Origin of the sequence: Microbacterium sp. KSW4-4 (assembly GCF_023091185.1) — a bacterium.
Taxonomy (GTDB): Bacteria; Actinomycetota; Actinomycetes; order Actinomycetales; family Microbacteriaceae; genus Microbacterium; species Microbacterium paraoxydans.
The window spans coordinates 1,012,237-1,069,258 of the sequence record NZ_JAHWXJ010000001.1 but is presented as its reverse complement, the minus strand read 5'-3'; the positions used below and the strand labels follow the sequence as shown (position 1 = coordinate 1,069,258).

Genomic DNA, 57,022 nt, shown 5'->3' with positions numbered 1-57,022 from the left:
AATCCCGTCGACTGGTACCCCTGGGGGGAGGAGGCCTTCGCCGAGGCCCGCCGCCGGGATGTGCCGATGCTGATCTCGATCGGCTACTCCACCTGCCACTGGTGCCATGTGATGGCGCGCGAGTCGTTCGCCGACCCGGAGACCGCCGCCCGCATCAACGAGGGGTTCGTCGCGGTGAAGGTCGACCGCGAGGAGCATCCGCACGTCGACGGGGCCTACATGGCCGCCGCGTCGGCGTTCACGCAGAACCTCGGCTGGCCGCTCACGGTGTTCACCACGCCCGCCGGTCGCGCCTTCTACGCGGGGACGTACTGGCCGCCGGAGGCGCGACCGCCGATGCCCGCCTTCCGCGAGGTGCTGGTGGCCGTCCGCGAGGCGTGGACGACGCGACGGGCGCAGGCCGAGGAGTCCGCGGACGCGGTGACCGCGGCGCTCGCCGAGGCGGCGGAGACCACGGCATCGACCCTGCCGGACACCGCCGCCCTCGCGGAAGCCGCCCGCGGCCTCGCTGCCAGGGAGGACGCGGAGTTCGGCGGCTTCGGCGGAGCTCCGAAGTTCCCGGTGGCCACGACCCTGCGGTTCCTCCAGGAGCCCCTCATCCGCGCGGCCGTACCGGAGGCGGCGGCTGCGGCCGAACGCGCCCTCGCGGCGATGGCGAACTCGGACCTGCGTGACGCCGACGGCGGGTTCTTCCGCTATGCGACCCGGCGTGACTGGACGGTGCCGCACTACGAGCGCATGCTGACCGACAACGCCCAGCTGCTCGAGGTCGCGCTCGACGCCGGCGACGAGGAGACCGCCCGCGGGATCGCCGGCTTCCTGCTCGGCGCGCTGCGGCGGGAGGGCGGCGGCTTCGGTGCCGCGCAGGACTCCGAGTCGTGGATCGACGGCGTTCGCAACGAGGGTGGGTACTACCTCCGTCCGGTTGCGGAGCGCACCGCCTTGGAGCCGCCGGCGGTGGACGGCAAGGTCATCACGGGATGGAACGGCCTCGCGATCGCGGCACTCGCCCGGGCGGGGGCGGCGCTCGGCGACGACGCGTGGATCGCCGCCGCTGCAGAGGCCGCCGCTGCCGTGCTCAGCACCAATCGCGGGGCCGACGGTGCGCTCGCGCGGGCATCGCTGGACGGCCGGGCCTCCGCCGCGGTCGCCACGGCCGCCGACCTCGCGCTGCTCGCCGAGGGGCTGTTCGCCCTGGCGGCGGCGACCGGCGACGTCGCTCCGGCGGTCACGGGGCGCGACCTGCTCGACGAGGTGCTGGACGGCGCCGCGGGGGACGACCCGTTGCTCCGCGCGCAGGGCATCGCCGCCTCGCCCGACCACACCGACGGCGACCTTCCGTCGGACACGGCCGCGGTCGCGCAGGCTGCGCTCACCGCCTGGCGGCTCGGGGCGGGGGACCGCTATCGCGCGGCGGCGGCCGAGCGGGTGGAGGCCCTCGCCTCCCGGGCCCTCGCCCAGCCCTTCGCCCACGGCAGTCTGCTGCGGGTCGCCGCCGGACTCGCCGCGGCACCGCGGCAGCTCGTCGTGGTGACGGAGGACCCCGGCGGCGCGCTCGCCGCCGCGGCCCGCGGAGCCGATGCCGATGTCGTCGCCGTCGTCACGCCGGCGCAGGCCGCGGGGTTCGCCGCCGCGGGGTTCGAACTGTTCGACGGCAAGGAGGCGACCGCCGAGCGCGCCTACGACTGCCGCGCCTTCGTGTGCCGCCTGCCGGTGAGCGATCCGGCCGCGGTCTCGCGCGCACGGTGAGCGCCCTTCCCCGGCGCAGCGCTGTGCATTCTGCCTACCGCGCGGCCTCCGTCTGCCCGTCGAGTGCGCGCGATGCGCAGCTTCGAGTGCACGGTTTGCCCAGCGCCCGCGATCCGTTCTAGGGTGACGCGACCCCTCTCGGATCACAGCAAGGATGCTCTGACGATGACCCTCTCCGCCCGCACCGGTCTCGACGCCGTGCCCGCCTACCGACAGGGGCGCTCCGCCCCGGCCGGTGCCTCCAAGCTCTCCTCGAACGAGTCGCCGCATCCACCGCTGCCCTCCGTCGTGCGCGCCGTGCAGGACCGGGTGGCCGGTATCCACCGCTACCCCGACATGAGCGCCTCCGCGGTCCGGGAGGCGCTCGCCGCCCGATACGCCGTGGACCCGGCGCAGGTGACCGTCGGGGCGGGGTCGGTGGAGATCGCCGCCCAGCTCATCCACGCGGTGGCCGGCGAGGGGGACGAGGTCGTCTTCGCCTGGCGGTCCTTCGAGGCCTACCCCTCGCTCGTCAGGATCGCGGGCGCGACGCCCGTCGCCGTGCCGCTGGACGCCGATCACGGCCACGACCTCGACGCGATGCGTGCCGCGATCACCCCGCGCACCCGTCTCGTCTTCGTGTGCAACCCCAACAACCCGACCGGCACCGTCGTCGACGCCGAGGCCCTGGAGCGGTTCGTCGCCGCGGTGCCGCACGACGTCCTCGTCGTCATCGACGAGGCCTACGTGCACTTCGACCGCACGGACAGTCGCGGCGCCGGCATCGAGCTGTTCCGTCGCCACCCGCACGTCGCGGTGCTGCACACGTTCTCCAAGGCCTACGGCCTGGCCGGGCTCCGCATCGGCTACGCGATCGCCCCCACCGTGATCGCCGAGGCGCAGCGCAAGGTGGCCGTGCCGTTCGGGGTCACCGACCTCGCCCAGGCCGCGGCCCTCGCCTCGCTCGCCGCGGAGGACGAGCTCGCCGTCCGCATCGACGAGGTCGTGGCACAGCGCGATCGGCTGTACACCGTGCTCACCGCCGCCGGCTGGCCCGCCGTGCGCTCGCAGGCCAACTTCGTCTGGGTACCCGCGGGGGAGCGCACCGCCGAACTCGACGCCCTCCTGCACGCCGGCGGCGTCGTCGCTCGCGCCTTCCCCGGCGAGGGCATCCGCATCTCGTCCGGCTCCGTGGAGGACATCGACCGGGTGGAAGCCGCCCTCGAGACCGAGCTCGCCGAGGTGAACGCATGACCGAGGGACGCATGACCAACGATTCCGTGACCGAGGTCCCCGTCACCACGACGACCACGAAGGGCCTGCACCCGGGCCTCACCCGCCGCCAGATCTCCATGATGGGGCTCGGCGGCGCGATCGGCGCAGGGCTGTTCGTCGGCTCCGGGCAGGCGATCAGCATCGCCGGACCAGCCGTGCTCATCTCCTACCTCGTCGCGGGCGGCATCGTCGTGCTCGTGATGGCGATGCTCGCCGAGATGGTCGCGGCCCGCCCGAGCTCCGGCGCCTTCAGCTCCTACGCCCAGAAGGCCATGGGGCGCAGCGCCGGCAGCGCGGTGGGCTGGTTGTACTGGATCCAGCTCGTCGTCGTGATCGCCGCCGAGGCGACCGGCGCGGCCGGGATCGTGGCGAACTGGGTACCCGGGATCCCGGCGTGGGTCTGGGTGCTCGTGTTCGTCGTGGCCCTCACCGCGGTGAACCTCTTCGGCGTGCGCAACTACGGCCGCTTCGAGTTCTGGTTCGCGGCGATCAAGGTCGCCGCGATCATCGCCTTCCTCGTCGTCGGCGTGTGCGCGATCGTCGGACTCATCCCCGGCGTGCCGGCGACCGGCATCTCGAACCTCGTGGACCAGGGCGGCTTCGCGCCGCACGGTATCACCGGCATCGCCGCGGCGCTCCTCATCGTGGTCTTCGCGTTCGGAGGCACCGAGGTCGTCGCGATCGCGGCCGCCGAGTCGGACGATCCGTCCCGCAACATCCGCCGGATCGTGCGCGAGGTGCTCGTGCGCATCCTCATCTTCTACGTCGGCTCGATCTTCGTCATCGTCGCGGTACTCCCGTGGGACGACCCCGCTGTCCAGGCCGGTCCGTTCTCGGCCGTGCTGGACACGCTGAAAATCCCGGGCGTCGGCCTCGTGATGGACCTCATCGTGGTGATCGCGCTGCTCTCGGCCATGAACGCCAACATCTACGGCGCCTCCCGGATGGCGTACTCGCTGGGGGAGCGGGGGCTGGCGCCGCTGTCCGTCACCCGGACGAGCCTCAAGGGCGTGCCGTTCGTCGCCGTCCTCGCCTCGGTCGCCTTCGGCTTCGTCACCGTCGGGCTGAACTGGGCGTTCCCCGACGTCGTGCTTCCGGCGCTGCTGAACGTCGTGGGATCCACCCTGCTGGTGATCTGGACGGCGACGGCGATCTCGCAGATCGTGCTGCGCCGGCGGGCCGACCGCGCCGGCGAGGCGATGCCGATGCGGCTCTGGGGCTTCCCCTGGGTCTCGTGGCTCTGCCTGGTGCTGCTCGCGGCCGTGATCGCGCTGGCGATGATCGACCCGGCCGCGCGCATCCAGCTGCTGCTCACGCTCGGGCTCACCGCCGTGCTGCTGGTCGTCGCCCGCGTGACGCGGGGTGTGGCCCGCCCCGGGATCGTCAAGGAGTGACGTGCGGATCGACCGCCTCGACGCCGCGTTGATCCGGCTGCTGACGGAGTCGCCGCAGCTGCCCCTGCTGGAGTGCGCACGCCGGCTGGGCATCGCGCGGGGGACGGCCACCAGCCGTCTCGCGCGCCTGCACGAGGGCGGGGTGATCGAGGCGATCGTGCCGCGCATCGACCCCGCCGGCTTCGGGTACGGCGTCGTGGCGTTCTGCCTCGTCGAGATCGATCAGAAGGTCGGACACGACGACGTCGCGACCGCCCTCGCGGACGCGGTGCCGGAGATCGTCGACATGCACACCGTCACGGGCGCGAGCGACATGCAGCTCCGGCTCGTCGCCCGCGATGCGACGCGGCTCCAGGAGGTGCTGGACCGGGTGGCCCTCGTGCCGGGCGTCGCGCGGACGGCGTCCTCCATCGCGATGCGCACGCACCTCTCCGGTCGCGTGCTCCCGCTCGTGGAGCACGTGGCCGACGAGATCCCCTGACCCGCGCTCGCGGTCCGGTCCGTCAGACCCAGCCGGGCAGCCAGTTGTGCAGGCGCCAGAAGTCGTAGGGAACGCTCATCCCCGTCCACAGCGGCAAGAAGAACGCTGAGACCAGGACGACGACGCCGAGGTAGATCAGGACGGTGCGCTCTCCCGACTGGCGGCGCGGGAGCGGATCCTCCCGGCGCCCGGCGATGATCCGCAGCGTGACGGTGAGCGCGAGCACGAGGAACGGCATCATCACGACCGTGTAGAACTGGAAGATCGTCCGGTCGGGGAACATCAGCCAGGGCAGATACGTCACCGCGAGCCCCACGAGCGGCAGGCTGAGCGCCGGGCCGACCGGCTGCCGCGTGATCCAGCCGCGGACGAGGCGGTAGAGCAGGTACACGCTGGCTGCGACGCCGCCGTACCAGATGAGCGGGTTGGGGATCGCCGAGATCACGCCGATGCAGCGGTCGACGCCGCAGCCGGTCGGATCGCTGTCCACCCACACCGCGGTCGGGCGGAGCAGGAACGGCCACTCCCACGCCGGGCTCGCGTAGGGGTGCCCGCGGGTGAGGCCCACGTGGAAGCCGAGCATCGCCTCGTGGTAGTTCCACAGGGCGACGAGCGGGTTCGGGTCGCTGCCGCGGTCGTAGCCGTTCGCCGTCACCAGCCACCCGGTCCAGCTCGCGAGGTACACCGCGAGAGCGGGGAAGACGAGGAGGACGAACGACACCGGCCCCTGGCGGAAGACCGCGGACGCCGGCCACACGACGACCCCGCCGCGGCGCCGGGCCAGGGCGTCGGTGACGACGACGTAGAGTCCGAAGCCCGCGAGCACGTACAGCCCCGACCACTTCACCGCCGAGGCGGCGCCGAGCGCGAGGCCCGCGGCGACGAGCCAGGGACGGCGCCAGAGGATCGGTCCCCACAGCGGGTGCTCGTCGTCGGGGTTCCGGCGTTCGAGCAGCGGGATCGTGCGCTGGCGGTCGATGAGCACGAACAGCACGCCCAGCAGCACGAAGAAGGTGAGGATGCCGTCGAGCAGCGCGATCCGGCTCATCACGATGCTGAGGCCGTCGATCGCGAGGAGGGTGCCGGCCACGGTCGCCGCCACGACCGAGCCGGTCAGGCGCCGGGCGATGAGGAACACCAGCAGCACCGATCCCGCACCGAGGAGGGCGGTCGCCAGACGCCAGCCGGCGCTGTTGTCCGGGCCGCCGATGGCCATGCCGAGCGCGATGAGCCACTTCCCGAGCGGCGGGTGCACGATGAACGCGCCCTTGTTCGTCAGCGGGAGCTCCTGCAGGGTGACGAAGGCGTCGTTCGCGTTCTCGCCCCACACCCCCTCGTAGCCGAGACTCCACAGCGACCAGGCGTCCTTGACGTAGTAGGTCTCGTCGAAGGCGAGCTGGTGCGGGTGGCCGACGTTCGCCAGGCGCAGGACCGCCGCGAGAGCGGTGACCAGCAGAGGGGCCAGCCAGCCGATCGCCCGGCCCCAGTCCGGCGCCTGCAGCACACGGTCGCGGAGCCGCTCGTAGCGCGTGAGGCGCTCCTCGGGGAGGGGCAGGAGGGGCTCGGGCGCGGTCACCGGTCCAGCCTAGACACACTCCGCTCCGTGCTCCCGGTATGCCGGCTCCGGTCCCGTCTCGAGGGTCCACCAAGGGGCCGCGCCTAAGCTGGGCGGGTGATCATCCTCGCCGCGACCCCGATCGGAAACCTGGGCGATGCGTCGCGGCGCCTTGTGGAGGTGCTGGAGAACGCGGAGATCGTCGTCGCGGAGGACACCCGCACGACGCAGCGCCTTTTGCAGGCCCTCAAGATCGACAACCGGCCCCGGCTGATCGCGCTGCACGACCACAACGAGAAGCAGAAGGCCGCGGAGCTGGCCGCGCTCGCCGCGGAGACCGACCTCGTGGTGCTGAGCGATGCGGGTATGCCGACCGTGAGCGATCCGGGATACGGCCTCGTCGCCGAGGCGGTGGCGCAGGGGGTCACGGTGACCGCGATCCCGGGGCCGAGCGCAGTGCTCATGGCCCTGGCGATCTCGGGGCTGCCGACGGACCGCTTCACCTTCGAGGGGTTCCTGCCGCGGAAGCCGGGGGAGCGCCGGGCGACCCTCTCCGCCCTCGCCGCCGAGCCGCGAACGATGGTGTTCTTCGAGTCGCCCTCGCGCCTGGCGACGACCCTCACCGACATGGGGGCCGCCTTCGGCGCGGACCGCCGGATCGCCGTGTGCCGGGAGCTGACGAAGCTGTACGAGGAGGTCCGTCGTGGCACCGCGTCCGAGCTCGCCGCCTGGGCCGCCGACGGGGTGAAGGGCGAGATCGTGGTGGTCGTCGAGGGGGCGCCGCGGCGGGACGCCTCCCCGGAGGACGCCCTCGCCCAGGTGCAGGCCCTGGTCGCGGACGGCACCCGCCTGAAGGAGGCGGCCTCCGAGGTCGCGGCCCTGACGGGCTTGTCCTCCCGGGATCTGTATCAGGCGGCCCTCGCCGCCCGGTCGCGGTGACCCCCGTCGCAGATTCGCACCGGGGTCGCAGGGATGCGGGGGACGGGTGCGACAAGAGTCTGGATCTGCGACCTCCCGCGGGAGCGGACTCGGTCGCGCGCGCCTACGACGCGAGGGCTGAGGAGTACCGGGAGGTCGCAGGAGACCTGGGGCTGATGGATCCCCGTGACCGAGAGCTCATCCGGAAGTGGCGCGACGAGACCCCGGGACGGCTGCTCGACGCGGGGTGCGGCCCCGGGCACTGGACGGCCTTCCTGCACGGGGATGACGGCGCAGAGTTCGGAACCGGGCGGGACGTCGAGGGGATCGATCTCTCCACGGCCTTCATCCGCGGGGCGAGGGTGCAGTATCCGCACCTCTCGTTCCATCACGGGTCGTTCCGGACGCTGCCGCAGGCATCGGGCACCGTCGGCGGCGTCCACGCGTGGTATTCCGTGATCCACACCCCTCCGGCCGAGCTCCCGGACGTATTCGCCGAGTTCGCTCGGGTGCTCGCCTCCGGCGGAGGACTGCTCCTCGGCTACTTCGTCGGCGAACCCCGGGCGGTCTTCCCTCATGCCGTCGCACCCGCGTTCTTCTGGACCGCCGAGGCCCTGGCCCCGCTGCTCGCCGCGGCCGGTCTCGAGCTGCAGTGGTCCGAGACCCGCGAGCGCGAAGCCGGCGAGATCAGTTCTCGCCCCCACGGAGCCCTCCGCGCCCTCCGCTCCTGACCCGCCGCGTCCAGGCACACTCTCGCAGATCCGCACCCCGTTGCAGGTCTGCACCGTGTCGGACATATGCACTGTGTCGGACATATGCACTGTGTCGGACATACGCATCGTGTCGCAGGTTCTGGCCCCATCCCTGCGACACCGACGCGAATCTGCGCCCGCGCGCGGGAGGGGAAGGGGGCACCGGGGGAGACTGTCCTACGCTGACAGGACCAGGACCAGGACCAGGACCAGGACCGCGACGAGAGGAGTCCGCGTGAGCAAGGCCGCGACGGTGTACGACGTCGCCGATCGCGCCGGAGTGTCGATCGCGACCGTGTCGCGGGTGCTGCGCTCGCCGGAGGCCGTCCGTCCGGCGACCCGGGAGCGGGTGCTCGACGCGGTCTCCGCGCTGGGGTACGTCCCCAGTGGGAGCGCGCGGGGTCTCGCCGAACGCCGGACCGGGGTGCTGGGGCTGTACTTCCCCGGATTCGACGCCGCCGAGGACGCTCCGCCCCTCGACGTGCTGTCCGCCGCCGCCCGACCGCCGTTCACGGTGGTGTCGGAAGACCAGGACCCGCCGCACTCCTCGATGCTGTTCCTCGACGAGGTCCTCCGCGGCGCCGAGCTGGAGGCGTGGAAGCAGGGGTTCGTGCTCATGGTGGGCGTCGGCCGCGATGATCCCGACCGCTCCACCGTCCGCGACATGGCCGGCCGCGTGGACGGGCTCATGGTGCTCGCCCGCAGTGTGCCGGACGACGTGCTCGCCCGACTGGCCCGTCGTATCCCGGTGGTCGTGCTGTCCGGCCCGCCGCGCGGCGATGCCTACGACCACGTCACGGTGAGCAACGTCGAGGCGATGGGGGAGCTGACCCGCCACGTGCTGTCCCAGGTCGGGGAGGGGGAGATCGCGTTCCTCGCCGGCCCGGCCGACTCGCCCGACGCCGAGCAGCGGTGGGAGGGCGTGTCGACCGCGCTCGCCGCGGCGGAGCGCGACCCGGCAGCGGTGCGCGTGCTCCGGGGCGATTTCACCCGGGCCTCCGGTCGCAGGGCCGGGGAGGACCTCCTGCGTGATGGCGTGCCCGCTGCTCTCATCGCCGCCAACGACCAGATGGCCCTCGGGGCGATGGACGTGTTCCGAACCGCGGGGGTGCGGGTGCCGGACGACGTCCTCGTCACGGGGTTCGACGGCATCGAGGCGGCGACTCTGGTGTCACCGCCGCTGACCACGATCCGGCAGCCGATGATCGAGCTCGGGCGTGCGGCGGTGCAGGTGCTCGCGCGACGGCTGGAGCAGCCGGACGCCCCGCCGCTCACGACGCGTCTGCCCCTCCAGATCCTCCTCCGCGAGAGCTCCACGCGCCCGGCCTGAGTCGCCGCGACCGCGCCGCCCCGGAGGACCCCCTGGCTCACCACGGGGTTGCCGATTCAAAATGTATGCGCTTACAATCTGGTGTACGGCTTCGGCCGGCAGGACTCCCCATCCCCCGGGGCGCCCTTCATGACAGAGACGACATGAGGTCATCCAGTGGCAGAGACGCACACCTTCCGACGCTGGCGCCGCGCCGCCGTCGTGGGGCTCGCGGCCGCAGCGGTCGCGCTCAGCGGCTGCAGCATCCAGATCAGCTCGCAGCCCGACCCCTCGATCGGCGACGACACGATGCTCATCAACGCCGACAAGGGCAACCCGTTCTTCACGCAGAACTTCAACCCCTACCTCACGAACACCCGGACGGCGTCGCGGTGGATCTACGAGCCGCTCATCCTGGTGAACCCGCTCGACGGCGAGCTCACCCCGTGGCTCGCGTCCGAGTGGACCCAGCCCGACGCCCGCACGATCGTGATGACGGTCCGCGACGGCGTGGAGTGGAGCGACGGCGAGCCCCTCACCCCGGAGGATGTGGCCTTCACGTTCCAGCTCATCAAGGACGAGCCTTCGCTCGACATCAAGGGCGCATGGCAGCACATCGACCGCATCGAGGTCGACGGCGACGACGTGGTGTTCCACCTCCAGGGCGAGGACGCGCCGTCGCTCTCGATCCTCGGGCAGACCATGATCGTGCCCGAGCACCTGTGGGCCGACGTGGAGGACCCGGCCACCTGGCGCAACGAGGAGCCGGTCGGCACCGGCCCGTTCGTGCTCGGCAACTACAACGACCAGCAGTACTCGATGGACCGCAACCCGGACTACTGGCAGGCGGACAAGATCGAGATCGAGCACATCATCCTGCCGGCCACGAACACCCAGCTCGACACCGTGACCCGCGGCTACGACTGGGCCTACTCCTTCATCTCCGACGTCGAGGGCACCTGGGGGGCGGCGAGTCCCGACAACACCTGGTGGTTCCCGCCGGGCGGCGTCATCTCGCTCGTGCCCAACCTCGAGGTCGCCCCGTTCGACGACGTGAACGTCCGTCGCGGCATCGCGCTCGCGCTCGACCGGGAGGAGATCGCCGAGACCGCCTCCGAGGGCTACATGCAGCCCGCCGGACAGACCGGCCTCATCCTGCCCAACCAGGAGAAGTACCTCGACCCGGAGATCCCGGACCAGGGCATGCTCGCCCAGGACCGCGACGCCGCGCTGGCGGCGTTCGCCGAGTCCGGGTACACCCTCCAGGGCGATCAGCTCGTCGGCCCGGACGGCGAGCAGCTCGCGTTCTCGCTGACCACCGCCAACGGATACTCCGACTGGACGCGCGCCGCCCAGACCGTGCAGCGCCAGCTCGCGGACGTCGGCGTCAAGGTGTCGCTCAAGCTCCCGCAGCCCGCCGGGTATCAGAGCGCGATCGGCACCGGCGATTTCGAGATGGCGATCGGCGGCATGGGTAACGGCGACGTGTACCAGGCCTACAACAGCCTGCTCTCCAGCGACTTCTACGTGCCGGCCGGCGAGGTCACGACCAACAACTTCGAGCGCTACCGTTCGCCGGAGGCCGACGCCCTGCTGGAGGAGTACCGCGCCACGATCGACCCCGACCGCCAGACCGAGATCGTGCACGAGCTGCAGAGCATCGTGTACGAGCAGGTCCCCGTGATCGGCCTGTACTACGGCGGGATCTGGGGCCTGTTCAACGACGCGAAGTTCACCGGCTGGCCCTCCGCGGACGATCCGTACATGATCCCGCAGAACTACGATTCGGCGCCGCTGGGCATCTTCACCCACCTGAAGCGCACGGACGGAGGGGACCAGTGAAGTACGTCCTCCAGAAGATCGGCCTGTTCCTGCTCACCCTGTGGGCCGCGATCACCCTGAACTTCTTCCTCCCGCGACTCATGCCCGGCTCTCCCGCCGACGCCGCGATCGCGAAGCTCTCCCAGAACGGTCCGGTCTCGGACGCCACGCGCGCCGCGATCGAGGCGCAGCTCGGAGTGCCGACCGGTTCGATGTGGGACCAGTACGTGGCCTACCTCGGCCAGGTCGTCCGGCTCGACTTCGGTGTCTCGTACACGTTCTACCCGCAGACCGTGTCGAGCATGGTCTCCACCGCGCTGCCCTACACGCTCGGCCTCGTCGGCATCGTCACGATCCTCGCCTTCGTGATCGGCACCCTCATCGGCGTGATGGCCGCCTGGCGGCGCGGCACCTGGCTGGACTCCCTGCCGACGCTGACCGGGTCGTTCCTCAGCACGTTCCCGTACTTCTGGACGGCGCTGCTGCTGCTGTTCTTCCTCGGCTACGTGCTGCACTGGTTCCCGACCACCGGCGCCTACTCGGCGACGACCACCCCGGGATTCACCTGGGACTTCATCGTCGACCTCTTCCGGCACGCGTTCCTTCCGGCGCTGACGATCCTGCTCACGTCGCTCGGCGGCTGGATCATCGGCATGCGCAACGCGATGATCAACACGCTCGGCGAGGACTACATCACCTTCGGCGAGGCGAACGGCCTCCGCGGCCGCACGATCGCCCTCCGCTACGCGGCCCGCAACGCGATCCTGCCGAACCTCACCGGCTTCGGGCTCACGCTCGGCGGCGTGGTGGGCGGCTCGATCCTCGTCGAGCAGGTGTTCGGATATCCGGGCATCGGCTACCTGCTGTTCAACGCCGTGATCGGGCAGGACTACCCGCTCATGCAGGCGCTCTTCCTGATGATCACCGTGAGCGTGCTCATCGCCAACTTCCTCGTGGACATCCTCTACGGGGTTCTCGACCCGAGGACTCGCCGATGACGACCCCGAACCCCACCCCCAGCACCGTGACCGTCAAGGTCCCCACCGCCCGCATCGCGGCGCCCAGCCCCTGGAGCGCCTTCGGCCGCATGGTCGGCACCCTGTGGTCCAACGGCAAGGCGCGTATCGGACTCTGTCTCCTCGCGTTCTTCGTGCTCGTCGCCGTGTTCGCCCCGCTCCTGGCTCCCTACGGGCCGAAGGAGAACGGGTTCCCGCGCAATGCGGATGCTTCGTGGGAGCACTGGCTCGGCACGACCGCGGCAGGGGAGGACGTGCTCAGCCAGCTCATCTACGGCGCCCAGGTCAGCCTCCTCGTGGGCTTCGCGGCCGGGCTCCTCTCCACGATCGTGGCCGTGCTGATCGGTCTGAGCTGGGGCTACATGCGCGGCTTCGCGGGCGAGGTCGTCGGGTTCATCGTGAACCTCTTCCTCGTGATCCCGGGCCTGCCGCTGATGATCGTGATCGCGGCCTACCTGCAGAACGGCGGCATCCTCATGATCATCGCCGTGATCGTCGTGACCGGCTGGGCCTGGGGCGCCCGTGTGCTGCGCAGCCAGACCCAGTCCCTCCGCGGCAACGACTTCGTCACCTCGGCGCAGTTCTCCGGCGACAGCAGGGCGCGGATCGTCTTCCGCGAGATCCTGCCGAACATGACGTCGATCATCGCCGGCACCCTCTTCGGAGCGGCGACGGCGGCGATCCTCGCGGAGGCGGGCCTGGAGTTCCTCGGCCTCGGCGACTCCAGCATCGTCAGCTGGGGCACGATGCTCTACTGGGCGCAGAACTCCAACTCCCTGCTCACCGGCCAGTGGCTGCTGCTGTTCGCGCCCGGTCTGTGCATCGCGCTGCTCGCCCTCAGCCTCACACTCATCAACTTCGGCGTGGACGGCATCTCCAATCCGCGCCTCCGCGAAGGGAAGGGCCGATGAGCGCCATGGAGCATGACGACATCCTCCTCGACGTCCAGTCGCTGTCCGTGGAGTACGCCTCCCCGGGGCAGGAGCCGGTGCCTGCCGTGCGCGACGTGTCGTTCGCGCTCCGGCGCGGCGAATTCGTCGGGCTCGTCGGCGAGTCCGGGTCGGGCAAGTCCACGCTGGGCTTCGCGCTGACGCGGCTGCAGAAGCCGCCGGCGCGCATCAGCGGCGGCCGCATCCTCTTCGACGGCCGCGACATCCGCGAGCTCGACGCCGAGGAGCTGCGGCGCCAGCGGCAGGGCGGCTTCGCGATGGTGCTGCAGTCGGGCATGAACGCGTTGAACCCCGTGCGGACCGTGGGCAACCACTTCCGCGACATCTTCGCCGCGCACGGTCATGTGCCCGCCGAGCAGCGCCAGGCCAGGGCGCGGGAGCTCGTCGGCAAGGTGGGGCTGAAGCCGGAGGTGCTCGACCGGTACCCCGGTGAGCTCTCCGGCGGCATGCGGCAGCGCGCCTCGATCGCCCTCGCCCTCTCGCTCGAACCCCAGCTGATGGTGTTCGACGAGCCCACCACCGCGCTCGACGTGCTCGTCCAGCACGCGGTCATGGACACGATCCAGGAGCTGCAACGGTCCGAGCGCTTCACGGCGATCCTCATCAGCCACGACCTCGGCATCGTCCTCGAGGCGACCGACCGGGTGATGGTCATGCACGAGGGCCGCATCGTGGAGGACGCCCGCAGCCAGGACATCCTGCACCGCCCGCAGGACGAGTACACCCGGATGCTGCTGAGCCACTACGCCGACCCGCGCGCCGAGAAGATCGAGATCCCCGGATTCGTCGATCTCGGCACCCGTCGCCGGGAGGGACGCAGCCGTACGGACGTCACCGAGACCCTGCCGACCGTGTCGCCGCGGGACGCCCGGCGGGCTGATGCCGCGATCGTCGTGGAGGGCGTGACCAAGCGCTATCCGGCACCGCGCCGCGGCCAGGATCCGATCGTCGCGGTCGACGACGTGTCCTTCCGGCTGGAGCCTGGGGAGGCGCTGGCCTTGGTCGGTGCCTCCGGCTCTGGCAAGTCGACGATCGCGAAGATGCTCACCGGGGTCGAGAAGCCGACCTCCGGCCGCATCCGCTTCGGCGACACCGATGTGGCGTCCCTGAAGCGCCGCGGACTGCGCGACCTCCGCAAGGACGTGCAGATGGTGTTCCAGGATCCGTACGCGGCCCTGAACCCGCTGCACACCGTCGAGTACGCCCTGACCCGCCCGGTCCTGAACTACACGAGGCTGCGCGGGGCGGAGGCCAGGGCCCGTGTGCTCGAACTGCTGGAGACGGTGGGCCTGACGCCCGTCGAGCAGTTCGCCGCCAAGCTGCCGCACCAGCTCTCCGGCGGGCAGCGGCAGCGCGTGGTGATCGCCAGGGCGCTCGCGAGCGACCCGCAGGTGCTCATCGCGGACGAGCCGGTGTCGATGCTCGACGTGTCGCTCCGCGCCGGCGTGCTCGCGCTGCTGGAGGACCTCCGTGAACGGTGGGGCATCAGCATGCTCTACATCACCCACGATCTGCTGAGCGCGCGGCTCGTCACCGAGAACATCCTCGTGCTCAACAGCGGCCGCGTCGTCGAGCGGGGCGAGACCTCGCAGGTGCTGCAGCACCCGGAGGACCCGTACACGGTCGAACTGCTCGACGCCGTGCCGAACCCCGCCCGCGCCCGCTGACGCGCGCCGGACGACTGCAAGAAAGAGAGAGGAGCGCATCCGTGCTCGCATTCCCCGACGGCTTCCTCTGGGGCGCCGCGACCGCCGCCCATCAGGTGGAGGGCAACAACACCACGAGCAACTGGTGGGCGATGGAACACGCCCCCGACTCGCCCATGGTCGAGCCCTCCGGTGACGCCGCCGACCATTTCCACCGCTACCCGGAGGACATGCGGCTGCTTGCCGAGGCCGGGCTGAACTCCTACCGGTTCTCGGTCGAGTGGGCGCGGATCGAGCCGGAGCGCGGGTTCGTCTCGCGGGCGATGCTCGACCACTACCGCCGCATGATCGACACCGCCAGGGAGAACGGGCTGGACCCGACGGTCACCCTCATGCACTTCACGGTGCCGCAGTGGTTCCAGAAGGACGGCTTCTGGCGTGCCGACGACGCGGTGGACCTGTTCTCCCGCTACGTGGAGACCGTGCTGCCGCTCCTCGACGGCGTGCGCTACGTGTGCACCATCAACGAGCCGAACATCGCGGCGATGCTGGCCGGGGGAGAGGACGCGGCGAACCTCGTCGCCTACGGCCTGCCGAATCCCGACCTCGGCGTCGCGGACACCCTGCTGACGGCCCATCGGCGGGCGTCCGAGATCCTGCACACGGTGCCCGGGGTGCAGGCGGGCTGGACGATCGCCACCCAGGCCTTCCACTCCACGGGCGAGCCCGGCGCCGACGAGATGCTCGCGACCTACGGGGACCCGCGCGACCACTGGTACCTGGAGCAGTCCGCCGGAGACGACTTCGTGGGCGTGCAGGCCTACACCCGCACGTTCATCGGCCCGGAGGGACCGCTGCCGGTGTCGCCGGACGTGGAGACGACGCTGACGGGCTGGGAGTTCTTCCCCGAAGCCCTCGAGCTGGGCGTGCGCAGCGCGTGGGATCGCAGCGGCGGTGTCCCCGTGCTCGTCACGGAGAACGGCATCGCGACGGCCGACGACACCCGCCGCATCGCCTACACGCAGGGCGCGCTGGAGGGGCTGCACCGCGCCATCAGCGACGGCATCGAGGTCCGCGCCTACCAGCACTGGAGCGCGCTGGACAACTACGAATGGGCGAGCGGATTCCGGCCGACGTTCGGTCTCATCGGCTTCGACCACGAGACCTTCGAGCGGTTCCCGAAGCCCTCGCTGGCCTGGCTCGGCGAGGTCGCCCGCCGCAATGGGCTCTGACGAGCCGCACGGCGTAACCACGGGCATGGGGGCACCTAGAATTGTCCCCATGCCCGCTGGCGACTCCTTCTACATCACCACGCCCATCTACTACCCCTCCGATGTGCCGCACATCGGTCACGGGTACACGACGGTGGCCGTCGACACGCTCGCACGGTGGCACCGTCAGGCGGGCGACGACACCTGGATGCTGACGGGCACCGACGAGCACGGTCAGAAGATGCTGCGGGCCGCAGCCGCCAACGGCGTCACCCCGCAGGAGTGGGTCGACAAGCTCGTCAGCGAGAGCTGGTTCCCGCTGCTGAAGACCCTCGACGTCGCGAACGACGACTTCATCCGCACCACGCAGGAGCGGCACGAGACCAACGTGCAGACGTTCTTCCAGCGGCTCTACGACCGCGGGTACATCTACGCGGGCGAGTACGAGGCGCTCTACTGTGTGGGTTGCGAGGAGTTCAAGCCGGAGTCGGAGATCGTCGACGGCACCGGTCCCTTCGAGGGGCTGAAGGTCTGCGCCATCCACTCCAAGCCGCTGGAGCTGCTGCAGGAGAAGAACTACTTCTTCAAGCTCAGCGAGTTCCAGGACCGCCTGCTCGAGCTCTACAAGACCGAGCCCGACTTCGTGCGGCCCGATTCGGCGCGCAACGAGGTCGTCTCGTTCGTGAGCCAGGGCCTCAAGGACCTCTCGATCTCCCGCTCGACCTTCGACTGGGGCATCCCGCTGCCGTGGGACGAGTCGCACGTCATCTACGTGTGGGTCGACGCGCTGCTCAACTACGCCACGGCCGTCGGCTACGGCTCCGACGAGGAGACCTTCGCGCGCCGCTGGCCCGCCTACCACGTGGTCGGCAAGGACATCCTGCGCTTCCACGCCGTGATCTGGCCGGCGCTGCTGATGGCGGCGGGGCTCGACGTGCCGAAGGGCGTGTTCGCGCACGGCTGGCTGCTCGTCGGCGGCGAGAAGATGTCGAAGTCGAAGCTCACGGGTATCGCGCCGACCGAGATCACCGACGTCTTCGGCTCCGACGCGTACCGCTTCTACTTCCTGTCCGCGATCGCGTTCGGTCAGGACGGCTCCTTCTCCTGGGAGGACCTCTCCGCCCGGTACCAGGCCGAGCTCGCGAACGGCTTCGGCAACCTCGCCTCGCGCACGACCGCGATGATCGAGAAGTACTTCGAGGGCATCGTGCCGCCGGCGGCCGAGTACACCGAGGCGGATCTCGCGATCCAGAAGATCGTGGCGGACGCCGCGATGAAGGCGGACGCCGCGATCGGCCAGTTCCGCATCGACGAGGCCATCTCCGCGATCTGGACCATCGTCGACGCGCTCAACGGGTACATCACCGAGAACGAGCCGTGGGCGCTCGCCCGCGACGAGGACCAGCGGGAGCGTCTGGGCACCGTGCTCTACACCTGCGCCGAGGGGCTGCGGGCGCTCGCCGTGCTGCTGTCGCCGGTGATGCCGCAGTCGACCGAGAAGCTGTGGATCGCGCTCGGCGCCGCGGAGACCCTGGGCCGGTTGCAGGACCAGCCGATTCGCGAGGCGGGCTCCTGGGGCGTGCTGAAGCCGGGGACGAGCGTCAACGGCCTCGCGCCGCTCTTCCCGCGCGTGGAGTCCACGGCCTGACGACCGGGCAGGACACCATGGCGGAGACCTACGTGCGCGAGCGCTCGGGCGACGGGCGCAAGGACCGGACCTATCCGGCGGCCCCGGAACCCCTCGCGGTGCCCGTCTACGACAACCACGCGCACCTCGAGATCGCCGATGGTGACCAGCCCTTGTCTCTCAAGACCCAGCTCGACCGGGCGGAGGCGGTCGGCGTCATCGGCGTCGTGCAGGCATCCGGAGACATCGAGTCGTCCCGCTGGGCGGTCGAGGCCGCCGCGTCCGACCCCCGGGTCCTCGCCGCGGTCGCCATCCACCCGAACGACGCCCCGACGTACGCGGAGGAGGGTCGCCTCGACGAGGCGCTCGCCCTGATCGACGAGCTCGCCGCGCATCCGCGCACGCGCGCGATCGGCGAGACCGGGCTCGACTTCTTCCGCACCGAACCGGAGCGCCGTGCGCCGCAGTTCGCCTCCTTCGAGGCGCACATCGCGCTCGCGAAGAAGCACGGCATCGCGATGCAGATCCACGACCGGGATGCGCACGAGGCCGTGCTGGAGACGCTTACGCGGGTCGGGGCCCCCGAGCGCACCGTGTTCCACTGCTTCTCCGGGGACGAGGCGATGGCCCGGGTGTGCGCCGACGCGGGCTACTACCTGTCGTTCGCCGGGAACGTGACGTTCAAGAACGCGCAGAACCTGCGCGACGCGCTGAAGGTCACCCCGCTCGACCGCCTCCTCGTCGAGACGGACGCGCCATTCCTCACGCCGGTCCCGCTGCGGGGCCGTCCGAACGCGCCGTACCTCGTGCCGCTCACGGTGCGCTTCCTGGCGGCGGAGCTCGACCTGGACGTGGACGAGCTCGCCGCGCAGCTCGCCGAGAACACCCTCCGCGTCTACGGCTCGTTCGCCGACTGACTCTCCGGCTCGACGTCCTCCGGCCCCGTCTCGGCGACCGGCCTCGCACTGACGATGTGCGAGATGGGCTTCCACACCAGCACCAGGGTGATCGCCGCCCCGCCGAAGGCGAACCACCAGGGCGCGGTCAGGCCCCAGGTCTGCGCGATGACGCCGCCGAGGGCCTGGCCGACGATCATGCCGCCGAAGACGCCGACCATGTTGACCGAGGCGACGCGCCCCTGCAGGGAAGCGGGGACGAGCCGCTGCCGGACGGTCGTGGAGATCGTGCCCCACACGAAGGCGTACGCCCCGAAGAAGAACATGATGACGAGGGCCACCATGCCCGTGGTGGTGAGGGCGAACGCGAGGTGCATGAGCACCTCGAGCGACAGGACGATACGCATCAGGCTCGCGAACGACACGTGCCGCTCCAGCCAGCCGAAGCTCAGCGTCGCGAGGATGCCGCCCGCCGCGGACGCCGTGGTGAGCGCGCCGTAGCCCACGGGGCCCATCTGCAGGTGCTCGGTGGCGTAGAGCACGAGCACGCCCCAGGGCGCGGCCCAGGTCACGTTGAAGACGAGGATGATGAGCACGAGCATCCGCACCGGCGGGTTGTGCCACAGCCAGCGCAGTCCCTCCGCGATGTCGGTGTGCACCGGCGGGTGGGTCTCGGTCTCCCGGGGTGGGACGGGCGTGCGCGCCATGCGGGAGATGAGGACGATCGCGAGCGTCACGCACAGCACCTCGACGAGGAACGGCCACGCGCTCCCGGCAGCGAAGAGGAACGCGCCCAGCGGCGGCCCGGCGAACTGGTTGGCGACGAGGTAGCCGGCCTGCAGGCGGGCGTTCCCGATGCCGAGGTCGGCCGGCTTCACGAGCATCGGCAGCAATGTGCTCCCCGCGGTGTCGACGAAGACCTCCGCGGTGCCGTAGAGGAACGCGACGGCGAGGACGATCCCGATGTTCGCGGTTCCCGTCACGAGGAACACGCAGAGCGCCGCGAGCACGACGGCGCGCACGGCGTTGGCGGTCATCACCAGGCGGCGCCGATCGAAGCGGTCGGCGATGGCCCCCGCGTGCAGGCCGAAGAGCAGCCACGGCAGGAACTGCAGGATGGCGCCGGAGGCCACGAGGATCGGCGACGACGTCATCGACGCGATGAGCAGGGGAGCGGCGGCCAGCGCCACGCCGTCTCCGATGTTGCTCGTCCACGACGATGCGAGCAGCCAGCGGAAGTCCCTGCCCAGGCGCCGCGGAGCGATCAGTTCACCGAGGGAGGGCACCCCCGAAGGATACGGGAGAATGGGTGCATGACCGTCACGTTGCTCGGGGCCACCGAGATCCGCCGTCTGGCCGCCGAGCTCGATGTCACCCCCACGAAGAAGCTCGGACAGAACTTCGTCGTCGACGCGAACACCGTCCGCAAGATCGTCCAGGCCGCCCGCGTGCAGCCGGGGGAGCGGGTGGTCGAGATCGGACCGGGACTCGGATCCCTTACCCTCGCGATCCTGGAGGCGGGGGCCGCGGTCACCGCCGTGGAGATCGACCATCGCCTGGCCGCCCGCCTGCCGCAGACCGCGGCCGAGCACGGCGTGCCGGAGGGGATGCTGACGGTGGTCGACGCGGACGCGCTCCGCGTGACGGAACTGCCGGGGGAGCCGACCGTCCTCGTCGCGAACCTGCCGTACAACGTGTCGGTGCCCGTCCTGCTGCACTTCCTGGAGACGTTCCCGTACCTGCAGCGGGGCGTCGTGATGGTGCAGGCGGAGGTGGCCGAGCGGCTCGCCGCGAAGCCGGGGTCGAAGATCTACGGCTCGCCCAGCGTCAAGGCCGCCTGGTACGGCGAGTGGAAGCTCACCGGGAACGTCTCCCGCCAGGTCTTCTGGCCGGTGCCGAACGTCGACAGCCTCCTCGTCGGCTTCGACCGCTCCGAGGGCGAGCGCGGCTCGGTGGAGGAGCGCCGGCGCACCTTCGCCATCGTCGACGCGGCCTTCAACCAGCGGCGCAAGATGCTCCGGCAGGCCCTCTCCGGCCTCTTCGGCAGCTCGGCCGCGGCGACCGAGGTGCTCACCGCCGCCGGCGTCGCCCCGACCGCCCGCGGGGAGGACCTCACGGTCGACGACTACCAGCGGATCGCCCAGCACGCAACGGCGATCGAGGGTTCCGGCGTCAGCGGCTAATCTGGCACGGTGACCGACTCCCCCCGCTTCCGCCCCGACGTCCCCGAACTGCACCGTCCGTACGCCGCCGACGAGGGCCGCTACGGACGGTTCGCCTACCGTCAGGTGGGCGCCTCCGGCCTCTACCTGCCCCCGATCTCGCTGGGCCTCTGGTGGAACTTCGGCGACAACATCCCCCTCGACAACCAGCGGGCGCTCCTGCGTCACGCGTTCGACAACGGGATCACGCACTTCGACCTGGCGAACAACTACGGCCCGCCGTACGGCTCGGCCGAGAAGAACTTCGGCCGCATCTTCGCGGAGGACCTGCGTCCCTACCGCGACGAGCTGATCATCTCATCGAAGGCCGGCTGGGACATGTGGCCCGGACCGTACGGCGACTACGCGAGCCGGAAGTACATCCTCGCGAGCGCAGAGCAGTCGCTCACCCGCATGGGGCTGGACTACGTCGACATCTTCTACTCGCACCGTGTCGACCCGGTCACCCCGATCGCCGAGACCGTCGGGGCGCTGGACACCCTGGTCCGCCAGGGCAAGGCCCTCTACGTCGGCATCTCCTCGTACAGCGCGGAGCGCACGGCCGAGGCCGTCGCCGTGGCGAAGGAGCTGGGCACGCCGCTCGTCATCCACCAGCCCGCGTACTCGATCCTCAACCGCTGGATCGAGGACGGCCTCACGCAGACCCTGGAGGAGTCGGGCCTCGGCGCCATCGCCTTCACCCCGCTCGCCCAGGGCCTCCTCACCGACAAGTACCTCGGCGACGGCACGGCCGAGCGCGCGCAGCAGCGGGGTTCGCTGCCGAAGGGCAAGCTGACCGATGAGGCCGTCGAGACGCTCCGGGCGCTGAACGAGGTCGCGCAGGGCCGGGGGCAGTCGCTCGCGCAGCTCGCGCTGCAGTGGACGCTGCGCACTCCGGTGGTCGCCTCGGCGCTCATCGGCGCCTCCCGGACGGAGCAGCTCGACGAGAACCTCGCCGCCCTCGACGGTCCTGCGTTCACCGACGAGGAGCTCCGCCGCATCGACGAGCTCGCCGGCGCCATCGACGTCAACCTGTGGGCGACCTCGTCGGACCTGTGACCCGCTCATGAGCCTCGCCGCGTCCTCCGGGTCCGTGCACGTGCGCGCGCCGGGGAAGATCAACGTCTACCTCGGCGTCGGCGGGCGCCACGACGACGGCTATCACGCCCTCGCGACGGTCTTCCAGGCGGTGTCGCTGTACGAGGACGTGATCGCCAGGGCCGCCGACGACTTCTCGATCACGGTGACCGGGGTGGAGGACGACGGCTCGGTTCCGCTCGACGACCGGAACCTCGCGATGCGGGCCGCCAAGCTGCTGGCGATGGCGACGGATCATCCGGGCGGGGTGGCGTTGCAGATCCGGAAGAGCGTCCCGGTCGCCGGTGGCATGGGCGGGGGCTCCGCGGATGCCGCGGCCGCTCTGGTCGCCTGCGACGCTCTGTGGGGCACGGGACTCTCCGCTGCGCGGCTGCACGACCTCGCCGCGCGGCTCGGTGCCGATGTCCCCTTCGCGTTGCATGGCGGCACTGCCGTCGGCACCGGTCGCGGCGATCAGCTGAACCCGGCGCTCGCCCGCGGGCGCTTCGACTGGCTGCTCGTGACCAGTGACGACGGGCTGTCCACCCCCGCCGTGTACACCCGGCTCGACGAGCTGCGCGAGGAGGAGGGGGCTCTCGCCGACGATCCGCCGCTCTCGCTCGACGTGCCGATCCCGGTGCTGCAGGCGCTGCGGACCGGAGACGCCTGGCAGCTCGCCGACGCACTCCACAACGATCTCCAGGCGGCCGCGCTCGACCTGCGACCGGATCTGGCGCGGACCATCGAACGCGGGGTCGCGGCCGGTGCGCTGCACGGTCTCGTGTCTGGCTCGGGGCCGACCGTGGCCCTCCTCTGCGCCGATCCCGAGTCCGCGCAGGCGGTCCAGACGGCTCTCCGCGAGGGCGGTCTCGATCCGCTGCATGTGCACGGCGCCGTGCCGGGAGCCCGCATCGTCGGCTGAACCTGCCCCATTCCCGCGCGTCCGAGCCGCGAGGAGCGTATCGCGGTCGAGGTGCACCCGGCGGGTCATCACAGACATAATGAAGTAGTCATGTGACCGTGCACACGCGAGGAGGCTGGATGTCCACCTCCTCCGAGCGTGCCCGCATGCCGAGCATCCGCGACGTCGCCCGCCTCGCCGGCGTCTCGCATCAGACCGTCTCCCGGGTGCTCAACGACCATCCCAGCATCCGCCCGGAAACCAAGGCGAAGGTGCTCGACGCGATCGCCGTGCTCGACTACCGTCCCAATCTCGCGGCGCGCGCGCTGGTGACGAGCAAGTCGAACATGCTCGGCATCCTCTCCGCGACGATCGGCGAGTTCGGGCCGACGTCGTCCATCGCCGGCATCGAGGACGCGGCGCGCGAGGAGGGCTACTCGGTCTCCACGCTCAACCTTCCCGCGACCACGCCGGAGGCGATCGGCAACGCGGTCCGCCAGCTCGAACGTGAGCAGGTCGACGGCATCGTGGTGCTCGCGCCGCAGGTGCGGGTCTTCCATGTCCTGCGCGGCATGAACGTCACCATGCCCTTCGTGACCCTGCAGACCGCCTCGGGGTCGGACGGCGTCAGCCTCTCCGCCGACCAGGTGGCGGGGGCGAAGGCGGCGACCGAGCACTTGATCGCGCTGGGTCACAGCGACATCCTCCATCTCGCCGGGCCGCAGGACTGGATCGAGGCGGAGTCCCGGATGCGCGGGTATCTGGATGCCCTCCGCGACGCCGACCTGCCCACGTTCCCGCCGATCCGCGGGGACTGGACGGCCGACTTCGGGTACTTCGCCGGCAAGGAGCTCTCGCTGCGGCGCGACTTCACGGCGGTGTTCGCGGCCAACGACCTCATGGCCATCGGGCTGCTGCACGGGTTCCGCGACGCCGGCGTGCGCGTGCCGCACGACGTGAGCGTGATCGGGTTCGACGACATCCCCGTCGCCGCGCACGTGGCGCCGACGCTGAGCACGGTGCACCAGGACTTCCCCGAGCTCGGGCGGCGTGCCGTGCGTATCCTCCTCGCCGAGATCCGGGGCGAGAAGGCCCCCGCGTTCGGCCCGCTGCAGACCCTCTTGCGGGCGCGCGAATCCGCTGCATCACGGTAGCGACACGAAAACACGCCGCGGACTTGACACCGCTCCCGCGGAAGACGACGATATACCGATGTGAACGGTCACATCGAAGGTGACCGCACGTCGCGAGGAAGATCCGTGAGCACCACAGCAACGTTGCCGACCGTGTCAGGCCCGATCCTGGAGATGCGCCGCATCACCAAGGAGTTCCCGGGAGTCAAGGCGCTCGCCGACGTCTCGATCACCGTCCGCGCCGGCGAGATCCATGCGATCTGCGGCGAGAACGGCGCCGGGAAGTCGACGCTGATGAAGGTCCTCTCGGGGGTGTACCCGTACGGCACGTACGACGGCGAGATCCTCCTGTACGGCCAGGAGCAGCGCTTCAAGGACATCGCGGCCAGCGAGCAGGCCGGCATCGTCATCATCCACCAGGAGCTCGCGCTCATCCCGGAGCTCTCGGTCACCGAGAACATCTTCCTCGGCAACGAGATCCGTCGCTTCGGCCGCATCGACTGGCAGGCACAGAAGGAGCGCACCATCGAGCTCCTCGCCCGCGTCGGTCTGGACGAGGACCCGGACGTGCCGATCAAGACCCTCGGCGTCGGCAAGCAGCAGCTCATCGAGATCGCCAAGGCGCTGAACAAGGACGTCAAGCTGCTCATCCTCGACGAGCCCACCGCCGCTCTCAACGAGAACGACTCGCAGCACCTCCTCGACCTGATCCTCGGGCTCAAGGCCAAGGGCATCGCGTCGATCATGATCAGCCACAAGCTCAACGAGATCGAGCAGATCGCCGACGAGATCACGATCATCCGCGACGGCCGCACGGTGGAGACCCTGGACATCTCCCGCGGCGAGATCAATGAGGACCGCATCATCCGCGGCATGGTCGGCCGATCGCTGGAGAGCCGCTACCCGGACCGCACGCCGGAGATCGGCGAGGTGTTCTTCGAGGTCAAGGACTGGTGGGTCCAGCACCCCACCGTGCCCGAGCGCATGGTCGTGAAGGGGTCGAGCATCAATGTCCGTCGCGGCGAGGTCGTCGGCATCGCCGGCCTCATGGGCGCCGGCCGCACCGAGCTGGCGATGAGCATCTTCGGCCGCTCCTACGGCACGTTCCTCTCCGGCACGCTCGTCAAGGACGGCCAGGAGATCGAGCTCCCCGACGTCGCCGCCGCGATCAAGCACGGCCTCGCCTACGTGAGCGAGGACCGCAAGGTGCTCGGGCTCAACCTGCTCGACACCATCAAGCGGTCGATCGTCGCGGCGAAGCTCTCCAAGATCGCGCACAACGGCGTCGTCGACTCCCGCGAGGAGTTCGCGGTGGCGGAGCGCTACCGCAAGACGCTGCGCATCAAGACCCCGTCGGTGGAGGAGGGCGTCGGCAAGCTCTCCGGCGGCAATCAGCAGAAGGTCGTGCTGGCGAAGTGGATGTTCACCGACCCCGACCTGCTGATCCTCGACGAGCCCACCCGTGGCATCGACGTCGGAGCCAAGTACGAGATCTACGCGATCATCAACGAGCTCGCCGCCCAGGGCAAGGGCGTGATCGTGATCTCCAGCGAGCTGCCCGAGCTGCTCGGCATCTCCGACCGCATCTACACCGTGTTCGAAGGCCGGGTCACCGACTGCATCCCGGCCGACCAGGCGACCCCCGAAGACCTCATGCGCAGCATGACCTCCGCGACCCAGAAAGCATCCGCATGACCACCGACTCGACCACCGCGAAGCGCGGCTTCCACTTCAAGGACATCACGAAGATGTTCGGGGGAGGGCAGTCGACCCTCCGTCAGTTCGGCATCCTCGGCAGCCTCGTCGTCATCCTCGTCGTCTTCCAGGTGCTGACGTGGATCTTCAAGGGCACCGGCCTCACGCTGTCCTCCGGCAACCTCATCAACGTCGTCAACCAGTACTCGTACATCCTGATCCTGGCGATCGGCATGGTGATGGTCATCATCATGGGGCACATCGACCTCTCGGTCGGCTCGGTGGCGGCGTTCACCGGAATCGTCGTGGCGAAGGCCATGCAGGACTGGAACCTCCCCTGGCCGCTGGGCATCCTCCTCGGTCTCGGTGTCGGCGTGCTCGTCGGCGCCTGGCAGGGGTTCTGGGTCGCCTACGTCGGGGTGCCGGCGTTCATCGTGACGCTGGCCGGCATGCTGTTCTTCCGCGGCGCGAACCAGGCGGTGGGCGACTCGCAGTCGGTACCCGTGCCGGAGGGCTTCAAGATCATCGGCGCCGGCTATCTGCCGGAGATCGCCCTGCCGCTTCCGTTCAACATCCCGACCATGCTGCTGGCGCTCGCCGGCGTCGCCTGGATCGTGTTCTGGGAGATCCGCACCCGGCGCATCCAGCGCAAGATGGGCTCCGACATGGCACCGCTCTGGGTGAGCGTGACGAAGGTCGTCCTCATCTCGGCCGTCATCCTCGTCGCCGGCTGGCTGTTCGCCACGGGGCGCGAGGGCACGAGCTTTCCGATCTCGGGCGTCATCCTCCTCGCTCTCGTCATCCTCTACTCGTTCATCACGAACAACACCGTCTTCGGCCGCCACATCTACGCGGTCGGCGGCAACCGGCAGGCCGCGCGCCTCTCGGGCGTGAAGGACCGCTGGGTCGACTTCTTCGTGATGATGAACATGTCGGTCCTGGCCTCGCTCGCCGGCATGATCTACGTCGCCAGGGCGACCGCCTCGGGCCCGCAGGACGGCAACGGGTGGGAGCTCGACGCGATCGCCTCCGTCTTCATCGGCGGCGCGGCCGTCTCCGGCGGCATCGGCACGGTGATCGGCTCGATCATCGGTGGTCTGGTGATGGCGTTCCTGAACAACGGCCTCGCGCTGCTCGGCGCCGGTGCCGACGTCGTCTCCATGATCAAGGGCCTCGTGCTCCTCTTCGCCGTCGGCGTCGACGTGTGGAACAAGCAGCAGGGCCGTCCGTCGATCATCGGCTTCCTCACGCGCCGTCTCGGCCGCAAGCAGGATCCGGCCACCGACACGTTCGATCCCACGAAGACGAACTACCCCACCAGTCAGAAGTACGAAGCCCCCGCCGTCGAGGAGACGCGCGGAAAGTAAGGGCCGCGTCGCGCAACGCAGGCGCGACGGGACCTGCACACACCAGAGAAAGAGATCACATGAAGAAGATCCTTCTGTCGGCGACAGCGCTTGTCGTCGCGGGCGCATTCGCCCTCACCGGCTGCTCCTCGGAGCGCGGCGGTGACTCGGGTTCGGGGTCGGGCGAGGAGACCGCCTCGGGCTTCGACGCCGGCTCCACGATCGGTGTCGCTCTGCCGGACAAGACCTCGGAGAACTGGGTCCTGGCCGGTCAGCTGTTCACCGACGGCCTCGAAAAGGCCGGCTTCAAGGCGGACGTGCAGTACGCGCCCGCCAGCAACACGGTCGCCGAGCAGCAGAACCAGATCCAGGCGATGGTCACCGGTGGCGCCAAGGTCATCATCATCGGCGCCAAGGACGGCAAGCAGCTCACCACGCAGGTGGAGGCCGCGCGCGACGCCGGTGTCGCGGTCATCGCCTACGACCGTCTCATCGAGAACACCGACGCCGTGGACTACTACGTCGCCTTCGACAACTTCGAGGTCGGCAAGCTCCAGGGCCAGGCGCTGCTCGACGGGCTCGCCGAGCGCGCGGATCACGAGGCGCCGTACAACATCGAGCTGTTCTCGGGCTCGCCGGACGACGCCAACTCGGCGGTGTTCTTCAACGGAGCGATGGAGGTGCTGCAGCCGAAGATCGACGACGGCACGCTGAACGTCGTCTCCGGGCAGACCGAGATCTCCCAGACGGCGACCGAGGGCTGGAAGCCGGAGAACGCCCAGCGCCGCATGGACTCGATCCTCACGTCGAGCTACGGCTCGGAGACGCTCGATGGCGTCCTGTCCCCGAACGACACCCTCGCCCGCGCCATCATCACCTCGGCGCAGCAGGCCGGCAAGCCCGTCCCGGTCGTCACCGGTCAGGACTCCGAGGTCGAGTCGGTGAAGTCGATCATGGAGGGCGTGCAGTACTCCACGATCAACAAGGACACCGCGCTGCTCGTGGAGCAGGCCATCAAGATGGTCGGTCAGCTCCAGAAGGGCGACGAGGTCGACGTCAACGACACCGACCAGTACGACAACGGCAAGAAGGTCGTCCCGGCCTACCTGCTCCCGCCGGTCATCGTCACCAAGGAGAACGCGGCCGAGGCCTACGCCAACGTCCCGAGCCTCCTTGAGATCGTGAAGTCGTACGAGTAAGCCGTAGCGCGAACATCCGGGTTCCCAGAGAACACCGGACACGACGAGCCGTCCGGACCCGCGGGTCCGGACGGCTCGTCGCCGTTGCGGCGCGTCACCGTCTGCCCTCAGCCGACGGGCCGCCATCGCCGCGTCGCCAGGGCGAGGAGGAGCGCCGCCGTCGTCAGCGTGGCCGCGAGAGCGACGGGGGAGAGCGGACCCGCCCCGCTCGCGAGGGTCCACGCTCCCGACGCCGGTCCGATCACGGCGCCGAGGTTCAAGGCCGCCGTGGCGTAGGACCCACCCATGGTCGGGGCGCCGGAGGCGGCGTACAGCACCCGGGTGATCAGTGTGCTTCCGATGCCGAACGAGGCCATTCCCTGCACGAAGACGAGGAACAGCAGCGGTATCGGCTGCGTCGCGACCGCCGCCAGGACGATCCAGCCGCCGAGGAGCAGCGGGCCACCGACCGTGAGGAGCGCGCCGGCGTGTCGATCGGCGAACCGACCCGCGATGGTCACCCCGAGGAACGAGCCGATGCCGAACAGGACCAGCGCGAGGGGGACCGCAGCGTCGGGCAGGCCCGCGACCTCGGTGACGATCGGCGCGAGGAACGTGAAGACCGCGAAGGTCCCCGCGTTCACCAGGGCCGCCAGGGTCATCGCGAGGGCCAGGCGCGGTGTCCCCAGGAGCGCGAGCTCCGTGCGGAGGGCCGGTTCCTTCCGGGGGAGTGGTGCCGGAGCAGGGTCGGACTCCGTGCCCCGGATCGTCGTCGGCACGCCGTGGAGGATTCCGAGCAGTGCGGGGAGGCAGAGGAGCGCGACAGCGGCGAAGGTGGCGCGCCAGCTCAGCGCGGTGCCGAGGATGGCGCCGACAGGGACGCCGACGATGGTGGCGACGGTCGTCCCGGAGAGCAGCACCGCGAGCGCTCGTCCGGTGCGCTCGCGGGGGACGAGGAGGGTCGTCGTGCGTAGGGCGACGGCGAGGAAGCCCGCGTTCGCGAGGGCGCTGAGTACGCGCGTGACGAGCAGAAGCTCGAACAGGGACGTCACCGCGCCGACGGCATGGCACGCGGCGAAGAGCGCGAGGCAGGCGACGAGCGTGCGGCGTGGGGTCCAGCCGCGCGCGAACGCGGCCATGGCGGGTGCGCCGATGACCATGCCGACCGCGAAGGCGGAGGTCAGGAGGCCCGCCGTGCCGACCGGGACGTCGAGCTCGTGCGCGATCGCGGGGAGGAGTCCCGCGAGCATGAATTCGGAGGTGCCCATGACGAAGACCGCCAGGGCAAGGGCATAGAGGGGGAAAGGCATCGAGTGCTCCGAGGTGAGAGGGAAGGGGTAGCTTCTCGTCACCACGGTCAGCGCCCGGGTCACCGGCGCGCGCCCGCCGATAGGGCGGACGAAGGGATCAGCGGTTCACGGGGCTGACGGTGTGACCGGCAGCCCCCGACCTGTCTGATTCGGGACTCGACATGCCCTCCACCCTACGGCTGATCGGTGTGCAGGCGTGATCGGTGTGCAGGCGTGATCGGTGTACCTGCGTGATCGGTGTGCAGGCGTGATCGGTGCGCTCGCGTGTTCAGCCGGTGGTGGTCCTGGCGTCGGGCGAAGACCACGGGGGTTCCTCGGCGAAGGTCACGGTGTGCGGAGGCGGCGGTCGGTCGATGTAGGTCCGGCCGGTGGGGCTCGTCCACTCCAGAACACCGCCCGGCCCCTGCTCGACGTGCCACGGAGAGTGGTGTTTGAGCATGTGATGTCGTCGGCAGAAGGTCGCGAGGTTGTCGTGCACGGTCTCGCCGCCGAGCGCCGCATCGTGATTGTGATCGAGGTCGCACTTCCGCGGCGCGAGGCCGCAGCCGGGGAAGCGGCAGCGTTGATCGCGGGCCCGCAGGTGCCGGCGGAGGTCTTCGCTCGGGCGATACCGGTCGACGGTCAGCAGCGCCCCGCTGATCGGGTGGGTCAGCACCCGGTCCCAGCCGATCGCCGCGCCGGCCAGTCGGCGAGCCGTGGCTGGATCGATCGGAACGACCCCGTCGAGCTCCGCGGCGCGGATCGGAGTACCGTCCGTCGTCCGTTCCTGCTCGCCGTGCATCAGCTCGCCGTGCATCAGCGTCAGCACCGGCACGGTGACCTCGACGCGAGCTCGAAGCTCCGAGAGCAGCCCCTCTTCCGAGTCATGGCCCGCCGGAGCGCCGGTCAGGACGAGGTCGGCGAGCAGATCCGCGCGCAGCTGATCCACGGTCCTGTCGTCGAAGATGCTCTCTTCCGACTCTCGACGCCGTGCCTGCGCGTTCTCCTCCCGCACGGCATGCGCCATCTGGGAGAGCCGGTCGTACATCCCGTGCACGAGCGCCGCGGGGCCGCGCGCGCCGAGCTCGGCCATGCCGTCTTCGAGGTCGGTCACCCAAACCCGCCGCAGCTCCCGGGCGTCACGATGTCGCTCGACGAGCGTCCGCTCCTGGAACCGGTCGGCCAGTCGGCGCACGAGTCGGCGTATCCGGTTCGGAGACTCTGCAGCGGCCACCTCGATCGCCTCCGTCGCGAAACGCGAACGGTCGTCCGGGTCATCGAGGTGTGCCCCCGCCTCCACGATCACGCGTGCATGCGCGGCGCTGATCCGGCCGGCGCCCTGAGCCTCCCAGACGGCGGGGAACCGTTCGACCAGCCAGGACGCATCGGACATCCGCCGCTCGATCGTGCGGTCGCTGACGCGCTGGGCGGCTCCGATCTCCGCGGCGACCGTGCGGATCGCCATGTCTGCGCCGTCTGGGTGACGCGCCTGTCGGGCGATGTCGACCGCCAGTCGGCCGGCCATCGCGAGCAGTCCGTCGCGGGCCGCCTGCATGCTGCTCAGCGTCTTCTCCGCCGCTTCCAGCCCCTCCACCAGATCGGCGAGAATCGCCATCTGGGAGTCGGTCGCGTCGAGCAGTGCGGGCATGGCGTCAGTCCATCATCGACTACCGACATTCGAACGAAGATTCGAAGGAATCTGGCCGAAAGTCGTATCACGAAAGGATAACGACCGTGGTTGACTGGCTCCGTGCTCCTGAACGTCATCGAATCCGGGGAGGGCGACCGTGTCGCCGTGCTGCTGCACGGGATGATGGGGTCCGCCGAGAGCTGGCACCGCGTGGTCCCGCTGCTCGTGGAACGCGGCTTCCGCGTGCTTGCGCTCGATCTGCCGGGCCACGGCCTCTCTCCGCGTGACCCGGAGCTCACGATAGAGACGGCGGCCGATGCCGTCGTCGAGACTCTGGCGCAGACGGCTCTCCTTCCGGGGGCAGGGTCCGCCGCGGGGGACAGGGCCACCGCCCCGCCCGCCGTCGCCGTCGGGCACTCCTTCGGCGCTACTGTGCTCGCCGCCGCCGCGCCGCGCCTCGAACCGGGCCTCGCTGTCTACGTCGACGCGCCGCTCGCCCTTCAGGGCGGGCAGGACCGCGCCTCTCTCATCTCGCAGTACGAGCACGACCGCCGCGCGCGTATCTCGCCCGCCGAGCTCCGCAAGCTCCGGCCCTTCTACTCCGTGGACGACGCCTCGGTCGAGGCGCGGGCGGCCGAGCGCTTCGATCCGCCGACCGCGGCCTCCGTCTCCTGCGGGGAGGACGGCCATTGGACCGCCGCGCCCGGCTCCATCGTCGTCCGCGCAGAACCCAGTGCCTGGGTCACCGACGAGGACGCGCGGCGGTTCGAGCACGGTGGGGTGACGGTGCGCAGCATCCCCGGGGCCGCCCACACGGTCTGGTACAGCCACTTCGAGGTCTTCACCGCCGCGCTGCCGGAGCTCTTCGCCCCGTCGCTGGTCTGACCGGGAGACCGTCCGACGCGGCGCGACTACCCTGGAGAGGACATGGCACATCTTCTCGGGGCCGAAGCCCTGCACCTCGAATACCCGACCCGCGTCGTCTTCGACGCCGTGACCCTCGGCATCGAGGAGGGCGACCGCATCGGCATCGTCGGCCGGAACGGCGACGGCAAGTCGAGCCTTCTCGGCATGCTCGCCGGCACGAAGGAGCCGGACTCCGGCCGGGTGACCGTCCGCGGCGGCACCCGCATCGGCGTGCTGGACCAGGCCGACACCCTCCCCGACGACATCACGATCGGCGCCGCCGTCGTCGGCGACATGGCCGAGCACGAATGGGCCGGAGACGCCCGCGTCCGCGACGTGATCGAGGGGCTGCTGACCGATCTTCCCTGGGACGCGCAGATCGGCTCCCTATCCGGCGGTCAGCGCCGCCGCGTGTCGCTCGCGAAGCTGCTCACCGGAGACTGGGACGTCATCGCTCTCGACGAGCCGACGAACCACCTCGACGTCGAGGCGATCACCTGGCTCGCCGGTCACCTCAAGAAGCGCTGGCCCGCGAACGCCGGAGCCCTCCTCGTCGTGACCCACGACCGGTGGTTCCTCGACGAGATCTGCACCGAGACGTGGGAGGTGCACGACCGCATCGTGGAGCCCTTCGAGGGCGGCTATGCGGCGTACATCCTGCAGCGGGTCGAGCGCGACCGGATGGCGGCGGCGACCGAGGCGAAGCGGCAGAACCTGGCTCGCAAGGAGCTCGCCTGGCTGCGCCGCGGTGCCCCGGCCCGCACCAGCAAGCCCAAGTTCCGCATCGATGCGGCCAACGAGCTCATCGCCGACGTGCCCGAGATCCGCGACAAGGTCTCGCTGCAGTCGCTCGCCGTCTCGCGGCTGGGCAAGGACGTCGTCGATCTGCTCGATGTGGGGGTGACCTACCCTTCGACAGGCTCAGGGACCCACCCTTCGACAGGCTCAGGGACCCAGACTTCGACAGGCTCAGGGACCCAGACTTCGACAGGCTCAGGGACCCAGGCGGGATCCGGGACCCAGGCAGGCTCAGGGACCGGCGGGAAGACCGTGCTCAAGGACGTCGAGTGGCGGATCGCCCCGGGCGAGCGCACGGGCATCCTCGGCGTGAACGGCGCCGGGAAGTCCACACTCCTGGGGCTCATCTCCGGCACGGTCGAGCCCACCGAGGGGCGGATCAAGCGGGGGAAGACCGTGCAGGTCCGTACGCTCACGCAGCGCCTCGACGAACTCCTGCCGCACTGGAACGACCCCGTGCGCGTGGTCATCTCGGGTCTGCGCACCTCGTACACGCTCGGCGCCGGGTCGAAGGCGCAGGACCTCACGCCAGGACAGCTCCTGGAGCGACTCGGGTTCTCCTCCGCCCAGCTCTCGACGCCGGTGAAGGATCTCTCCGGTGGCCAGCAGCGTCGGTTGCAGCTGCTGCTGGTGCTGCTCGACCAGCCGAACGTGCTCATCCTCGACGAGCCCACGAACGACATGGACACCGACATGCTCGCCGCGATCGAGGACCTCCTCGACTCCTGGTCGGGCACGCTCCTCGTCGTGAGCCACGACCGGTACTTCCTGGAGCGGGTGACGGATCAGCAGTACGCGATCCTTCCCGGTCCGGACGGCGCGGGGCGCCTGCGGCATCTCCCGGGCGGCGTCGACGAGTACCTGCGCCTGCGGCAGCGCGTCGAGAGCGCCCCGGCGACCTCGACGGCGGCGTCGGCCCCCGCAGCGAGCGGTCTCGACGGCGCGGCTCTCCGGGCGGCGCAGAAGGAAGCGGCCGCCCTCGAGCGTCGCATCCAGAAGCTCACGCAGCAGGTCGACGCGGCCAAGCACGCCCTCGCCGACCATGACCAGTCCGACTACGCGGGCCTCGGCGAGCGGATGAAGGCGATCACCGCGCAGGAGGCCGAGATCGAAGAGCTGGAGCTGCGCTGGTTCGAACTCACGGAGCAGATCGGCTGACGGAGGAATATCCTTCTCCCACGACTGTTGGGAGTAGCGATGGAAGGCCTCGAAGTAACCGTCCTGCTCGGACTCACGATCCTCGTCGGAACCCTGATCGCCCCGCGCGTGCGTCTCGCGCTGCCGCTCGTCCTCGTCATCCTCGGTCTGGCGCTGGGATTCATCCCGCCGCTGCGTGAGGTCCAGCTGCCGCCGGAGACCGTGCTGCTGCTGTTCCTGCCGGTGATGCTGTTCTGGGAGAGCCTCACGACATCGCTGCGGTCGATCCGCCGCGACTTCCGCTACATCGTGCCGATGAGCACCCTCCTCGTCGTCGCCTCTGCGTTCGCGGTGGCCGGCATCGGCGTGCTGTTCGGCATGCCCTGGGAGATCGCCCTCATCCTCGGGGCCGCGGTCGCGCCGCCCGACGCCACGGCCGTCGCCGCGCTCGGCCGGCTGCTGCCGCGTCGGATGTTCATGAAGCTCAAGGCCGAGAGCCTGACCAACGACGGCACCGCGCTCGTGCTCTACGCCATCGCCGTGTCCCTCGCGCTGGGCGGCCAGGTCACGCCGCTCTCGGTCACCTGGGACGTGCTGGTGTCGTACGTGGGTGGAATCGCCGCGGGGATCGCGGTCGCGGCCCTGGCCACGCTGCTGCTGCGCCGCGTCTCCTCCACCATCGTCATCAACGTCACGCTGCTGCTCGTGCCGTTCTCCGCGTTCCTGCTCGCCGAGCTCGTCCACGCGTCCGGGGTGCTCGCCGTGGTCGTCGCCGGACTCATCGTCGCCTGGGTGTCGCCGCGCGTGACGACCGCGGCTTCGCGACGGCAGGCCGACGCCGCCTGGCCGTTCGGCGTCTTCCTCCTCAACGGGGCGCTGTTCGTCCTCATCGGCCTCGAGGTGCAGTTCGTCGCGCACGAGATCTCCGCCGCCGCCATCGGCCGTCTGGTGCTCGTGACGCTCGCCGTGTGGGTGACGCTGTTCGCCGTCCGTTACGTGTTCCAGCTCCTCAACGCCCTGTTCCAGCGGCGGCCGTCCGAACGCCCGCCCCGCGGGGCCCGCTCCCGTGCCCGGCTCGTGTCCACGGTCGCCGGCATGCGCGGCGCGGTGTCGCTGGCGATCGCGCTGTCGGTGCCGACCGGTGTCCCCGAAGGGAGCATGGTGGGCGGGCGTGACGAGATCGTCTTCGTGACAGCCGGGGTGATCCTGCTCAGCCTCCTCGTGCAGGCGCCGCTGCTTCCCGCGCTCGTGCGGTGGGCGCGATTCCCGGTCGACCATGCCGAGGACGAGGAGTACGAGCTCGCCGAGCGGGCGATCTCCGGAGCAGCCCTCGCCGCGCTCGACGACCTCGCCGCGGAGCACGGCATCGGCCAGGAGGTGCGCGACCGGGTGCGTGCTGAGGGGTACCAGGCGCTGGAGTTCGCGAACGCCCGAACACTCGCGCGCGAGCAGGCGCTCATCGATGCCGAGGCCGACGCGCTGGACGAGATGCTCGGCCAGCCCGATCCCTACGGCACCGGGGGAGAGGCGCGCCCGGCGGAGGAGGAAGCAGGCGACGTCGCGGTCTCGGCCGGGACCGCCCCCGACCCCGAGGCCACGGACGGCACGACGCTGCAGATGATCGCGACCTCCGCCGACGTCGACCTCGCCCAGCGCTCGCCGCTCGTGCGGCACGAGGAACACACCCGGCTCAAGCTCGCGCTGCTCGACCGCAAGCGCGAGGTCCTGCTCGGGCTCCGCGGCGCCGGCACCGTGGACGACATGGTGGTCCGCCGGATCTCCGCCCGTCTCGACCTGGAGCAGGTGCGTCTGCAGGGCATCGAAGAGTTCGACTGACCCGATCCCGCACGGCTGTGACGCCGTGTGACATACCGATTCCGCGACAGCGCGCCCTCCTGCCTAACGTTGTCGAGTCCCGCCAGGAAGGAACCCCTCATCATGTCCCGCCGCACCACCTCCGCCCTCGCCGCGCTCGCCGTGGTCCCGCTGTTCGTCGCCCTCGCCGGGTGCGCCACCTCGTCCGACGCGGGCTCCGGCGACGGCGGCTCCGAGAACGAGACCGTCAAGATCGGTGTCGTCGGGAAGGGCGACGCGCAGTGGGCGCCCTTCGTCGAGGCCGCCGCCGACGAGGGCATCACGGTCGAGCTCGTCGACTTCGGGTCCTACGAGCAGCCGAACCCGGCGCTGACCGAGGGGGAGATCGACCTCAACCAGTTCCAGCACATCGTGTACCTCGCGGAGTACAACAACGCCTCGGGCTCCGATCTCACGCCCATCGGCTCGACCGCCACCTACCCGCTCGGCTTGTACTCGACGAAGTACGACGACGTCGACGACATCAAGAAGGGCGACACGGTCGCGGTTCCCGACGACGCGTCGAACCAGGCACGGGCGCTCAACGTCCTGCAGCAGGCGGGTCTGCTCGAGCTCAAGAGCGGCGGCACGCCGTACTCCGACCTCGCCGACATCGACGCGGACAAGTCGAAGGTGAAGGTGACGGCCCTCGAGGGTGCGCTCATCCCGACCTCGCTCCCGGATGTCGCCGCCGCGATCATCAACAACGACTTCGTCGAGGACGCTGGACTGACGTTCGACGACGCGATCGCGCAGGACGACCCGGAGGACCCGAACGCCCTCCCGTACGTCAACATCTTCGCCGCGCGTGCGGAGGACGCGGACAACGAGACGTACCAGAAGCTCGTGGAGATCTTCCAGACGAACGAGGATGTGCAGGCGGGGCTGCTCGAGTCCTCCGGCGACACCGCGGTGGCGCTGCGTACTCCGGTCGAGGACCTCGTGGCCTCGCTGGAGAAGGTTCAGAAGGACGCCGAAGAGAAGTAACCGGACGCCGGGGTGTGATCCGCCCCCTGTTCGATGAGGGAGAATCGGGTGGCGCTTCGTGCGCTGCCCGATTCTCCGTTTCCCGAGAACCAGACCGGAGCACCACATGCCGATCGTCACCCTGACGAACGTCTCCAAGACATACCCCTCCCGCAGCCAGGGCGATCGCGAGATCGTCGCCGTCGACGACGTCACCCTCTCCATCGACAAGGGCGACGTCTTCGGCATCATCGGATACTCCGGTGCGGGGAAGTCGACGCTCGTCCGTCTCATCAACGCGCTCGAGCCGGCCACCCGCGGCACCATCACGGTCGACGGCGTCGACATCACGGCGCTCAAGGAGAGCGAGCTGCGCGCCGTGCGCGGCGGCATCGGGATGATCTTCCAGCAGTTCAACCTGTTCTCGTCGCGCAGCGTCAAGGCCAACATCGCGTATCCGCTCAAGCTCGCCGGCTGGTCGAAGCCGGATATCGAGGAGCGCGTCGCCGAGCTGCTGTCGTTCGTGGGGCTCTCCGACAAGGCGAAGGCGTACCCCGAGCAGCTCTCCGGTGGACAGAAGCAGCGCGTCGGGATCGCCCGCGCGCTCGCCACCAAGCCCGCCATCCTCCTCGCTGACGAAGCGACGAGCGCGCTCGATCCGCAGACCACGCACGAGGTCCTCGACCTGCTCAAGCGCGTCAACGAGGAGCAGGGCGTCACGATCGTCGTCATCACCCACGAGATGGATGTGATCCAGACCATCGCCACCCGCGTCGCCGTCATGGAGAACGGACGGGTCATCGAGCAGGGCGACGTCTTCGATGTCTTCTCCGCCCCGCGGAATCCGGCGTCCCAGCGGTTCGTCGGCACGGTGGTGAAGGGGGTGCCCTCGCCGTCGGAACTCGCGGTGCTGCGGGACCGGCACACCGGACGCCTGGTGACCCTGTCGTTCCGCGACGGCGACTCGTCGCAGGCTCAGGTGTTCCTCGACCTCGCTTCGGCGGGTCTCGACTTCGAGCTCGTCTACGGCGGGATCAACGACATCCGGGGTCGTGCGTTCGGCCACCTCACGCTCGCCATCCGGGGTGACCGCGCGGCGATCGACACGGCACTGGCGCGTATCGCGGAGCGGGTCGAAGTCACCGTCATCGCCGGAGAGGAGGGACGCTGATGGACCGTCTGAACGAACTGTGGCCGGAGTTCTGGCAGGCCGCACTCGAGACCCTATACATGACGTCGTTCGCGCTCGTGCTCGGCGGGATCCTCGGCCTTGCCGTGGGCGTCCTGCTGTACGTGACGCGCCCCGGCGGACTGATGCCGAACCGCGTCGTCTCCGGGCTCATCAACTTCGTGGTGAACTTCTTCCGACCGATCCCGTTCGTCATCTTCATGGCGGTGGCGCAGCCGTTCGCGCGCCTGGTCGTCGGCAGCGGCATCGGCACCACCGCCGGAGCGTTCATCATCGGTCTCGCGGCGGCGTTCGCGATCGGCCGTATCGTCGAGCAGCATCTCGTCTCCGTATCGCCGGGCGTGATCGAGGCGGCGCGGGCGATGGGGGCCGGGCCGTGGAGGATCCTCTTCACCGTCGCGATCCCCGAGTCGCTCGGCCCGCTCATCCTCGGTTACACCTTCATCGTCGTCGCGCTCATCGACATGACCGCGATGGCCGGACTCATCGGCGGCGGCGGGCTCGGGGCCTTCGCGCAGATCTACGGCTTCCGGCAGTTCGAGCCGCTCGTGATGTGGGCGGCGATCATCCTCATCGTGGTGTTCGTGCACCTCGTGCAGCTTCTCGGTACCCGGCTCGCGCGGAAGGTCATGCGCCGCTGAGGTCGATCAGCGTGCCGGGGCCTCCTGCAGGCTCCGGCGCGTGGTGAACGTGCGCTCCTGCCCGCTCAGCGGATCGGTGAACCGGAGCTCGCGTGCGAGGAGCTGGAGCGGGCGGCTGAAGTCGTCCGGACGCTCCGGCTGCAGCACGGGGTAGAAGCCGTCGTGGAGGATGCCGAGGCCGAGCGCGGCGAGGTGTACGCGGAGCTGGTGCATCTTCCCGCTGTGCGGACGGAGAAGCGTGTGCACGACGCGATCGTCGGCGGCGATGACCTCGATGAGCGTCTCGGAGTTCGGCTCGCCGTCCTCATCCACCTGCACGCACACCTGACCGCGGAGCTTCTCGATCCGGTTGCGGTAGACGAGGGGGAACCGCGACGGATCCCAGTCCGCCGGGCGCGCGGAGACCGCCTCGTACACCTTCTCCACACGGCGGTCCTCGAACAGCAGCTGGTAGGCGCCGCGGGTGGCCGGACGGGCGGAGAACATCAGCAGCCCCGCCGTGGCCCGGTCGAGGCGGTGGATGGGCGTGAGATCCGGGTTGCCGAGGCGATTGCGCAGCCGGACGAGGGCGGAGTTCTGCAGGTACTTGCCGCCCGGCGTGGTGGGGAGGAAGTGCGGCTTGTCCACCACCACCAGATGCTCGTCCTGGTGCAGGATCTCCTCGGTGAACGGGATCTCCTTCTCGACCGGAGGCTCACGGTAGTACCAGACGAACTCCTCGGCGCCGAGAGGCGTGTCCCGGGAGAGCGGTCGGCCATCGCGCGCGACGATCTCCCCACGGTCGAAGCGCACGAGCAGCCGCTCCGGATCGAGGTGGAAGAACCGCTCGACCATGTAGGCGGCGACGGTGGGCCACGCACCCGTCATCGGCACGTGCAGCCGGGTCGCGCCGACCCCGTCGCGCACGGGAAGCGGGGAGGGCATGCCCATGTCTCGGCCTTCGGAGCAGGGGTCGCGGGGCTGCGACCGGGTGCTCCCAGCCTAGGCGACCGGCCAGGCCTGCCCGGGGCCCCGCCGCCCCGGAACCGGTCGGGGTGTCAGCGGGTTTCGGCGGCGAGCCAGTCGTCGAAGGTCGTCGCCGCCGTGCGCGCGTCGTCGCCGGGAAGCAGCACCTCACCCGCGAACTCGACGCCGAGCGCGGCACCCTTCCACGCGGCGCGCAGCGGAAGGTCGCGACCCCACGCGGCGAGAGTGCGGCGCGCCATGTCGACGGCGTCCTCCGTGCGGGGTCCGGCGATGTCGAAGGAACCACCGAGCGCCGGCGACTCCGCTGCGTCGACGAGGGCGACGGCCACGTCTGCGGGCGCGATGGGCTGCAGCAGCAGCGGGGGCACGATGCCTTCACCGTCCTCGATGCTCCACTCGGCGATCATCGCGGGGAAGTCGTGGAACTGCGTCGCCCGCACGATGGTGAACGGAACGGGGCCACGAGTGACCTCTCGCTCCTGGGCGCGTTTGCCTGCGTAGTGGGGGTTGCCGCGCACGCGATCGAGCGCCGCGATCGAGAGGGCCACGTGGTGGCCGACCCCGGCTTCGCCCTCGGCGGTGAGCAGCGTGCGGCTGAGCGTGGTGAACACCCGCTCGGCCTCGGCGACGTCGGATACCGGGGGATTCGTCGCATCGACGACCGCATCCACCCCGCGCAGCAGGGCGGGGAGGCCTTCGCCCGTGGTCAGATCGACGCCCTCGCTGCGGCTGAGCGACAGCGGATCGTGCCCCCGACGCCGGGCCTCCTCGACGACCAGCCGCCCGATCCGTCCCGTGCCTCCTGCGACCGCGATGCGCATGCCCGCTCCTTCAATCATGGATATTGTGTGTCCACAATAGGGCGGTCCCGGTACGATGGGCAAGTGAAACTCCCCGAGACCTCCGAATGGGTGCTGCACACCGTCGCGGTGATCGCCCAGCTCCCCGCCGGGTCGACGGTGTCGGGTGCGCAGCTCGCCGAGCACTTCGGCGTGCCGGGGCCGTACCTCTCGAAGCAGCTCGCGAAGCTCGTCCGCGCCGGCATCCTCACCGGGAGCACGGGGCCCCGCGGCGGCTTCCGCCTGGCCAGGGAGCCCGAGAACATCAGCGTCCTCGATCTCGTCACCGCGGTCGACGGCGCCGCCGACCCCTACGTCTGCCGTGAGCTCCGTCAGCAGGGGAGAGGAGCCGCCCGTCCGGAGGACTGCACCGCGCCGTGCGCACTCGCCGTCGTGATGCGCCGTGCCCACGAGGCCTGGCGAGGGACTCTGGAGGCGGTGTCGATCGCCGAGGTCGTCGCCACGCTCCCGGACACCGTCCCGGCCAAGAACCGGCGCCTCCTCCTCGGACCCTGACCTGCCTGAACAGGACGGACCGTACCGAAGAGGACCGAGCCCGGGTCAGGTGTCGAAGCTGAGACTCAGCTTCCGCAGCAGGGCGGCCAGCCGGTCGCGGTCGGCGCGCGAGAGGGCGCGCAGGAGGTCGGCCTCGGCGTCCACGAGCCGGGTGATCGCGGCGTCCACGCGGACCCGGCCGTCGTCGGTCAGGGTCACGAGCACGCTGCGGCCGTCCGCGGGGTCGGCTTCACGGCGCACGAAGCGACGGCCGACCAGACGGTCGATGCGGTTGGTCATGGTGCCGCTCGACACGAGGGTCTGCTGCAGGAGCTGCTTGGGCGAGAGCTGGAACGGCGACCCCGCCCGGCGCAGCGCCGACAGCACGTCCCACTCCCAGGGCTCGAGGTCGCTCCTGCGGAACACCTCGCGGCGCGCGCGGTCGAGGTGCCGGGAGAGGCGGTCCATGCGGGACAGCACCTCGAGCGGGGAGAAGTCGAGGTCGGGCCGCTGCGTGTTCCACGCGCCGACGATCCGATCGACCTCATCCGCCTCGCTCATCCGTTCATTATCGCTCCCGGCGGCATCGCGACCGCGGAGGACGCGGGGAGCAGCATCGTGAGGAACGCGCTGTGCGGGTCGGGGAGGTAGGAGCCGAACGGCGGACCCTCCCGGAAGCCGGCGGCGGCGTACATCGCCCGGGCCGGATCGAAGAAGGGGTCCCGACCGGTTTCGAGCGACACGCGACCGATGCCGCGCGCGCCGGCGTCGTCGAGCAGATGACCGAGCATCGTCCGCCCGAACCCGCGTCCGCGGAAGGCGGGATCGGTGCGCATCGACTTCAGCTCCTCATGTCCGTCCTCGACGACCGCGAGGGCGCCCGTCGCGGCGATCCGTCCGTCGACCCGTCCCGTGAAAAACCGGACGCGTGGAGTCAGCAGCCGGTCGAGCGGAAGCGCATGCTGGCTCTCGGGCGGAGCAGTGCCGTCCATCTCCGCGTGGTGTGCGGCGATGAAGGCCGCGATCTCGGGGGTGGCGACGGTGACACGGTCGATCACGAGGCTCATCGTCCCAGCATCGCAGAGCCGTGTTTCGAGCGGATGACGAGCCCACTCGGCGTGCGCCTCACGCACAGGAAGACGGGCGAGGACGTGGCAGACTTATCGGGCGGTGCCCCGGGGGCAGCGCGGTCCGCCGTGGTGTAATGGCAGCACGACAGCCTTTGGAGCTGTGAGGTCTAGGTTCGAGTCCTGGCGGCGGAGCATGACTGAGAACAACCTCGCCGTCGTCGTCCTCGCCGCGGGCCAAGGCACGCGCATGAAGTCGCGCCTGCCGAAGGTGCTGCACCGGATCAGCGGGCGGCCTCTGGTCGGACACGTGCTGACGACGGCGACTCGGCTGCACCCGTCGCACATCGAGGTCGTCGTGCGGCACGAGCGCGATCAGGTCGTCTCCGCGCTGCGTGAGGACTACCCGGACGCCGTCTTCATCGACCAGGACGAGGTTCCGGGCACGGGCCGCGCCGTCCAGGTCGCCGTCGACGCGCTCCCCGCAGACTTCGACGGCGACGTGCTCGTGCTCTCCGGCGACTGCCCGCTGGCCGATGCCGAGACGCTCTCGACGTTCCTCGCCGAGCACCGCGCCTCCGGAGCGCCGGCGACCCTCATGACCGCCCTCGTCGACGACCCCACCGGCTACGGGCGGGTCATCCGCGATGCCGACGGCACCGTGGACCGCATCGTCGAGCAGAAGGACGCGACGGCGGAGGAGGCGGCGGTCAGCGAGATCAACGCCGGCATGTACGTCTTCCGTGCTGCCACACTGCGCACCTACCTGCCCCGGATCGGCGTGGACAACGCCCAGGGGGAGATGTACCTGACCGACGTGCCCGGCCTCGTGCGCCGGGACGGCGACCGGGTCGCGGCGTCGATCGTGTCGGACGTCGAGGTCACGTTCGGGGTCAACGACCGCGCCCAGCTCGCCGAGGTCGGCCGTCGTCTGAATGCCCGCATCGTCCGTCGCTGGCAGCTCGAGGGCGTCACCATCGTCGACCCGGCCACGACGTGGATCGACGACGACGCCACGCTCGCCCCCGACGTCACGATCCTGCCGAACACGCAGATCCTGCGCGCGACGACGATCGCCGCGGGCGCGACGATCGGACCGGACACGACTCTCGTCGACTGCGAAGTGGGAGAGGATGCGGTCGTCCGTCGCACCGACGCCACTCTGGCCGTGATCGGCGCCGAGGCGACCGTGGGCCCGTTCTCCTACCTCCGCGCCGGCACCGTGCTCGGCCCGAAGGGCAAGATCGGCGCCTACGTCGAGACGAAGAACGCCGAGATCGGCGAGGGGAGCAAGGTGCCGCACCTGTCGTACGTGGGCGATGCGACGATCGGCCGTGGCGTCAACCTCGGCGCGAGCACCATCACGGCGAACTACGACGACGTCAACAAGCACCGCACGGAGATCGGCGACGAGGTGCACACCGGCTCGCACACGGTGCTGGTCGCGCCCGTTAGGCTTGGTCCTGGTGCGAAGACCGGCGCCGGCGCCGTCGTCCGCAAGGACGTCCCGGCCGGTGCCCTGGCCATGAGCGTGGCCCCCCAGCGCAACATCGAGGGGTGGGTCGAGAAGAACAGAGCAGGGACGGGCGCGGCGGATGCCGCGGCCCGGGAGAATTCGGCGGAATAGGCGGAGCATGGCCCGGAAGAAGAAGACGGTCGACCTGGATCGCGACAACGGCGTGGCCCCCGGCCTCGTCGCCAAGACGAAGAAGCGTCTGGTCATCGCTGGTGGTCGATCGCATCCCGAGCTGACGGCGGCCGTCGCCGCTTCGCTCGGCACCGAGATCGCTCCGGTCGAGCACCGCACCTTCGCCTCCGGCGAGATCTACGCGCGCTTCGAGGTCTCGATCCGAGGCTGCGACCTCTTCCTCGTGCAGACCTTCGGGGAGCCGGTCAACGAGTGGCTCATGGAGACGCTCATCATGATCGACGCCGCCAAGCGCGCTTCGGCCAAGCGCATCACCGTCGTCGCGCCGTACTATCCGTATTCGCGTCAGGACAAGAAGGGCCGTGGCCGTGAGCCCATCAGCGCCCGCCTCGTCGCCGATCTGCTGAAGACGGCAGGCGCCGACCGCGTGATGAGCGTCGACCTGCACGCCGCCCAGATCCAGGGCTTCTTCGACGGCCCCGTCGACCACCTGTTCGCCAAGCCGGTGCTCCTGGACCACTTCGAGCGCACGCTCACGCCGGAGGACCGCGAGATCCTCACGGTCGTCTCCCCGGATATGGGGCGCGTTCGCGTCGCCGACACCTGGTCGGACAGCCTCGGCGCGCCGCTCGCGATCATCCACAAGCGCCGCGACCCGAAGGTCGCCAACCAGGTCTCCGTGCACGAGATCGTCGGCACCGTGGAGGGACGCACCTGTCTCCTCGTCGACGACATGATCGACACCGGCGGCACGATCGTCAAGGCGGCGCAGGCGCTCAAGGCGAACGGCGCGCACCGCGTGATCGTCGCGGCGACCCACGCGATCTTCAGCGACCCGGCCTCCGAGCGGCTGCAGGACGCGGCGATCGACGAGGTCGTCGTCACGGACACCATCCCGCTCTCCGCGTCGCGTCGCTGGGAGAACCTCACGGTGCTGCCGATCGCGCCGCTGCTCGCGCGGGCGATCCATGAGGTCTTCGAAGACGGCTCCGTCACGAGCATGTTCGGCGGAGACGCGTAACTCATCGGGACGGCACAGCCCGTGCATAGCCGGGCTGCTTACGGTCGAGTCATCGACGGAAGAGTCGACCGACGACGACCACGGAGGACCCCATGATCCGCACGACCGTTCCGACCTCTGTCCGCACCGGCACTGCCCTCCTCGGGGTCGCAGGGCTGTTCGTCCTCGCGGGATGCTCGTCGACCGGCGACGCCGCAGACACCTCGACCGGCACCGACGAGACCGCGGGGTCGAGCTCCTCGTCCTCATCGAGCGGGGGTGACGCCTCCGGCACCTACACCGACGGCACGTACACCGCCGACGGCTCGTACCAGACCCCGGAGACGGTGGAGGAGATCACCGTCACGCTCACCCTCGCCGACGGCGTCGTGACGGAGGTCGAGGTGTCCGGCGACCCGAAGGCTCCGGAGACCGAGCGGTACCAGGGCGAGTTCATCGACGGGATCGCCGACGAGGTCGTGGGGAAGCCGATCGACGAGCTGAACGTCAGCCGCGTCGCCGGGTCCTCGCTCACGAGCGGCGGCTTCAACGACGCCGTGGCCTCCATCAAGGAGCAGGCCGCCGCCTAGGCGCGAGGCGTCCTCATGGGGGAGTGGCGATTCGAGGCGATCGGCACCGGGTGGGAGATCGAGACCGGTGCCCCGCTCACGGATGACGTCCGCGCGGCCGTGACCGCCGAGATCGAGCGCTTCGATCGCCTCTGGTCCCGCTTCCGCGACGACTCCGACGTGGTGCGTCTCGGCCGGTCGGGCGGCTCGCTGACCGCTCCGGACGCGGGGCCGATGCTCGATGCCTATCGCGAGCTCGATGCCGCGACGGCCGGTGCGGTGAACCCCCTGGTCGCCGACAGCCTGGAGGCCCTGGGCTATGACGCCGCCTACTCGCTGCGGGCGGGGGAGCCCCGCCCCGCTCCCGCCTCCTGGACGTCCCGGCTGACCTGGGCGGCGGACACGGTCGAGGCGCACGAGCCCGCCCTCCTCGACGTGGGTGCCCTCGGCAAGGGGCGTCTCGTCGATCGCGTGATGGCGGTGCTGGCCGACGTTCCCGGGGACGTGGTCGTGGATGCCGGCGGAGACATCCGGGTGCGCGGCGCCGGCGTGCGCGTCGCTCTCGAGCACCCGTTCGATGCGCGGAAGGCGATCGGCGTGGTCGAGATCACAGACGGCGCGCTGTGCGCCTCGGCCGTCAATCGACGGGCCTGGGGCGAGGGCCTCCACCACGTGCTCGATGCGCGGACGGGACGGCCCGTCCGCACCTGGGCCGCGACGTGGGCTCTCGCCCCGCAGGCGATGACGGCGGATGCCGTGGCCACCGCGCTGTTCTTCGACGGCGGCCCGGAGCTGGCCGCCCGCTGGGGCGTCGAGTGGGTGCGCATGACCACCGACGGCCGTGTGCAGCGCTCGCCCGGTTGCCACGCCGAGCTCTTCACCGCGGCACCCGCCGCTGCTGCCGGAACCCGGGGAGACAGGAACCCATGACCACCGCCTTCGCCGCCGCCCGCCAGCGCGTCCTCGCCGTCCTCGGCGCGCTGTCGATGTACCGCCTCGTGCTGTTCGCGCTGACGGCACTGGCCATCATCGCCCTCGTGCTGTCCCTGTTCGGGGTGATCGTGTCTCCGACGCCGGGGGAGCTGGTGGCGTCCTTCCTCGTGCTCGCGGTCGTGATCTCGGCCGTGGACGCGGTCGCGCAGCGCCTGCTCCGCCTGCCCTGGCGCGTGGAGTCCTCCCTCGTCACTGCCCTCATCCTGCTGTTCGTGCTGCGTCCCGGCATCGAGCCGTCGGCGTTGCTCGGTCTCGGGATCGCCGGTGCGGTGGCCAGCGCGTCCAAGTACCTCATCGCCTGGCGAGGACGCCACATCTTCAACCCGGCGGCGTTCGGTGCGGCGGTCGTATCGATCCTGGGGGCGTTCGACGCCTTCAGCTGGCTCGGCACCTCGTCCTCGTGGTGGGTCGGCACGCCGGTTCTCGTGATCCCCGTCGTCCTCCTCGGGCTCGCCGTGCTGTGGCGTACGGAGAAGGTCGGCGTCGTCCTGCTCTTCCTCGTGGTCGCCGTCGCCACCTCGACCGTGCGGCAGGCAGTGCAGGCCGCGCAGTTCGACGTCTCCTTCGACTTCATGACGGCCGTGTCGTTCGCCATGCTCCAGTCACCGTTCCTCTTCCTCGGCGCGTTCATGCTGTCCGAGCCGTTGACCCTTCCGCCGCGTCGTCGGCAGCAGCTCGTCGTCGCCGTCGTGGTGGGCGTGCTCGCGGGGTGGCCGATCGCCGTCGCGGGCCTCTTCACGCTCGGTCAGGAGCGCGCCCTCCTCATCGGCAATCTCGTGGCCTTCGCGTTCGCGCTCCGCGGGTCCGTCCGTCTCGTCCTGGAGCGCCGTGCCTTCGTGACGCCGACCGCGCAGGAGCTCACGTTCCGGGCGAAGGGACGCGTGCGGTTCCTCCCCGGGCAGTACCTCGAGCTCGATGTCCCGCATCGGCGCCCTGACGCGCGCGGGACGCGCCGCGAGTTCAGCATCGTGTCCGCTCCGGCCGACCTGCCGATCCTCCGCATCGCGTACAAGAACGGCGACCAGCAGCACCCGTCGAGCTACAAGCGGGCTCTCGCGGCAGCCGAGCCCGGTGCGACGTTCGCGGTGACCGGAACCTGGGGCGACTTCATCCTCCCGCGCGGTGAGCAGCCGGTGCTCATGGTCGCGGCAGGCATCGGTGTGACACCGTTCGTGTCGCAGCTCCGGCAGCTTCAGGCGACGGGGGAGCGGCGCGACGTCGTCCTCGTCTACGTGGCGTCCTCGGCGGAGGAGCTCGCCTTCCGCGACGAGCTCGCCGCGACGGGTGTGCGCACCGTCGTGTTCACCCGTGATGAGCCGGACGACCTCCCCGCGCACTGGACCTGGGCGCAGGGCGCCCGCCTGGACGCGGAGACCCTGGAGCGCGCGGTGGGGGACCTCTCGGCGCGGCACGCCTTCATCTCCGGCCCGCCGCGGCTCATCGCCGACCTCGCGCCCGCGCTGCAGAAGGCCCGTTCGCTCACCACCGACGCCTTCGCCGGCTACTGACCTGACCCTCTTCCTCCCCTTCGCGGCCCCGGGTCAGGCGTCGGGCGGAGTCTCGCCGGGAGGAGTCATCGGGATCCGGACCGTGAAGGTCGTGTCGCCGGGCTCGCTGTCGACCGAGATGTGGCCGTGGTGGCCCTCCACGATGGCCTTCACGATCGCGAGACCGAGCCCGGTCCCTCCGGTCTGCCGGGCGCGGGAGCTGTCCCCGCGGGCGAACCGGGCGAAGAGCTCGTCGCGGAGGGCGGGATCGATCCCCGGGCCGTCGTCGTGCACGCGGAGCACGGCCTCGTCGCCCTCCCGGGCCACGCTCAGCGTCACCGTGGTCCCCGCGGGGGTGTGGGTCCTGGCATTGGCCAGCAGGTTCGCGACGACCTGATGCAGCCGCCCGGCATCACCGACGACGGTGACCGGCTCATCCGGCACCTCGATGTTCCAGTGATGATCGACCGCCGTCGGCCGCGCATCCGAGAGGCCCTCGAGGGCGAGCTGGGCGAGGTCGACCGTGCCGTACACGAGTTCTCGTCCCTCGTCGAGACGGGCGAGGAGCAGGAGATCCTCCACGAGCCGTGTCATGCGCAGCGACTGCGCCTGGATGCGCTCCAAGGAGGAGGTCGTGCCCTCGATGACCGCGTCTTCCTTCGTCGCCTCCGGTGCCTGACGCAGCGCTCGCAACGAGAGCTCCGAGTAGCCGCGGATCGAGGCCAGCGGCGTGCGCAGCTCATGGCTCGCGTCGGCGACGAACCGGCGCATCTGCTCCTCGTTCTTCTGGCGCGCCGCGAGGGACGTGTCCACGTGGTCGAGGAGCTTGTTGAGCGCGGCGCCGACGAGCCCGGTCTCCGTCCGCGGATCGGCCTCGCTCGCCGGTACGCGCTCGGTGATGCTGACCTCGCCGCGGTCGAGCTGCTGATTGGCGACTCTCGTCGCGGTCGCTGCAACCGCCCGCAGCGGCCGAAGCCCGACCCGGATCGTGACCGCCGTCGTCAGGGCGAGGAGGATCAGGCCGCCCGCCGTCGCGAGCAGGATCACGGTGAGGAGCTGCGTGAGCTGATTCTGGACATCGTCGCGGGGGAGTCCCGTGACGACGACGACGCCGTTGCTCGCGGTGGTCGCGACGACCCGATACGAGCCGAGGCCGTCGAACGAGACCGTGGCAGGGGTGCCGAGCGCGACCGTGCCGTACAACCTCTGCAACTGCTCGGGAGTGAGCGACTGCGGCGTGCTGTTCAACGCCCCACGGCTCTCCTGGAACGTGACGCCGCTCGGTCCGGCCACGGGGCTCCCGAGCGAGAGCAGCAGCCCGGGGACGCGGGTGTTGAGGAGGGGGAGGATGTTGTCGACGGTCGCCTCGGAGGGCGCGACCCGCTCCACGATCCCGTCCCGGATCGTCGCAGCGTAGGTCTTCACCTTGTTGTCGAGCTGGTCCTCGAGCGTGCTGCCCAGGGTGGCGCTGGTGATGACGGCGACGATGACGAGGATCAGCGACACGAACCCGATCACCGCGGTCATCAGCCGCGTCTGCAGGCTCATGGGCCGCCGCGTCACCGTCGCTCCGCTCACTGCGGGGCCTTGATCATGTAGCCGACGCCGCGCACGGTGTGCAGGAGGGGCGTGCGGCCGGCGTCGATCTTCTTCCGAAGGTACGAGATGTAGAGCTCCACGACCGACGACTTGCCACCGAAGTCGTAGCTCCAGACGCGGTCCAGGATCTGCGCCTTGGACAGCACCCGGCGTTCGTTGCGCATGAGGTAGCGCAGCAACTCGAACTCGGTCGCGGTCAGCTCGATCTCCACGCCGTCCCGGACGACCTCGTGGCTGTCCTCGTTGAGCGTGAGATCGGCGACGCGGAGGATCGACTGCCCGTCGTCGGCGCTGGCGTGTCCGGTGCGCCGGATGATCGCGCGGAGCCGGGCGATCACCTCCTCCAGGCTGAACGGCTTGGTCACGTAATCGTCGCCCCCGGCGGTGAGCCCGGCGACGCGGTCGCCCACGGCATCCTTCGCCGTGAGGAAGAGGACCGGGACGAGGTTGCCTGCTTCGCGGAGGCGCTTCAGCACGGCCATCCCGTCGAGGTCGGGCATCATGATGTCGAGCACGAGGGCGTCCGGTTCGAACTCCTTCGCGACCTGGATCGCCTCGAGGCCGGAGGAGGCGGTGCGCACCTCCCAGCCCTCCATGCGCAGGGCCATGGCGAGCAGATCGGTGAGCATCTGCTCGTCGTCCACGGCGAGGATGCGCAGAGGGGAGCCGTCGGGGCGGCGCAGTTCGGGCAGGTCGCTGGTCATGCCTCTATTCTGCGGAACTTCCTATGTGATTTCTATGGAGCAGGCTATGGGTTCTCTGGGAGATGTCCGCCTCATAGAACCCTCATCATCCGTCCCTCGAATCCGCATAACGGTCGTCCCTAGCGTCGGTTCCGCGCCGCGATCGTCGCGGCGGGAGGAGAGACATGTACGGACGATATCTGCGGCGCGAACTCGCGGGCCGCAAGAAGCAGACGGCGATCGTGGCCATCGGGCTCGCGATCGCGATCGGACTCGTGATCGTGGTGAACGCCCTGACGACCGGTGTGCGCGACGCCCAGGCGCAGTCGCTGGCAGCGGTCTACGGAGTGGGGACGGATCTGACCGTCACGGGTGCCGCCGCGGAACCGGGCGACGGGACAGGACCGCGGTTCGAGTTCGACGAGGACGCGGGCGAGAGCGACGGCGAGACCACGACCCTGGAGCAGTCGACCCTGCGCACGGACTTCGGCCGGACGACGCTCGACGCCGCGGTGCTGGACACGGTGGCCGGCACCGACGGCGTCGCGGCCGCGACCGGAGCGCTGAGCCTGACGAACTCGACCTTCTCCGGCGAGCTGCCGAGCGGCGGCTTCGGCGGGCAGGACGGCGCAGAGGGCGGCGAGGCGCCCGCGGAGGGCCAGGCGCCTCCGCAGGGCGGCGGGGGCCGCGGGGGCGGGGCGTTCGGCATCGACTCGTTCACCGTCCTCGGCATCGACCCGTCCGCGACCGAAGTCGGCCCGCTGGCCTCCGCCGAGATCGGCGAGGGGCGTGGGCTGGACGCCGACGACAGCGGAGACCTCGTCGCTCTGGTGGACAGCACGTACGCGGCGACGGAGGACATCGCCGTCGGCGACACCCTGGACGTCGCGGGCTCCGACGTCGAGGTCGTCGGCCTCCTCACGTCGGCGTCCGATGCCGCAGACACCGCGGCGGACGTCTACCTCCCGCTCGACACCGCACAGGAGCTGGCCGGCGTCGAGGACGAGATCTCCACGGTGTACGTGCAGGCGGATTCGGCGTCGTCCATCGACGAGGTGCAGACGGCCCTGGCGGAGGAGCTTCCCGACGCCACCGTCTCCTCGCAGTCCGAGCTCGCCGCGACCGTGTCCGGCTCGCTCTCGAACGCGACGGCGCTCGTCACGAATCTCGGCACCTGGCTGTCGATCATCGTCCTCGCCGTCGCCGTGCTGCTCTCGGTGCTCCTCACCCTCTCCGGCGTCGGCCGCCGCACCCGCGAGTTCGGCACGCTCAAGGCGATGGGGTGGTCGAACGGCCGCGTCGTGCGCCAGGTCGCCGGGGAGTCGATGGTGCAGGGACTCCTCGGCGGAGCAGCAGGCCTCGTGCTCGGCCTCGCCGGGATCCTGATCATCACCGTCGTGCAGCCGACCGTGGCCGCCGGATCCACGGCCGTCGGCGGAGGCCCGGACGGAGGAGGAGGCTTCGGCGGCCCCGGCGGCATGGCCCCGGGCGCGGAGACCGCCGACATCGTGCTGCAGGCACCGCTGACCCCCTGGGTGCTCGTCGCCGCCGTGGGTCTCGCGGTGCTGGGCGGACTCGTCGCCGGCGCCTTCGGAGGCTGGCGGGCGGCGCGACTGAGCCCGGCCGAGGCCCTGCGGTCCGTCGCATGAGCGACGTCGCGAACCACGCAGGAGAGAAGGAGACCGAGATGACCACGATGACGGATTCCGAGGCCCGCGTTCCGGCCTCGTCTGCGGCGACCCCGCTGTACCGGGCGACGGGCGTCACCCGCACCTATACGCGGAGGGGACGGACGGTGACGGCGCTCACCGGCGTCGACCTGGAGATCATGCCCGGCGCCTTCGTCACGATCCAGGGGCCGACCGGAGGGGGCAAGTCGACGCTGCTGCAGCTGCTGGGGGCGCTCGACACCCCGACCTCCGGGACGCTGCAGCTGGACGGCCGTGAACTGTCGTCGGCGTCGCCGTCGGAGCTGGGACGGATCCGGGCGCAGGAGATCGGCTTCGTCTTCCAGGGGTTCAACCTGATCCCGACGCTGACGGCGGCGGAGAACGTCGACATGGCCCTGGAGCCGCTCGGCATCGACCCGGCGGAACGACGCACGCGGGTCACCGCCGCCCTCGCCCACGTCGGCCTGGCGGACCGCGGAGACCATCGCCCCGCGGAGCTGTCCGGCGGACAGCAGCAGCGCGTCGCGATCGCGCGGGCGATCGTCAAGCGCCCGCGGGTGCTGCTCGCGGACGAGCCGACGGGCAACCTCGACGAGAGGATGCGCGACGAGATCCTCGACCTCCTCGAGCGGCTGTGCGCGGAGGGCATCACCATGGTCGTGGTCACGCACGACTCCGCGGTGGCGCGACGCGCGACGAAGCGACTGCGTCTGACGCAGGGGACGGTGAAAGACATCACCCGATAGCCGGCGGCGCGGGGGAGGGGCGGACGGCGAGCCGCCCCTCTTCCGCGATGTCCGACCCCGGGTCTACCGTGTGCTCATGGTCGACCACGTCGAATCCGCACAGCCCACCGTCCACCGTCCCTCCACCGTCTCCGAGGTGGCCGCGCTCGTCCGCGCCGCCGCGCAGGAGGCGGTCCCCCTGACCGTCGTCTCCGGCGGCCACGGGCCCTGGTCCCACGCCTCCGCCCCCGGTCTGCGGCTCGAACTCGGGGAGCTCTCCTCGATCGAGGTCGACGGCACCGCCGTACGCCTCGGTGGCGGTGCTGTCTGGGGCGATGTCGCGACAGCCCTCGCCGCCCATGGCCTCGCCCTGAGCTCCGGCGACACGGCCAGCGTCGGTGTCGGCGGTCTCACGCTCGGCGGCGGCATCGGCTGGATGGTGCGCGCCTGGGGCCTCGCCGTCGATCAGCTCGTCGGCGCCCAGGTCGTCACCGCGAGCGGAGACGTGGTGGAGGTGTCGGCCACGCAGCATCCCGACCTGTTCTGGGCGCTGCGCGGCGGTGGCGGCAACTTCGGCATCGTCACCCGTTTCGATTTCGAGGCGCATCGTCTGCCGGGGATCGCGCTGGCCGAGTCCGTCGTCGAAGGTGACGCGACGGCCGTGCTCCGGGCTGCGCGCGAACTCCTCCGCGACGCCCCGCGCGAACTGACCGTCACGTACATGGACGTGCCGCCCATGGACCCGAGTGCTCCGGCCGGTGCCCGGCTGACCGCCGTGTGGGCAGGGCCCGACCCGGAGGCGCTGCGTGTGGAGCTCGCGCCGATCACCGCCCTCGACGGTGTCACGACGGAGATCACCGAGCCCGCCTACCGGGACATCCTGATGGAGATGCCGCAGCCCGAGGGCGGCGAGGCTCCCGCCCCTCCCGGGTTCCTCGGCGGGAACGGGCTCGTCGCCGACCTCGACGATGAGACGATCGATCGGCTGGTGGCGTATCGGCGGGAGTTCCCCGCCTCGGTCGTCTTCCTCCGGTCCCTCGGCGGGGCGTTCGGCGACGTGCCGCAGGAGGAGACGGCATTCCCGGCGCGCAGCGCGACCTGGTTCGTCATGGCCGGTGCCTTCGACATCCCCGGACTGCTCGACGAGCAGGGGCGTGAGAAAGCCGCCGCCGACGCGCAGCGGATCGTCGAGGGCCGCCTCGCCGAGTACAGCAACTTCGTCGACCGCGAGCGACCGGACGCGGTGTCCGGGATGTACGGCCGCGACGGCTACGCCCGTCTGCGGGCGGTGAAGGCGCAGTGGGACCCGCAGAACGTGTTCCGCCGCAACCACAACATCCTCGTCTGACGCACGAAGGGCCGGGCACCGTACGGTGCCCGGCCCTTCGCAGACCCGAGGTCAGTGCGTGTCTTCGGCCTCGATCTCGGAGCGGTCGCCCGACCACAGCGTGTGGAAGGTGCCCTCCTTGTCGATGCGCTTGTAGGTGTGCGCGCCGAAGAAGTCGCGCTGGCCCTGCACGAGAGCAGCCGGAAGGCGGTCGGCGCGGATGCCGTCGTAGTACGACAACGACGACGAGAACGCGGGAGCCGGGATGCCGGACTGCGCCGCCGTGACCACCACGCGGCGCCATGCCGCCTGGCCGCGGGTGAGCGCCTCGGCGAAGTACGGAGCCGTCATCAGCACCGGCAGGTCGGGGGTCTCGGCGTAGGCGTCCGCGATCCGGTTCAGGAACTGTGCGCGGATGATGCAGCCGCCGCGCCAGATCTTGGAGATCGCACCGAGATCGATGTTCCAGCCGTACTCGGCGGCACCAGCGCGGATCTCGTCGAAGCCCTGCGAGTAGGCGACGATCTTGGAGGCGTAGAGCGCCAGGCGGACGTCCTCGACGAAGGCGTCGACCTCGTCGGCCGGGACCGTGAACTCCTCGTCCGGGCCAGGAAGCGCCGCGGCGACCGCGCGCTGCTCGGGGTGCGAGGAGAGGGAGCGGGCGAACGTCGCCTCGGCGATACCCGAGACCGGAACGCCGAGCGAGAGCGCGGTCTGCACGGTCCAGGCACCGGTGCCCTTCGCGCCGGCCTGGTCCAGGATGACGTCGACGAGCGGCTTGCCGGTGGACGCGTCGACCTGCCGCAGCACCTCGGCGGTGATCTCGATGAGGTACGACTCCAGCTCGCCGCGGTTCCACTCGGCGAAGATCTCGGCGATCTCCGCGGGCGTCTTGCCGGTGCCGCGACGGATGAGGTCGTAGGCCTCGGCGATGAGCTGCATGTCGGCGTACTCGATGCCGTTGTGCACCATCTTGACGAAGTGGCCGGCGCCATCGTGGCCGACGTGCGTCACGCACGGCTCGCCCTCGGCGACCGCGGCGATGGACTTCAGGATGGGTCCGAGCGTGACCCAGGACTCGTCGGAGCCGCCCGGCATGATGGAGGGACCCGTGAGGGCCCCCTCCTCGCCGCCGGAGATGCCGGCGCCGACGAAGTTGATGCCGGTCTCGCGGACGGCCTTCTCGCGGCGGATGGTGTCCGGGAAGTAGGCGTTGCCGCCGTCGACGATGATGTCGCCCGGCTCGAAGACCTCGACGAGGGAGTCGATCACGGCGTCGGTCGGAGCTCCGGCCTTGACCATGATGATCGCGGTACGCGGCTTCTGCAGCGAATCGGCGAACTCCTGGTAGGTCTTCGCCGGAATGAAGCCCGCCTCGGGATGCTCGTCGAGGAGGGTCTGCGTCTTCTCGTAGCTGCGGTTGAAGATCGCCACGGTGTTGCCCTCGCGGCTCGCGAGGTTGCGGGCGAGGTTCGACCCCATGACGGCGAGTCCGACGACTCCGATGTTCGCTGATGCTTCGGGCACGGAAGGCTCCTCGGTCGTGAAGAAGGGTTGAGTTCAGCGTATCGCTGTAGGGCGGATCGAGGCGCACCCGTGACGCGACCCTGTCATCGTCCGCGGTGGCGGGCGGCCGGACGCTCGGGACCTCTACGCTGAGGAGAGCACAGGAGCTGGAGGGAGTCGGTCGTGACGGAGTCCGAGAAGAAGGTCCGCGCTGTCGTCGCGGTGCCGTTGGCGGAGGAGCTGTGCGGGCTCATCGAGGAGCTCGAGCCGCGGCTCGAGGTCGTCCACGATGCGGCGCTCGTGCCTCCGATGCGCGGCCCTGCAGACTGGTCGGGCGATCCTGACTTCACTCGCACGCCGGAGCAGCAGCGGGCGTTCGACGACCTCGTCGACTCGGCCGACGTCCTCTTCGGCATCCCCGACGTCGACCCCGACGCGCTGGCGCGAACGGTGTCCGCGAACCCGCGGCTGCGGTGGGTCATGACCACGGCGGCCGGCGGCGGGAGCACCGTGAAGGCCGCGGGGCTCGACCGGGCGGATCTCGACCGCATCGTCTTCACCACCAGCGCGGGCGTCCACGGCGGCACGCTCGCCGAGTTCGCCGTCTTCGCGGTGCTCGCCGGGGCGAAGGACCTTCCACGCCTGCGGACGGATCAGGATCGCCGCATCTGGCCCGACCGCTGGGAGATGCGTCAGGTCGACGAGATGACCGTGCTGGTGGTGGGGCTCGGCGGCATCGGCGCGGAGTGCGCCCGCCGGTTCCACGCGCTCGGCGCGCGGGTGTGGGGGACCAGTCGCTCCGGCCGCGCGGTCGAGGGTGTCGACCGTCTCATCGCGCCCGACGAGCTCGTGGGCGCGGTGGGCGAGGTCGACGCGATCGTCGTCACGCTGCCGGGCACCGAGCAGACCAGGCATCTCATCGGCGAGGAGGTCCTGCAGGCGGTGAAGCCCGGGGTCATCCTCACCAACGTCGGACGCGGCAGCGTCGTCGATGAGACGGCGCTTCTCGCCGCGCTCGACGACGGCCGCGTCGGCTTCGCCGGGCTGGACGTCTTCGAGCAGGAGCCGCTGCCCGCCGAGTCCCCGTTGTGGGCGCACCCCCGCGTCCTCGTCAGTCCGCACACCGCGGCGCTCAGCTCGAAGGAAGAGGAGCGCATCGCGCGGCGATTCGCTGAGAACGCCACCCGGCTGCTCGACGGACGCGAGCTGCGTGCAGTGGTCGACACGGTCGAGTTCTACTGAGGATCGACGGCAGGCCGGCATGAGCGTGCGCATCGTCGTGATGGGGCCCAGCGGCTCCGGGAAGTCGACGGTGGGTGCGGCGCTGGCCGAGGATCTCGGGGCGCGCTTCGTGGACGGGGACGACCTGCATCCGCTCACAAACGTCGAGAAGATGGCGGCGGGTATCGCCCTCGACGACGAGGACCGGATGCCGTGGCTGCGGGTGGTCGGACGGACGCTCGCCGCGGAGGCGCACATCGTGGTCGCGTGCTCCGCGCTGCGGCGGCGCTACCGGGATGCCATCAGGGCGGAAGCACCGGACGCCGTTTTCGTCGAGCTCGGCGTGGCACGGGAGACGCTCGCACGGCGGGTCGGCGGTCGCTCCGACCACTTCATGCCGGCCTCGCTGCTCGATTCTCAGCTCGACGCGTGGGAACCGCTGACGGACGACGAGTCGGGGCTCCGGGTCGATGCCGCGCTTCCGCTGAGGCGCGAGGTGGCGGCGATCCGGAAGGCGCTCACCGCGGTGACGGGAGCGCCAGGGGGCGCTCAGTCCTTGCGGTAGCCCGAGCGGCCGAGGGAGAACAGGGCGGCGCCCGTTGCGACGGCGGCGCACAGCGACATGGCGCCGATCACCCAGAGGAGGACGTGAGAGAGGAACGCGGCGTCGAGCATGGAGGTACTCCGAATTTCTGCAGAGGGGACCG

The 57,022-nt window shown here is 70.4% G+C and carries 50 protein-coding genes and 1 tRNA gene (1 of these 51 cut by a window edge); 39 read left to right on the top strand and 12 right to left on the bottom strand.

The features are described 5' to 3' along the window. The 4 genes from KZC57_RS05260 to KZC57_RS05245 all read left to right on the top strand — a co-directional run. A protein-coding gene (locus tag KZC57_RS05260; protein WP_247641205.1) for a thioredoxin domain-containing protein crosses the window boundary here: on the top strand, positions 1-1,749 show its 3' portion. The gene continues 54 nt to the left of window position 1, outside the view; only the last 1,749 of its 1,803 coding nucleotides appear in the window; its start codon lies beyond the left edge, outside the window; the stop codon is at positions 1,747-1,749. 165 nt (positions 1,750-1,914) lie between these two features. After that, positions 1,915-2,982, top strand: coding sequence for a histidinol-phosphate transaminase (gene hisC, locus KZC57_RS05255; protein WP_217584161.1), 1,068 nt, complete (start codon positions 1,915-1,917; stop codon positions 2,980-2,982). Between the two features lie 11 nt (positions 2,983-2,993). Further along, positions 2,994-4,397, top strand: coding sequence for an amino acid permease (locus tag KZC57_RS05250; protein WP_247641204.1), 1,404 nt, complete (start codon positions 2,994-2,996; stop codon positions 4,395-4,397). A gap of 1 nt (position 4,398) precedes the next feature. Then, complete coding sequence (locus tag KZC57_RS05245) at positions 4,399-4,878, top strand: Lrp/AsnC family transcriptional regulator (protein WP_144882465.1); 480 nt, start codon at positions 4,399-4,401, stop codon at positions 4,876-4,878. A gap of 22 nt (positions 4,879-4,900) precedes the next feature. On the opposite strand, the gene KZC57_RS05240 is transcribed toward KZC57_RS05245, so the two are convergent. Next, positions 4,901-6,454: a phospholipid carrier-dependent glycosyltransferase gene (locus KZC57_RS05240; RefSeq protein ID WP_217584160.1), complete on the bottom strand. Its 1,554-nt coding sequence runs from the start codon at positions 6,452-6,454 to the stop codon at positions 4,901-4,903. Between the two features lie 96 nt (positions 6,455-6,550). Here KZC57_RS05240 and rsmI point away from each other — a divergent pair, with 96 nt between their 5' ends. From rsmI to KZC57_RS05190, 10 genes are all read left to right on the top strand, one after another. Further along, positions 6,551-7,372: a 16S rRNA (cytidine(1402)-2'-O)-methyltransferase gene (gene rsmI, locus KZC57_RS05235; RefSeq protein WP_060922809.1), complete on the top strand. Its 822-nt coding sequence runs from the start codon at positions 6,551-6,553 to the stop codon at positions 7,370-7,372. Positions 7,373-7,527: 155 nt separating this feature from the next. After that, positions 7,528-8,082 carry a class I SAM-dependent methyltransferase gene (locus tag KZC57_RS05230; RefSeq protein ID WP_247641203.1) on the top strand — a complete coding sequence of 185 codons (555 nt, stop codon included), beginning with the start codon at positions 7,528-7,530 and terminating at the stop codon, positions 8,080-8,082. A 256-nt stretch (positions 8,083-8,338) separates the two neighbouring features. Continuing rightward, the gene (locus KZC57_RS05225) at positions 8,339-9,433 is read left to right on the top strand and encodes a LacI family DNA-binding transcriptional regulator (protein ID WP_247641202.1); all 1,095 of its coding nucleotides are present in this window, start codon (positions 8,339-8,341) and stop codon (positions 9,431-9,433) included. Between the two features lie 156 nt (positions 9,434-9,589). Next, positions 9,590-11,254, top strand: coding sequence for an ABC transporter substrate-binding protein (locus KZC57_RS05220; protein WP_060922811.1), 1,665 nt, complete (start codon positions 9,590-9,592; stop codon positions 11,252-11,254). Then, positions 11,251-12,231, top strand: coding sequence for an ABC transporter permease (locus KZC57_RS05215; RefSeq protein ID WP_247641201.1), 981 nt, complete (start codon positions 11,251-11,253; stop codon positions 12,229-12,231). Before KZC57_RS05220 ends, KZC57_RS05215 begins: the two co-directional genes overlap by 4 nt. After that, on the top strand, positions 12,228-13,160 hold the full coding sequence (locus tag KZC57_RS05210) for an ABC transporter permease (RefSeq protein WP_247641200.1): 933 nt from the start codon (positions 12,228-12,230) through the stop codon (positions 13,158-13,160). Before KZC57_RS05215 ends, KZC57_RS05210 begins: the two co-directional genes overlap by 4 nt. 5 nt (positions 13,161-13,165) lie before the next feature. After that, positions 13,166-14,866, top strand: a complete 1,701-nt coding sequence (locus KZC57_RS05205; protein WP_374206609.1) for an ABC transporter ATP-binding protein — start codon at positions 13,166-13,168, stop codon at positions 14,864-14,866. A 41-nt stretch (positions 14,867-14,907) separates the two neighbouring features. Next, positions 14,908-16,077, top strand: a complete 1,170-nt coding sequence (locus KZC57_RS05200) for a family 1 glycosylhydrolase (protein WP_247641198.1) — start codon at positions 14,908-14,910, stop codon at positions 16,075-16,077. Positions 16,078-16,126: 49 nt separating this feature from the next. Beyond that, a complete protein-coding gene (metG, locus tag KZC57_RS05195) occupies positions 16,127-17,704 on the top strand; it encodes a methionine--tRNA ligase (protein WP_247641197.1) in 1,578 nt (525 codons plus the stop codon). A gap of 17 nt (positions 17,705-17,721) precedes the next feature. Beyond that, positions 17,722-18,600 carry a TatD family hydrolase gene (locus KZC57_RS05190; RefSeq protein ID WP_247641196.1) on the top strand — a complete coding sequence of 293 codons (879 nt, stop codon included), beginning with the start codon at positions 17,722-17,724 and terminating at the stop codon, positions 18,598-18,600. Here the strand turns inward: KZC57_RS05190 and KZC57_RS05185 are convergent. Continuing rightward, positions 18,579-19,865: an MFS transporter gene (locus tag KZC57_RS05185; protein ID WP_060922915.1), complete on the bottom strand. Its 1,287-nt coding sequence runs from the start codon at positions 19,863-19,865 to the stop codon at positions 18,579-18,581. The two genes, KZC57_RS05190 and KZC57_RS05185, sit on opposite strands and share 22 nt — an antisense overlap. 27 nt (positions 19,866-19,892) lie before the next feature. On the opposite strand from KZC57_RS05185, the gene rsmA reads away from it, so the two are divergent. The 7 genes from rsmA (at position 19,893) to KZC57_RS05150 (ending at position 28,131) form a co-directional block, all read left to right on the top strand. Then, positions 19,893-20,762, top strand: a complete 870-nt coding sequence (rsmA, locus tag KZC57_RS05180; protein ID WP_247641195.1) for a 16S rRNA (adenine(1518)-N(6)/adenine(1519)-N(6))-dimethyltransferase RsmA — start codon at positions 19,893-19,895, stop codon at positions 20,760-20,762. 9 nt (positions 20,763-20,771) lie between these two features. Beyond that, entirely contained in the window at positions 20,772-21,839 is a 1,068-nt protein-coding gene (mgrA, locus tag KZC57_RS05175) for an L-glyceraldehyde 3-phosphate reductase (protein WP_060922917.1), read from the top strand. 7 nt (positions 21,840-21,846) lie between these two features. Continuing rightward, a complete protein-coding gene (locus KZC57_RS05170) occupies positions 21,847-22,779 on the top strand; it encodes a 4-(cytidine 5'-diphospho)-2-C-methyl-D-erythritol kinase (RefSeq protein WP_060922918.1) in 933 nt (310 codons plus the stop codon). A 119-nt stretch (positions 22,780-22,898) separates the two neighbouring features. Beyond that, positions 22,899-23,912 (top strand): LacI family DNA-binding transcriptional regulator, encoded by a 1,014-nt coding sequence (locus KZC57_RS05165; RefSeq protein WP_082750126.1) that lies wholly within the window; start codon positions 22,899-22,901, stop codon positions 23,910-23,912. Positions 23,913-24,065: 153 nt separating this feature from the next. Continuing rightward, positions 24,066-25,586 (top strand): multiple monosaccharide ABC transporter ATP-binding protein, encoded by a 1,521-nt coding sequence (mmsA, locus tag KZC57_RS05160; protein ID WP_060922924.1) that lies wholly within the window; start codon positions 24,066-24,068, stop codon positions 25,584-25,586. Beyond that, on the top strand, positions 25,583-26,953 hold the full coding sequence (mmsB, locus tag KZC57_RS05155) for a multiple monosaccharide ABC transporter permease (protein ID WP_025105620.1): 1,371 nt from the start codon (positions 25,583-25,585) through the stop codon (positions 26,951-26,953). Before mmsA ends, mmsB begins: the two co-directional genes overlap by 4 nt. A 59-nt stretch (positions 26,954-27,012) precedes the next feature. After that, complete coding sequence (locus KZC57_RS05150; RefSeq protein ID WP_060922920.1) at positions 27,013-28,131, top strand: sugar-binding protein; 1,119 nt, start codon at positions 27,013-27,015, stop codon at positions 28,129-28,131. A 107-nt stretch (positions 28,132-28,238) separates the two neighbouring features. Here the strand turns inward: KZC57_RS05150 and KZC57_RS05145 are convergent, their stop codons facing one another. Further along, positions 28,239-29,420, bottom strand: a complete 1,182-nt coding sequence (locus KZC57_RS05145; RefSeq protein WP_247641194.1) for a Cmx/CmrA family chloramphenicol efflux MFS transporter — start codon at positions 29,418-29,420, stop codon at positions 28,239-28,241. Between the two features lie 268 nt (positions 29,421-29,688). After that, complete coding sequence (locus KZC57_RS05140) at positions 29,689-31,047, bottom strand: HNH endonuclease signature motif containing protein (RefSeq protein ID WP_247641193.1); 1,359 nt, start codon at positions 31,045-31,047, stop codon at positions 29,689-29,691. 102 nt (positions 31,048-31,149) lie between these two features. Here KZC57_RS05140 and KZC57_RS05135 point away from each other — a divergent pair, with 102 nt between their 5' ends. The 6 genes from KZC57_RS05135 (at position 31,150) to KZC57_RS05110 (ending at position 38,520) form a co-directional block, all read left to right on the top strand. Next, positions 31,150-31,914 carry an alpha/beta fold hydrolase gene (locus KZC57_RS05135; protein WP_247641192.1) on the top strand — a complete coding sequence of 255 codons (765 nt, stop codon included), beginning with the start codon at positions 31,150-31,152 and terminating at the stop codon, positions 31,912-31,914. Positions 31,915-31,956: 42 nt separating this feature from the next. Continuing rightward, positions 31,957-33,891: an ABC-F family ATP-binding cassette domain-containing protein gene (locus tag KZC57_RS05130; RefSeq protein WP_247641191.1), complete on the top strand. Its 1,935-nt coding sequence runs from the start codon at positions 31,957-31,959 to the stop codon at positions 33,889-33,891. 39 nt (positions 33,892-33,930) lie between these two features. Beyond that, complete coding sequence (locus KZC57_RS05125) at positions 33,931-35,706, top strand: Na+/H+ antiporter (RefSeq protein WP_247641190.1); 1,776 nt, start codon at positions 33,931-33,933, stop codon at positions 35,704-35,706. Positions 35,707-35,808: 102 nt separating this feature from the next. After that, complete coding sequence (locus KZC57_RS05120; RefSeq protein WP_247641189.1) at positions 35,809-36,711, top strand: MetQ/NlpA family ABC transporter substrate-binding protein; 903 nt, start codon at positions 35,809-35,811, stop codon at positions 36,709-36,711. A gap of 106 nt (positions 36,712-36,817) precedes the next feature. Continuing rightward, positions 36,818-37,861, top strand: coding sequence for a methionine ABC transporter ATP-binding protein (locus tag KZC57_RS05115; protein WP_105950198.1), 1,044 nt, complete (start codon positions 36,818-36,820; stop codon positions 37,859-37,861). Then, positions 37,861-38,520, top strand: a complete 660-nt coding sequence (locus KZC57_RS05110) for a methionine ABC transporter permease (protein WP_025105629.1) — start codon at positions 37,861-37,863, stop codon at positions 38,518-38,520. Before KZC57_RS05115 ends, KZC57_RS05110 begins: the two co-directional genes overlap by 1 nt. Positions 38,521-38,526: 6 nt before the next feature. Here the strand turns inward: KZC57_RS05110 and KZC57_RS05105 are convergent, their stop codons facing one another. Continuing rightward, a complete protein-coding gene (locus tag KZC57_RS05105; protein WP_247641188.1) occupies positions 38,527-39,450 on the bottom strand; it encodes a pseudouridine synthase in 924 nt (307 codons plus the stop codon). A gap of 107 nt (positions 39,451-39,557) precedes the next feature. Next, positions 39,558-40,307, bottom strand: a complete 750-nt coding sequence (locus KZC57_RS05100; protein ID WP_247641187.1) for an SDR family oxidoreductase — start codon at positions 40,305-40,307, stop codon at positions 39,558-39,560. Positions 40,308-40,370: 63 nt separating this feature from the next. On the opposite strand from KZC57_RS05100, the gene KZC57_RS05095 reads away from it, so the two are divergent. Beyond that, positions 40,371-40,841: an Rrf2 family transcriptional regulator gene (locus KZC57_RS05095; protein WP_144882483.1), complete on the top strand. Its 471-nt coding sequence runs from the start codon at positions 40,371-40,373 to the stop codon at positions 40,839-40,841. 45 nt (positions 40,842-40,886) lie between these two features. On the opposite strand, the gene KZC57_RS05090 is transcribed toward KZC57_RS05095, so the two are convergent. Both KZC57_RS05090 and KZC57_RS05085 read right to left on the bottom strand, forming a co-directional pair. Then, a complete protein-coding gene (locus KZC57_RS05090; protein WP_025105633.1) occupies positions 40,887-41,381 on the bottom strand; it encodes a MarR family winged helix-turn-helix transcriptional regulator in 495 nt (164 codons plus the stop codon). Further along, complete coding sequence (locus KZC57_RS05085) at positions 41,378-41,887, bottom strand: GNAT family N-acetyltransferase (RefSeq protein ID WP_105950194.1); 510 nt, start codon at positions 41,885-41,887, stop codon at positions 41,378-41,380. The genes KZC57_RS05090 and KZC57_RS05085 overlap by 4 nt, the downstream gene beginning before the upstream one ends. Before the next feature lie 123 nt (positions 41,888-42,010). On the opposite strand from KZC57_RS05085, the gene KZC57_RS05080 reads away from it, so the two are divergent. The 6 genes from KZC57_RS05080 (at position 42,011) to KZC57_RS05055 (ending at position 47,605) form a co-directional block, all read left to right on the top strand. Continuing rightward, positions 42,011-42,082, top strand: a tRNA-Gln gene (locus KZC57_RS05080). Position 42,083: 1 nt separating this feature from the next. Next, positions 42,084-43,514, top strand: coding sequence for a bifunctional UDP-N-acetylglucosamine diphosphorylase/glucosamine-1-phosphate N-acetyltransferase GlmU (gene glmU, locus KZC57_RS05075; protein WP_105950193.1), 1,431 nt, complete (start codon positions 42,084-42,086; stop codon positions 43,512-43,514). 7 nt (positions 43,515-43,521) lie between these two features. Then, a complete protein-coding gene (locus KZC57_RS05070) occupies positions 43,522-44,556 on the top strand; it encodes a ribose-phosphate diphosphokinase (protein ID WP_025105636.1) in 1,035 nt (344 codons plus the stop codon). A 92-nt stretch (positions 44,557-44,648) separates the two neighbouring features. Continuing rightward, positions 44,649-45,125, top strand: a complete 477-nt coding sequence (locus KZC57_RS05065) for a hypothetical protein (protein WP_187661962.1) — start codon at positions 44,649-44,651, stop codon at positions 45,123-45,125. Between the two features lie 15 nt (positions 45,126-45,140). Further along, positions 45,141-46,034, top strand: a complete 894-nt coding sequence (locus KZC57_RS05060; RefSeq protein ID WP_247641186.1) for an FAD:protein FMN transferase — start codon at positions 45,141-45,143, stop codon at positions 46,032-46,034. Continuing rightward, positions 46,031-47,605 carry an FAD-dependent oxidoreductase gene (locus KZC57_RS05055; protein ID WP_247641185.1) on the top strand — a complete coding sequence of 525 codons (1,575 nt, stop codon included), beginning with the start codon at positions 46,031-46,033 and terminating at the stop codon, positions 47,603-47,605. Before KZC57_RS05060 ends, KZC57_RS05055 begins: the two co-directional genes overlap by 4 nt. 33 nt (positions 47,606-47,638) lie before the next feature. Here the strand turns inward: KZC57_RS05055 and KZC57_RS05050 are convergent, their stop codons facing one another. After that, positions 47,639-49,132, bottom strand: a complete 1,494-nt coding sequence (locus tag KZC57_RS05050) for a cell wall metabolism sensor histidine kinase WalK (protein WP_144882487.1) — start codon at positions 49,130-49,132, stop codon at positions 47,639-47,641. A 26-nt stretch (positions 49,133-49,158) separates the two neighbouring features. Continuing rightward, positions 49,159-49,887, bottom strand: coding sequence for a response regulator transcription factor (locus KZC57_RS05045; protein WP_025105641.1), 729 nt, complete (start codon positions 49,885-49,887; stop codon positions 49,159-49,161). 164 nt (positions 49,888-50,051) lie between these two features. Between KZC57_RS05045 and KZC57_RS05040 the strand changes: the two genes are divergently transcribed. The 3 genes from KZC57_RS05040 to KZC57_RS05030 all read left to right on the top strand — a co-directional run bounded on the left by KZC57_RS05040 (position 50,052) and on the right by KZC57_RS05030 (position 53,609). Next, positions 50,052-51,515, top strand: coding sequence for an ABC transporter permease (locus KZC57_RS05040; protein WP_247641184.1), 1,464 nt, complete (start codon positions 50,052-50,054; stop codon positions 51,513-51,515). A gap of 47 nt (positions 51,516-51,562) precedes the next feature. Continuing rightward, the gene (locus tag KZC57_RS05035; protein WP_247641609.1) at positions 51,563-52,282 is read left to right on the top strand and encodes an ABC transporter ATP-binding protein; all 720 of its coding nucleotides are present in this window, start codon (positions 51,563-51,565) and stop codon (positions 52,280-52,282) included. A gap of 76 nt (positions 52,283-52,358) precedes the next feature. Continuing rightward, positions 52,359-53,609, top strand: a complete 1,251-nt coding sequence (locus tag KZC57_RS05030; RefSeq protein ID WP_247641183.1) for an FAD-binding oxidoreductase — start codon at positions 52,359-52,361, stop codon at positions 53,607-53,609. A gap of 51 nt (positions 53,610-53,660) precedes the next feature. Here KZC57_RS05030 and gndA read toward each other — a convergent pair whose 3' ends face one another. Next, entirely contained in the window at positions 53,661-55,115 is a 1,455-nt protein-coding gene (gndA, locus tag KZC57_RS05025; RefSeq protein WP_025105645.1) for an NADP-dependent phosphogluconate dehydrogenase, read from the bottom strand. A 162-nt stretch (positions 55,116-55,277) separates the two neighbouring features. Between gndA and KZC57_RS05020 the strand changes: the two genes are divergently transcribed. Further along, positions 55,278-56,336, top strand: a complete 1,059-nt coding sequence (locus tag KZC57_RS05020; RefSeq protein ID WP_247641182.1) for a D-2-hydroxyacid dehydrogenase — start codon at positions 55,278-55,280, stop codon at positions 56,334-56,336. Positions 56,337-56,355: 19 nt separating this feature from the next. Beyond that, entirely contained in the window at positions 56,356-56,880 is a 525-nt protein-coding gene (locus KZC57_RS05015; protein ID WP_105950185.1) for a gluconokinase, read from the top strand. Here KZC57_RS05015 and KZC57_RS16360 read toward each other — a convergent pair. Then, on the bottom strand, positions 56,865-56,990 hold the full coding sequence (locus KZC57_RS16360; RefSeq protein ID WP_255218687.1) for a hypothetical protein: 126 nt from the start codon (positions 56,988-56,990) through the stop codon (positions 56,865-56,867). The genes KZC57_RS05015 and KZC57_RS16360 overlap by 16 nt on opposite strands. Positions 56,991-57,022: the final 32 nt, after the last annotated feature.

What these genes read in the sequence shown, in the direction of transcription:
- hisC (WP_217584161.1), top strand. Translation starts at nt 1,915, where the DNA reads ATGACCCTCTCCGCCCGCACCGGTCTCGACGCCGTGCCCGCCTACCGA.
- KZC57_RS05250 (WP_247641204.1), top strand. Translation starts at nt 2,994, where the DNA reads ATGACCAACGATTCCGTGACCGAGGTCCCCGTCACCACGACGACCACG.
- KZC57_RS05230 (WP_247641203.1), top strand. Translation starts at nt 7,528, where the DNA reads ATGGATCCCCGTGACCGAGAGCTCATCCGGAAGTGGCGCGACGAGACC.
- KZC57_RS05210 (WP_247641200.1), top strand. Translation starts at nt 12,228, where the DNA reads ATGACGACCCCGAACCCCACCCCCAGCACCGTGACCGTCAAGGTCCCC.
- KZC57_RS05205 (WP_374206609.1), top strand. Translation starts at nt 13,166, where the DNA reads ATGGAGCATGACGACATCCTCCTCGACGTCCAGTCGCTGTCCGTGGAG.
- metG (WP_247641197.1), top strand. Translation starts at nt 16,127, where the DNA reads ATGCCCGCTGGCGACTCCTTCTACATCACCACGCCCATCTACTACCCC.
- KZC57_RS05190 (WP_247641196.1), top strand. Translation starts at nt 17,722, where the DNA reads ATGGCGGAGACCTACGTGCGCGAGCGCTCGGGCGACGGGCGCAAGGAC.
- rsmA (WP_247641195.1), top strand. Translation starts at nt 19,893, where the DNA reads ATGACCGTCACGTTGCTCGGGGCCACCGAGATCCGCCGTCTGGCCGCC.
- KZC57_RS05170 (WP_060922918.1), top strand. Translation starts at nt 21,847, where the DNA reads ATGAGCCTCGCCGCGTCCTCCGGGTCCGTGCACGTGCGCGCGCCGGGG.
- KZC57_RS05165 (WP_082750126.1), top strand. Translation starts at nt 22,899, where the DNA reads ATGTCCACCTCCTCCGAGCGTGCCCGCATGCCGAGCATCCGCGACGTC.
- mmsA (WP_060922924.1), top strand. Translation starts at nt 24,066, where the DNA reads ATGCGCCGCATCACCAAGGAGTTCCCGGGAGTCAAGGCGCTCGCCGAC.
- mmsB (WP_025105620.1), top strand. Translation starts at nt 25,583, where the DNA reads ATGACCACCGACTCGACCACCGCGAAGCGCGGCTTCCACTTCAAGGAC.
- KZC57_RS05150 (WP_060922920.1), top strand. Translation starts at nt 27,013, where the DNA reads ATGAAGAAGATCCTTCTGTCGGCGACAGCGCTTGTCGTCGCGGGCGCA.
- KZC57_RS05145 (WP_247641194.1), bottom strand. Translation starts at nt 29,420, where the DNA reads ATGCCTTTCCCCCTCTATGCCCTTGCCCTGGCGGTCTTCGTCATGGGC.
- KZC57_RS05140 (WP_247641193.1), bottom strand. Translation starts at nt 31,047, where the DNA reads ATGCCCGCACTGCTCGACGCGACCGACTCCCAGATGGCGATTCTCGCC.
- KZC57_RS05130 (WP_247641191.1), top strand. Translation starts at nt 31,957, where the DNA reads ATGGCACATCTTCTCGGGGCCGAAGCCCTGCACCTCGAATACCCGACC.
- KZC57_RS05125 (WP_247641190.1), top strand. Translation starts at nt 33,931, where the DNA reads ATGGAAGGCCTCGAAGTAACCGTCCTGCTCGGACTCACGATCCTCGTC.
- KZC57_RS05120 (WP_247641189.1), top strand. Translation starts at nt 35,809, where the DNA reads ATGTCCCGCCGCACCACCTCCGCCCTCGCCGCGCTCGCCGTGGTCCCG.
- KZC57_RS05115 (WP_105950198.1), top strand. Translation starts at nt 36,818, where the DNA reads ATGCCGATCGTCACCCTGACGAACGTCTCCAAGACATACCCCTCCCGC.
- KZC57_RS05110 (WP_025105629.1), top strand. Translation starts at nt 37,861, where the DNA reads ATGGACCGTCTGAACGAACTGTGGCCGGAGTTCTGGCAGGCCGCACTC.
- KZC57_RS05105 (WP_247641188.1), bottom strand. Translation starts at nt 39,450, where the DNA reads ATGGGCATGCCCTCCCCGCTTCCCGTGCGCGACGGGGTCGGCGCGACC.
- KZC57_RS05100 (WP_247641187.1), bottom strand. Translation starts at nt 40,307, where the DNA reads ATGCGCATCGCGGTCGCAGGAGGCACGGGACGGATCGGGCGGCTGGTC.
- KZC57_RS05090 (WP_025105633.1), bottom strand. Translation starts at nt 41,381, where the DNA reads ATGAGCGAGGCGGATGAGGTCGATCGGATCGTCGGCGCGTGGAACACG.
- KZC57_RS05085 (WP_105950194.1), bottom strand. Translation starts at nt 41,887, where the DNA reads ATGAGCCTCGTGATCGACCGTGTCACCGTCGCCACCCCCGAGATCGCG.
- glmU (WP_105950193.1), top strand. Translation starts at nt 42,084, where the DNA reads ATGACTGAGAACAACCTCGCCGTCGTCGTCCTCGCCGCGGGCCAAGGC.
- KZC57_RS05070 (WP_025105636.1), top strand. Translation starts at nt 43,522, where the DNA reads ATGGCCCGGAAGAAGAAGACGGTCGACCTGGATCGCGACAACGGCGTG.
- KZC57_RS05065 (WP_187661962.1), top strand. Translation starts at nt 44,649, where the DNA reads ATGATCCGCACGACCGTTCCGACCTCTGTCCGCACCGGCACTGCCCTC.
- KZC57_RS05060 (WP_247641186.1), top strand. Translation starts at nt 45,141, where the DNA reads ATGGGGGAGTGGCGATTCGAGGCGATCGGCACCGGGTGGGAGATCGAG.
- KZC57_RS05055 (WP_247641185.1), top strand. Translation starts at nt 46,031, where the DNA reads ATGACCACCGCCTTCGCCGCCGCCCGCCAGCGCGTCCTCGCCGTCCTC.
- KZC57_RS05050 (WP_144882487.1), bottom strand. Translation starts at nt 49,132, where the DNA reads ATGAGCCTGCAGACGCGGCTGATGACCGCGGTGATCGGGTTCGTGTCG.
- KZC57_RS05045 (WP_025105641.1), bottom strand. Translation starts at nt 49,887, where the DNA reads ATGACCAGCGACCTGCCCGAACTGCGCCGCCCCGACGGCTCCCCTCTG.
- KZC57_RS05040 (WP_247641184.1), top strand. Translation starts at nt 50,052, where the DNA reads ATGTACGGACGATATCTGCGGCGCGAACTCGCGGGCCGCAAGAAGCAG.
- KZC57_RS05035 (WP_247641609.1), top strand. Translation starts at nt 51,563, where the DNA reads ATGACGGATTCCGAGGCCCGCGTTCCGGCCTCGTCTGCGGCGACCCCG.
- KZC57_RS05030 (WP_247641183.1), top strand. Translation starts at nt 52,359, where the DNA reads ATGGTCGACCACGTCGAATCCGCACAGCCCACCGTCCACCGTCCCTCC.
- KZC57_RS05015 (WP_105950185.1), top strand. Translation starts at nt 56,356, where the DNA reads ATGAGCGTGCGCATCGTCGTGATGGGGCCCAGCGGCTCCGGGAAGTCG.
- KZC57_RS16360 (WP_255218687.1), bottom strand. Translation starts at nt 56,990, where the DNA reads ATGCTCGACGCCGCGTTCCTCTCTCACGTCCTCCTCTGGGTGATCGGC.